The following is a 55125-nucleotide window of genomic DNA, read 5'->3' on the forward strand; positions in this document are numbered from 1 at the left end:
CGTCACGCTGCTCGGCCTGGCGTTCGTGCTGGCGGTCTCGGTGCCGGCCGCGTACGTCATCGCCCGGTACGACTTCCGCGGCAAGGCCGTCGTGGAGCTCGCGCTGCTCGCCGGCCTGTTCGTCAACGTCAACTACATCGTCGTGCCGATCTTCCTGATGCTCCTCGACTGGGACCGTACGCTGGTCGACGCCTTCCCGGACGGGCTCTTCCTGGACAACCCCGCGATGCTGGCGCTGGTGTACGCGGCCACCTCGATCCCGTTCACCGTCTACCTGCTCGCCGCGTACTTCCGGTCGATCCCGGCCGACTACGAGGAGGCCGCGGCGCTGGACGGGGCGTCCCGGTTTCGGATCATGACCCGGGTGATGCTGCCGATGGCCCGGCCGGCCGTCACGACGGTGATCCTGTTCAACTTCCTGGCCTACTGGAACGACTTCATCATCGCGCTCACCCTGCTGCCCGGCTCGGGCAAGACGCTGCAGGTCGGCCTCCTCAACCTGATGACCGCGCAGAAGGCGGCCGCCGACTACGGGCGGCTGTACGCCGGCATGGTCATCGTCATCGTTCCGGTGCTGCTCGTCTACGCGCTGATCCAGCGCCGCCTCATCGAGGGCATGGCGGCCGGCGGCGTCAAGGGCTGAACCCTACGGAAGGAGATCGATGAACGAATCGACGCGCGCCGTGTTGCTCGTCGCCGTACGGACGCTGATCGCGCTCGGCTGCGTGGCGGTGGTGATCGTCGCCCGGGCCACCGTCGGGTGGGGCAACCTCGCCGTGATGCTCGCGGCGCTCGGGGTCCTGCTGATCCTGCTGGCCTCCTACAACCGGAGATTCCGGTGACGGCGGCGGGACCGGCTGCGGTCCGGCCCAGCGACCGCCAGGTCGCCTGGCAGCGGCTGGAGTTCTACGGATTCCTGCACTTCGGCATGAACACGATGACGAACCGGGAATGGGGCGAGGGGCACGACGACCCGGCGCTGTTCGACCCGGCGGACCTCGACGCGGACCAATGGGTGGCCGCGCTGAAGAGCGCCGGGATGACCGGCGTCATCCTGACCTGCAAGCACCACGACGGCTTCTGCCTGTGGCCCAGCGAGGTCACGAAATACACGGTCGCCGCGTCGCCGTGGCGGGCCGGCCTGGGTGACGTGGTGGCCGAGGTCGCCGAGGCGGCCCGCCGGCACGGGCTCAAGTTCGGCGTGTACCTGTCGCCGTGGGACCGCACCGAGGCGTCCTACGGCACCGGGACCTCCTACGACGACTTCTACGTCGCCCAGCTCACCGAGTTGCTCACCCGGTACGGCCCGGTGTTCTCGGTCTGGCTGGACGGCGCGAACGGCGAGGGCCCCAACGGCAAGCGCCAGCACTACGACTGGGAGCGCTACTACGCGGTGGTCCGCCGGCTCCAGCCGGACGCCGTGATCAACGTGTGCGGGCCGGACGTGCGCTGGTGCGGCAACGAGGCCGGCGAGACCCGGCCGGACGAGTGGAGCGTGGTTCCCCGTACCCTCCGGGACGCCGAACGGACCGCCGACCGCTCGCAGCGGGTGGACGACGGCGAGTTCGCCCGGCTGGTCCGCAGCGACGACCGCGACCTCGGCAGCCGGGCCGCGCTGGCCGGGCAGACCGACCTGGTCTGGTATCCGGCCGAGGTGAACACCTCGATCCGGCCGGGCTGGTTCCACCACCCGGCGGAGGACGGCGCGGTGCGCGCGGCCGACGAGTTGTTCGACATCTACCTGCACGCCGTCGGCGGCAACTCGTGCTTCCTGCTCAACGTCCCGCCGGCCCGCGACGGGCGGCTCACCGCCGCCGACGTCGCGGCGCTGGAGCGGCTGGGACACCGGATCGCGGACTTCCGGTCCCGCCGGGTGGGTGCGGACGTGACGGTCACCTCCGGTACGGCGGGAGACCTGGTCACGGCGTGGCCGGCTCCGGGGCGTACGCCGTGGGAGCCGGACCCCGCCGACCAGCGCCCCGCCGTCACCCTGCACTTTCCCGGGCCGCGCCGGATCGAGGCCGTCGTGCTGGGCGAGGACATCACCCGGGGCCAGCGCATCGAGCACGTCGCCGTCCGCGGCCGCCGGTACGGCGCGTGGACCACCCTGGCCGAGGCGAATGCGGTCGGCTACCAGCGCATCCTGCGGTTCGCGCCGGCCGAGGCCGAGGCCGTGCTGATCGAGGTGACCGCCGCGCGGGACACCCCGGTGGTGTCCCACGCGGCGGCGATCGGAGCCACGTCATGAAGAAGGCGCTGCTCGCCGGGATAGCTGTCGTGCTCGCCGCGACGGTCGGCACCGGCATCGCGCTCGGCGGTGGCACCGACGAGGTCGCCACCGTCGACGGGCACCCGGTGACCCGCGACGAACTGATCTTTCACATGCGCCGGCTGGCTCCGGCCGTGCGCAACGAGATCGGTGACGCACCGGACAGGGCCGCCCTGATCGGCCGGCTCCGGGAACGCGCGCTGGCCGAGGCCGAGAAGGACAAGGTGCTGCTGCTGCTCGCCGAGGAGCAGGGCCTGGTCGACTCGGTGGACCACGAGGACTTCCTGGCCGAGGTGCGGGCCGAGAACGAACGCCGGGCCACTTCCGGTCGCCGGGGTGAGGTGGTCTACGGGGTCACCGAGTTCTCGCCGGAGGAGTACTACACCAAGCGGCTCACCGACCTGACGACCGCCCTCAGGAAGACCTGGTCGGTCACCGACGCCGAGGTGCGCGCGGAGTTCGACGCCGACCGGGCATCGTGGAGCGCCAACGCCACCACCTACGCGTACACGAAGCTCGTGGTCCCGATGCCCGCCGGGGCGCCCGCGGATTTCCCGGCCGGTCTGCGATCCCGGGTTACGGCCGGGGGCGGGCTGGCCAAGGTCGCCGCCGCCGAGCCGGGCGCCCGGCTCACCTCCGCGACCTACGCCGGCGGCCGGTCGTCCGGCGTGAACGCCCACGACCAGGACCTGCTGGCCGTGCTCACCGGGCTGTCGCCGGGCCAGGTCTCCGCGCCGATCCCCGGCCCCGGCCAGATCACCTACTACGCACTCGACGGCCGGAAGGTCGACGCGGACGCGGCGTTCGCCAAGTACGCGGCGCGGATCCGGCAGTCGCTCATGGGGGAGAAGTTCGACCGGTACGTCGGCGACCGGCTGGCCGGCAGCGACATCGAGGTCGACACCGAGGCCCTGGCAGACATCAACCCTGAGGATGTGGCATGAAACCTGTCGCAACGGCACTGATCGCCGCGTTGCTCGTGGCGCCCCTGAGTTACGCCACGCCGGCGGGCGCCGCCCCGCCCGCCGCCGCCAAGGCCGCGTGGCCGGGCGACAGCCCGAACACCACCGGCGGTCGTGACTACTACCTCGACGCCGCGGGCGGACGCGACACCGCGGCCGGCACCACACCGCAGACGGCCTGGCGCACCCTGGCCAAGGCCAACGCGACCACCTTCAGGCCGGGCGACCGCATCCTGCTCAAGGCCGGCCAGCAGTGGTCCGGCCAGCAGCTGTGGCCGAAGGGCTCGGGCAGCGCGGGCAGGCCGATCACGATCTCCGCCTACGGCAGTGCGACGGCCGCGCGGCCGTACATCGCCACCAACGGCAACGTGCCCAGCCCGTTCCGGGCGGACGGCACCAAGAATCCGGACACGGTCGGCCTGACCGGCGCGATCGTGCTGCGCAACCAGCAGTACTTCGAGATCAACAACGTCGCGCTCTCCAACGACAACGACTTCGCGACCGACATCACCACCGGGACGTACGTCCGCGACGGCATCATGGTGTCGATCAACGCCGACTTGTTCCCGGCCGGCGCGGACACCATCATGGACCACTTCCGCATCTCGAACGTGTACGTCCACCACCTGGACGGTCCGAGCAGCTGGCAGCGGATCCACTACGGCGGCGTCAACTTCCAGGTCTTCGGCGCCAAGAGCTACAAGGAGTACGGCACCGGCGGCTACTACTTCAAGGACGTCCGGATCGAGAACAACACCTTTTCCAACGTCGAACTGCACGCCATCCAGTTCGCCTTCAACTGGTTCAACGCCGACGGGTCGGCCGCCGGCCAGTACGACGAGGCGGGCAAGTTCCACGAGGGCTGGGAACAGCTCTGGGTGCGCACCCGCGACCTCTACAGCCGGGACGTCTACATCGGCCACAACTACGCCGAGAGCATCGGCCAGGGCGCGATCCAGCTGGCCAACACCAAGCACATGACCGTCGAGTACAACGAGGTGAACGGCTTCCTCGAACGCTACGACGCGGTCTCCTGCGGGCTCTACCTGTGGGCCGGCGCCGACTCGGTGATGCAGTTCAACGAGGTGTACGGCGGCCCGAGCAATGAGTTCGACGGCACCCCGTGGGACCTCGAATACACCAACTTCAACGTCACGTACCAGTTCAACTACTCGCACGACAACGCCGCCGGCTGGATGGCCTACATGGGCAACAGCTCCAATTCGGTGGCCCGCTACAACCTGAGCGTCAACGACAACGGCGTGCTCGTGAAGAACATGCTGTCGACGAACTACTCGCCGACCTACTTCGTCAACAACACCTTCGTGTACGACGGCGCCGACCTCGACTACGTCCACGACGAGACGTTCCTGAGTCGGGTCTACTTCATGAACAACATCTTCTACAACACCTCGACCGAGCCGACGCCGTGGTATCGCCGTACCGGGGCGCTGCGCCAGGCGGTGTTCGCGAACAACGACTACTACGAGTCCGGCGGCACCCACTCCGGCCAGGAACCGGCCGACCCGGACGGTTCGCGCGCGGACCCGAGGTTCGTCGGCGACCCGGCCCGGTACGTCACCGGGGCGGGCGTGGCCCAGATCCGCACGGCGGCGGCACACTTCGCGCCGCGGAACGACTCGCCGATGATCGACGCGGGCCGCTACAACCCGCATCTGGGCACCGAGGACTTCCTCGGCACGCACCTCTACTACGGCGCCGCCCCGGACATCGGCGCGGTCGAGGCCACGATCGGCACGAGGGTCGACAATCCGGTCGACACCGACCCGATCGAGCAGGACGGCAACGACCGGGTCAACCTGGCGCTGGGCAAGCCGGTCACGGCCAGCTCCACCCATCCGGGCGCCGGCGGCACGCTCGGCGCGGTCAAGCTCACCGACGGGGACCCGGCCACCCGGTGGGCCGCCGCCGACGACGCCGGCTATCCGATCACGCTCGACATCGACCTCGGCGCCGACACCACGTTCGGCGAGGTCTACCTGGACGAGTACACCGATTCCGGGACCAACCCGCGGGTCCAGTCGTTCGCGCTCCAGCGGTGGAACGCCGCGACCGGCGCGTGGGTGACCTTCGCGACCGGCGCGGCCGGCATCGGCCACGACCGGTCGGTGACCGGCTTCGGCAGCGTGACCACGAGCAAGGTGCGGGTGGCGCTGACCAGCCAGATCGCCACCGAGCAGTACACACCCACGCTCACCGAGATCGCCCTCTACGGGGCCGGCGGCTGAGCCCTTACCGGTGACGCGGCGCGGCGTGGCGTCGTGACCTGAGGAAGGCCTTCGGGAGCTCCTCGACGCCCGACCAACTGTAAAAGCTGACGGCCGTGAATGCGGTAACTTGGGCTGGCTTGATCGCATGGGCGTGAGGTGCCGGGGCGTCAGGACGGAGTGCACATGGGACCCAAGCTCGACGCCGGCCAGCGCGCGGTGGTGCTGGGCGGCACCGGCTGGGTCGGCCGGCACGTCTGCGCCCGGCTGCACCAGGACGGTTGGGACGTGCTCGTGGTGGGCCGGCACGAGACCGCGCCGCAGCCCGACCACAAGTTCCTGCGGATGGATGTCGTCGCCGCCGGCGTGCCGCAGCTGACCGCGCTGCTGCACGCCGAGCGGGTCGGCGCGGTGGTCAACGCGACCGACGGCGCCAACACGACGGACGGCTGGGATCTCTCCGCCGAGGTGTTGACGGAGGCGAACGCGCACGCGGTGCAACGGCTGGTGGACGCGGTCGCGGCGACACCGTGGCGGCCGCGGTTGGTGCAGCTCGGCACCATTCACGAGTACGGCCCGGTGCCGGCCGGGGTGTCGGCGCACGAGGGGCTCCCGACCCGGCCCACCGGCGACTACGCCCGCAGCAAGCTGGGCGGTTCGTCGGCGGTGCTGGACGCGGCCCGCGCCGGCCGGATCGACGGTGTCGTCCTGCGACTGGCCAACGTCAGCGGCCCGTACCCCTCACCGGCGAGCTTTCCCGGCAAGCTGCTGGAGCTCGCCCGCGGTCTCGGCGGTGGCGTGAGCTCCGGCATCGGCATCGGCATCGCCGATGCCCGGCGCGACTTCGTCGACGTGCGGGACGTGGCCGCGGCGGTGAGCCGGGCGGCCGCCTCGACGGCCACCGCCGAGGTGCTCAACATCGGCAGCGGTGTCGCGGTGCCGATCGGCGAGGTGATCCGGGTGCTGCTCGAGGAGGCCGGGCTGCCGGCGGACGCGCTGTACGACGACGGCAGCGCGGTCCGCAGCGTGGGCGGCGACTGGATCCAGGTCGACATCCGCCGCGCTGCCGAGGTGCTCGGGTGGGTTCCCGAGCACTCTCTGGCGGAGTCGTTGCGGGCGATGTGGCAGCATCGCTGACGCCGGTCAGGCGACCGGGGCCCGCAGCACTCACCGAGATCGCCCGCCACGGGGCCGGCGGCTGAGTCCTCACCGGTGACGCAGCGCGGTGGTCCCCGGCGTCTACTATCGGACGCCGGGACCATTGCCCGGACGCGCGTGGTCGTCAAGACCGCGGGCAGTCGAGTGCGGAGCTTCGGGGGTGGGTGTGCCGGCTGTCCGTTTCGTACGCCGGTTCGGGCGCGGGATCACGACGCCGGATCTGTACCGGCTGGTGGCAACCGGACTGGTCCTGCTGGGTCTCATCGCCGGGATCGTCGCCGTCGCCACCGCCCAGCACCGGTCGGCCCTGCTGCGCGACATCGTGGCCGTGAACGGGCCGCTCAGCGTGGGCGCGCAGGAGCTCTACCGGTCGCTGTCCGACGCCGACGCGACGGCGTCGAACGCCTTCCTGGCCAACGGGGCCGAGCCCGCGGCGCTGCGCCAGCGCTATCTCGACGACATCGCGCGCGCCACCAAAGCGCTGACGGTCGCGCTGGGTGAGGCCGACGAGGGGGACGCCGCCCGGCTCGGCGTCCTCGCGGATCAGCTGCCGGTATACACGGGGCTGGTGGAGACGGCACGGTCGTACAACCGGCTCGGTGTGCCGCTCGGCGCCGCATACCTGCGGGAGGCCTCCGGCCTGATGCGGGAGACGCTGCTGCCGGCCGCGGACGAGGTGCTCTCCAACGCCCAGCAGCGACTGATCGCCGGGCAGCGGGAGGCCGCCGGCTTCCCCTGGGCGGTGCTGCTGCTCGGCCTGGTGACCGTCGGCTCGCTGCTGGCGGCGCAGATGCTGGTGGCCCGGCGCAGCAACCGGGTGTTCAACCGCGGGCTGCTGGCGGCCAGCCTGGCGGCCCTGATCTCGCTGGCGTGGTCGACCACGGCCGTCGGCCTGTCGGCCCGCCAGGTCGAGATCGGCCACCGGAACGGCTCGGCGCTGGTCTCGCTGCTCGCCGACGCGCGCCGCGCCGCGCTGCAGGCTCACGCGGACGAGGGGCTGACCCTCGTCGCCCGGGGCAGCGGCGCCGCCTTCGAGAAGGAGTTCGGGGCGGTGCTCACCGAGCTGATCGGCGCGGACGGCAGGGGCGGCATGCTCGCCGAGGCGTCGGCTCGGGCGCCGTCCGCGGCGGACCGTGCGGTGATCGAGGAGGCGCGCGGCCAGGCGGGACGCTGGCGGGAGCTGCACGGCCAGGTGCGCGAGCTGGACGACAGCGGTGACTACCTCGGCGCGGTCAAGCTGGCGACGGCCACCGGGCCGGAGAGCCTGTCCGGACTGTTCGGCAAGCTCGACGCCGCGATCTCGACCGCGCTGGACCAGACGAACCAGCGGGTGCACCGGCAGGCCAACCACGCCGACAACGCGCTCGGCGGCCTCGCCCTCGCGCTCGTGCTGCTCACCGCCGGGCTGATGACCGCGGTCATCGTCGGCATCCGGCCGCGGATCGGAGAATACCGGTGACATCGAGGATGAGAGTCCGGGCGCTGGCGGCGGCGCTGCTGGTGCTGTCGCTGAGCGCCGGGTGCGGCTCGGACGACGGCCCGCCGCCCGCCGCGACAGCCGAGGCCCGCGGGGTCGTGCCGAGGCCGCTCAACGTGCAGGATCCGGCCGAGGTGCCGAGCGCGCAACCCGCACCGAAGTGCAAGCCCCGGGCCAGCCTGCGGCCGGCCGGCGCGCTGCCGAAACCCGGCAAGATGCCGGCGGGCACCGCGATGGCCCGGATCGCGAAGCGGGGCCGGCTGATCGTGGGCATCGACCAGAACGCCTACCTGTTCAGCTTCGCCGATCCCGCCACCGGTGACCTCGTCGGCTTCGAGATCGACCTGGCGCGGGAGATCGCGAAGGCGCTGTTCGGGGATCCGAAGGCGATCCAGTTCCGGGCGATCACCACCGCCGACCGGATCCCGGTCATCGAGCGCGGCGAGGTCGACATCGTGATCCGGACCATGACGATGACCTGTGAGCGCTGGCAGCAGGTCTCGTTCTCCACCGAATACCTGTCCTCGCACCAGCGCCTGCTGGTCCGCCGCGGCTCGGGCATCAACGACTTCGCCGACCTGGCCGGCCGCAAGGTCTGCGCCACCCGGGGCAGCACGAGCATCCGGACGATCGCCGCGCAGCCCTCGCGCCCGGTCCCGGTCAGCACGGACAGCACCCTGGACTGCCTGGTGATGCTCCAGCAGGGCCAGGTGGACGCGGTCTCGACCATCGACGTGCTGCTGGCCGGCCTCGCCGCGCAGGATCCGGCGACCGAGATCACCGGCGCCGCGGTGTCCGACGAGCCGGCCGGCGTCGGCATCTCCAAGAAGTCGCCCGAGCTGGTCCGCTTCGTCAACGGCGTGCTGGAACGCACCCGCGCGGACGGCACGTGGGCGCGCAGCCATGACCGCTGGTTGTCCCGGCTGGGTCCGGCGCCCAAGCCCCCGGCGGCTGTCTACCAGGACTGAGCGCGACAACCCGATCAATTTCGCGGCAGTTGTCTTGTTGCCGATAGCGCACTCATTCCCGACAGCGCCATTGTCCGGCCGACCCCAGGATAGGGGTGGAAATGAGCGGCGCTTGAGGGGGAGGCAGTGATGGTCAGTCCGACCACTGTGGTGAATGGATCGAGAGCGAGCTGGGGAGTCAGCGACTGCGGGCAGATAATGGGCCAGCCGACGGAGGCCGCGCTCGCTTCCGTGGAGCCCGAGGGCACCTACGAGCACCTGGCCATCGGCACCCTGCAAGAGGGCTACACCATCGCCTACCGGACGCCGGGCGGGGCCGACAACGTCAAGTACGACGTCTACGAATCCAGCAATGGGATCGTCTGCGGCAGAAGCCATATCTGCCGAAACGACAAGCTCGAACTGGTCAAGGTCACCGAGAGCAGAACAGACGACGATCTGATCGGCATCCGGCAGACCTTCATCGTCTCCAAGAATGAAACGCGGATCGTCATCAGGATGGAGCTCACCAACTGCAGCCGGCGGGAATCGGTCGATCTGACCGACCTCCTCGTCAAGCGGTATGCGGACATCGACGTGGACACCGGCGGAAGCGCCGGCTGGGCCGGGTTCGCGGGCCGCTGGGACAAGAACCGTGACTCGGTGTTCACCTACAACCTCGACGACGATGCCCGGGAATTCGACGGCAAGCGGGCCCACGTCGTGAACATGGTGGCGATGCCGAGCGATCTTCCCCTGGACGACACGTTCGTGGGCGAGCTCGGCGCCAACCAGTTCCAGACCCGCGACAACCCGGGCCAGCTCGCCCCGCTGCCGACCGAACGCGTGGACGGGGTGGGTGTCCTGCAGTGGCGCGCCAGCCGCTTCCTCCCCGGCGACACGCTGCGGATCAATATGTACTACGACACCTTCAGGTCGTTCGCCCGATAGCCCGGCACAGCCGCATTCCCGTCAGACCGTTGCGTCTGGGATCGATGAAGTTGGATGCTGAACCTCGTTGTGTGACCCAGCACCGACTCAGTCGACGGGAGATTCCATGGCACATCGCGTTCGCTCCAGCAGACTGCTCGGCGCGGCAGTGGTGGCCGGGCTCGCGCTGACCGTGCTGACGCCCACCGCGGCGTCGGCACAGTCGGCCGCCCCGCCCAACGCCGTCCTCGCCTGGAACATCCACGCCCAGACCGCCATCTACGAGGTTGCCCGGCAGTCGCCCACCGCGGGCACCCGCAGCTTCGCGATGGCACAGGGCGCCGTGTATGACGCGGTCAACGCGATCGCCGGCGCCCCGTACGAGCCGTACCTGGTCGCTCCCCGCGCGAACCGCGGCGACTCGGTCCCCGCGGCCGTCGCCACCGCGGCCTACCGCGTACTCCTCTCGCTCTTCCCGGCCCAGGCGGACGCGCTGCGTGCGCGGTACGACGAAGCCCTCGCCGCTGTCCCCGACGGCCGGGCGGAGCGCGGCGGGATCAGGGTCGGCGCGGCCGCGGCCGCGGCCATGATCTCGGCCCGTCGCGACGACGTCGCGTTCCCCGACGCGACCTGGCCGGTCGGCACGGAGCCCGGCGCATACCGCCTCACCCCGCCCGGATATGTCCAGGCCGGCGCCTGGTTCGCCTTCCTGAAGCCGTTCGCCGTCGACAACCCCGCCGCCTACCGCGTGCCCGGGCCGCCGGCCCTGACCAGCGCCGCGTACGCACGCCAGCTGAACGAGGTCAAGTCGCTCGGCGCGGCCACCAGCACCACCCGCACGCGGGATCAGACCGAGGCGGCGACCTGGTGGGACGACTACCGCCAGGTGGAGTGGTACATCAAGCGCGGCCTCGCCGCCGACCACCGGCTCAGTCCACTGCGGACGGCGCGCATGCTCGCCATGGTCGACGTGGCCACCGTGGACGCGGTGATCTCCTGCTACCAGCAGAAGCGACACTGGAAATTCTGGCGGCCGGTGACCGCGATCCCGCTGGCGGACACCGACGGCAACCCGGCCACCGCCGCCGATCCGGCCTGGACGCCGCTGCGCGTCACGGCGCCGTCGCCGGAGTGGCCCTCCGGGCACGCCTGCTACACCTCGGCGATCATGACCGCCCTGCGGACGTTCTTCGGCCGTGACAGCTTGTCGTTCAGCGCCTACAGCGCCGCATCGGGGACCACCCGGCACTACGACAGCTTGTCCTCGGCCCGGGCCGAGTTGATCGAGGCGCGGATCTGGGCCGGGGTCCACTACCGCGGCGCGACCGTGCACGGTGACCGGCTCGGCGAGACGGTCGCGCGCGAGGTCCTCGCCAACGAGTTCGGCCGCCGCCACTGACCGCCCTGAGCGCCAGCCGGTTGGTCACGGCTGGCGCTCGGCGCCGCCTCCCCGCGGACGTGAACCGGCAAGGCTTGTGGAGGCGGTGCCGCGCGCCTATCGTGAGGTCCACTTGACGACTCATGTGGTCCATCTAGCGGACCTAAGCAGGGGAGCCGATGATGCGGATCCGCAGTCTTCTCGTCCCGGTGTTGCTCGCCGCGAGTGGATTGCTGGCCGCGCCGCCACCGGCGCAGGCGGACGGCCGAGCGACGGTCCCGCTGCCCGCGGTGGAAGGACCCGTCCCCTCGGTGGTCGGCAGCCCCGGCAACGACTACACGTTCTTCGCGAGCGACCTCGGCCTGCCGGGACGCGGATACGTCGAGCAGGAGTACTTCTTCGGTGGCACGGCCAACGTCTACGACGCCACGGTCGCTCCCGGCATCGGCGCACGACCGACGCCGTCGCCGACCGCGTCGGTGGTGTCGTCCGGGCACCCGTACAAGACCAGGATGGTGGTGCGGCGGCCGGCCGGGGCCGCGGCGTTCAACGGCACCGTGGTCGTCGAGTGGCTCAACGCCACCAGCCAGTACGACGTCGAGGCGCTCTGGTTCCGCACGCACGAGTTCCTGATGCGGGACGGCTACGCCTGGGTCGGCATCACCGCGCAGAGCGCCCCGATCACCAACCCCGCGCTGGGCCTCAAGGCCTTCAGTCCCGGCCGGTACGGCAGCCTCGACCTCACCGCCGGCGGCACGCTGACCACCGGCGATCCGCTGTCCTACGACGTGTACGCCCAGGGCATCCGGGCGGTACGCGAATCCGGTGTACTCGGGAACCTGCGGGGCCGCGTGGCGACGGTGATCGCGGCGGGTGTCTCGCAGTCCGCCGGCCGGGTGTCGGTGTTCGCCAACGCGATCGAGACCCGGGGCAGGCCGGTCGCCGATGCCGTGCTGCTCTACATCGGCGGCGAGAAGATGCGCACCGACCTGCGCGTACCGGTGTTCAAGGTGTTGTCCGAGACGGAGTTCGCCACCGCGCCGTCGACGTCGGCCAACGAGATCAGCTCGTTGCAACCGGACACCCGGGGGATGCGGACCTGGTCGGTCGCCGGCACGTCGCACTCCGACTGGGCCTCGTTCGCGGTCCGGTACGCCCTGCTGCGCAGGGATCAGCCCACCGCCTCGCTGCGCGACAACTGCGCCCGCCCGAGCCGCAGCCGCATTCCCGACCGCTACACCCTCTCCGCCGCGATCGATCACCTGGTGAGGTGGGAGCGCCGCGGTGTCGCACCGCCGACGGCTCCGCGCATCACGCTGGCCGCCGACGGCCTGACCGTCCTGCGGGACGGCCTCGGCAATGCCCTCGGCGGCCTGCGGCTCGCGCCGTTCGCGGTGCCGGTCGCCTTGGACACCGGCGTCAACGAGAACCCGCCGGGCGGCGCGGGCTTGTGCTTCCTCAACGGGACGCACCTTCCGTTCGACCGGGCGACGCTGGACACGCGCTATCCGGACCGGCAGGCCTATCTGCGTCCGTTCGCGGGCGCGGTGCTCCAGAACCTCCGTGCCGGGTACGTGCTGCCGGCGGACGCCCGCGAGATGCTCCGCGACGCCCGGGCCTCGATCGCCGGCCGCGGCCTGGTGTGCGGCCCGCTGTGCGCGAACGTCGCCCAATTCCCGATCCAGCCGTCGACCCAGCTGCTGCGGGACCACACCGCCTTTCTCTACCTGCGCGGCGGCGATGCGCTGCTGCGGACGCTCGACGAGGCGACCCTGGCCGTGGCGCGCGGCCAGACCCACGTGGTGCGGCAGCAGCGGCATTACGCCGAAGCGGTCCGGCTGCTCGAGCGCTACCGGGCCGACATCGACCGGCTGCTGCGCCTGCGCCGCGTGACCGCGGCCCAGGCCGCGCTGCTCGACGAGTACGCGGCGATCCTCATCGGACGGCTCGGGGCCGCCTGAGCCGCCGGACCAGCCGACCGGTATCCGCCGGTAGGCGACGAGGGCGTGCCGCCCGCGTCGTATCGGCCGTGGAATGACTGCGGCGGGCGCGCTGGCCGGCCCGCCGCCGGCGGGCCGCGCACCCGCCGTGGTCAGCGGCCCGGACGGCCTCCGCCCGGGCCACCTCCGCCGGGCCCGCCCATTCCGCCGGCGCCGGCCTCGCCCGCGGTGGCGGTCGCGACCTGGGTCGCCGAGCCGAGGCTGCCCGAGGCCGCCAGCCCGCCCACGTTGGCACCGGTGGCGGTGCCGCCGGCATAGATCTTGTATTCCTCGCCGTTCTTGATCTTCGCGGCGGAGACGGTCAGGATCTGGGCATCCTTGGCCGTGACGAAGGTGGTGACCACCTCGCCGTCGCCGTCGACGACGTGCAGGGTGGTGCCGGCGGCGACCGCCGACTCGACGGCGGCCGACAGCCAGCCCTGGCGGGAGTCGTCGCTCGGCGTGACGGCGCTGCCCACGGCGGCGATGGTGCCGCCGTTGATGGTGAGGCTGCCGTTGAGGTCGAGCGCCCCGCTGCCCCGGCTCGTCGCGCCGTAGAGCACCACCGTGCCGCCGGAGAAGGTGGCGGTGCCGTTGGAGTCGAGGCCGTCGCTGGTCGCTTGGACGATCAACGTTCCGCCGGTGACGACCAGCTTGTAGTCGCCCACCCCCTCGCCGCCGCCACCGCCGGGTCCGCCGCCGCCCTGCTCCTGGCCCGTACCCCCGGCGGCATTGACGCCGTCGTCGCTGGCGGTGATGTCGGTCTTGCCGCCGTTGACGGTGATGTCGGCGCTTTCCAGGCCTTCCACCGCCGAGGTGATCTTGATGGTGCCGGCGTCGACGAGCAGGGAGGTCTCGGCGTGTACGCCGTCGTCGCCGCTGGCGAGGGTGACCGTGGCGCCGTTGAGGTGGACGGCGGCGTCGCTGTGCACCGCGTCGTCGGAGGAGTCGACGGTGACGGTGCCGCCCTCCAGCACGGTGATCACCGCGGACTTCAGCCCCTTGGTGGAGGTATCGTCGGCCGGCCTGACACCGCTGCCGCCGCCGGCGGCGACGGCGAGCTTGCCGCCGGTGACCACGATGTCGGTGGCCGCGTCCGCGCCGTCGCCCTTGGCGGTGACCGTGACCGTCCCGTCCGCGACGGAGATGTAGCCGGAGTCGGCCTTTTCGGCGTTGTCGGCCTTGAGCCCGTCGCCGCCGGACGTGACGGCGACCGTGCCGCCCTCGACGACGAGGTAGTCCTTGCCGCGGATGCCGTCGTCGGCGGCGTCGACGGTGACGGTGCCGGACTGGATCACCAGGCCGTCCTGGCTGGCGATGGCGTCGTTGCCGTTGCCGCGCACGGTGAGCGCGCCGGTGCCGGTGATGGTCAGGTTGGCCGCGCTGTACAAGGCGGCGTTGATCTCGGCGTCGTCGGCGTACGAGCCGGCGTCGGACAATGTGTTGACGCTGCCGTCGGCCAGGATGACGACCACCTCCTCGCCCTCGGCGATGCCGATCGCGGCGGTGGTCGTGCTGGCGATGGTGGCGCCGTCGAGGACCAGCTTGACGGTGGCGTCGGGGGCGTCGACCACGACCTGCCCGTTGAGCGTGCCCGAAAGCCGGTACGTGCCGGCGGCGGTGATGGTCACCGTGGCACCGGCGGCCTTCACCCCGGCGCCGCCGGTGGTGGCCGAGGACCCGGTGAGCTTGACGTCGACCGCCTTCGCCGCGTCATAGGTCGCGTCGCCGTCCTCGGCGTGGTCGGCCTCGTTGGCGGCGAGGACCTGCGCCGCCGCCTGGCTACCGCCGGCGCTGCCGGCAGCCGCCGCGTCGGTGCCCGTGGTGCCGCCGCTGCCGGAGTCGCTGTCGCTGGTGCAGCCGGCGAGAGCGGCGGCGAGCGTCAGCGCGGCGACCGTGGCGGCCGCCTTGGTACGGATCATCATGAGGATCTCCTGGTTGGACGACCCTCTCATTCGACCCGACGAATCTGTGTGCCTCCCATGAGCCGTCTGTACGGCCGCAGTGACTTCGGACGGTGCCGTGGGCCGGCCCGCCGTCGTTCGACAACTTTTAATGCACGCAATCTAAGCCGCAAATACCGCAAGTTAAAGATCGACAAATGCAAGTGTTGACATCGTTTGTAAGCGAATTGTAACGTCGATCCGATGCTTTAGGTGTCATCCATGTTTTTCGACCTGGCCTCGGGATGTCGGCTCTTTCTCCCCGGGGTCACTCTCATGTCCTTTTGCCGGCCATGCAAAGGCGTGGCTCCACGGAGAGAGGCGAGGCACCATGCAACAGATCACCATTGGCCGGACCGCGGTCCGGCTCGGCGCGGTGGCACTCATGGTCGGCGGTATCGGCCTGGTCGGCGCGTCCATGTCGTATGCCGGGGGCCCCGCCACGATCACCAAGGAGGCGTGGGGGACGACGGCCGGCGGGGCGGCCGTCGACCGCTATACCCTCACCAACAATGGGATGCGCGTGCGGATTCTGACCTACGGCGGCATCCTGCAGACCATCGAGACGCCGGATCGGCGCGGCCGGGTGGCCAATGTGGCGCTCGGTTTCGACAATCTCTCCGATTACGAGACGAAGAGCCCGTATTTCGGCTGTATCACCGGCCGGTACGCCAACCGCATCGCCGAGGGTCAGTTCACCCTGGACGGGGTCGCGTACCAATTGCCGATCAACAACCCGCCCAACAGCCTGCACGGCGGCACGGTCGGCTTCGACAAGCACGTGTGGGCGGCCACGCCGCTGCGGTCCCGGGACGGTGTGGGACTGCGGTTGCGGTTCACCAGCCCCGACGGCGACCAGGGCTACCCGGGCGAGATGCGGGCCACGGTGACCTACACGCTCACCCGGGACCACGCCATCCGGATGGACTACGAGGCGACGACCAGCAAGCCGACGATCGTCAACCTCACCAACCACGCGTACTGGAACCTGGGCGGCGAGGGCACCGGCACGATCGACGACCACCGGCTCTACCTGAACGCCAGCAGATACACGCCGGTTGACCCGACGCTGATCCCGACCGGCGCGATCGACCGGGTCGCCGGAACGCCGATGGACTTCCGCAAGGCCACCGCCATCGGCGCCCGCAACCGCGACGGCTTCGCCCAGTTGGTGATCGGCCGCGGCTACGACCACAACTGGGTGCTGGACCGCCGGGACGCCTCGTACAAGAAGCTGGAGATCGCGGCCCGGGCGACCGACCCGGCCAGCGGCCGGCAGCTCACCGTGCGGACCACCGAGCCCGGCATCCAGTTCTACGGCGGCAACTTCCTCGACGGCACGCTCGTCGGCACCAGCGGCCGGATGTACCGCCAGGGCGACGGTTTCGCCCTGGAGACCCAGCACTACCCGGACTCGCCGAACCACGCGAACTTCCCGTCGACGGTTCTGCGGCCCGGGCAGACCTACCGCACGACCACCATCTACGAGCTCGGCGTGGCGCGCTGAGGCCGGCATCCGAGCGGGCGGCAGGCTCCCCCTGTGAAGCCTGCCGCCCTGGCCTCAGGCGCGGTGCCACTTTCTGGTTCTCTCAGGCACGGTGCTCTCAGGCGCGGTGCCACTTCTGGTTCGCGAAGCCGTTGCAGGTCCACAGCTGCAGGGGCGCGCCGTTCGCGTCGTTCCAGGCGGCGATGTCGACGCACTTGTCGGCCCGCGGGTTCACCAGATCGCCCGCGCCGGTCAGCACCCATTGCTGGGCCGGGGTGCCGTTGCAGCCGAATATCTGCACGGCGGCCATGTCGGCGGTGGCACCATCCGCCACATCGAGGCACTTGCCGCCGATCCGGATCGTGCCGTCGCCGGCGAGCTCGAAGCGCTGCTGCGGCCCGTTCCAACAATCCCAGACCCGCAGCCGTACGCGGTCCGCGTAGTTCGCGCCGGGCACATCGAGGCACTTGCCGTGCCAGTCGCTGACGATCGGGCTCGCGGCGCCGGAGTCGGCGGTGACCCGCTGGGGCGTGCCGGCGGGCGGCGGGCCGGCGCCGTTGCCGTGGAAGGTCACCGTGAAGCCGGTGCACTCCTTGCAGTTGTACATGACCTGGTTGCCCGGGATGGCGTCGTGCTTGGACCAGCTGTACGCCCGCGGGCAGAGCTCGTTGACGGCCCGGCTGTATGCGGTCTCGGCGTCGCGGTTCGGGTTGACGCAGATCAGCGGCTGTCCCCGGCCGTCGCGCTGGAGGTCGGCCGCCGGGCACGCGTCCAGCAACGGCTTCGCGCAGCCGGCATCGGCACAGTACTGCGAGCCGGGCGGGGGCGGCGGGGCACCGGTGGGCGTGATCGTGATCGGCAGCGACACGGCGTTGACGTAGCTGACGTTGTACCAGGGCGAGCCCCACGGGTCGTCCGGGTCGAAGTTGAACTCCGCGAGGCTCGCGTCCTGCTCGGTGGTGCGGCAATGGTCGGCGGCGTTGCCGCAGTCGCCGACCTCGCAGTGGAAGGTGCTGCCGGACTCGCCGGAGCAGCGCTGGCGGGCGAAGAACTTGCCCCGCCAGTGGCCGGGCCCGGAGTCCTCCGGGATGGCGATCGTCGCGGACGCCCCGGGCTCGAGGATCGGCAGCTGCCCGAAGTTCACCGATCCGTCGGCGTTCACCGAGCTGCCCACCCACACCTTCTCGGCGCTGGCGTTGACGAACGTGACGGTGTGCCCGGCGGCGGCATAGGCGGCCGACTCCTCCGTGAAGCCGACCCCGAAGGCCGCGGTAAGCCCGCCGATCACGATGGCCAGCGCGGCGAGCACGGAGAGCACGACCCGGCGGAGGCGGCGCGGGGCGGTTGTGAACGGAGCATGCGGCATCACCCCATCATCACCATGATCTGCATGCCGGTCCACGTCCCCGAAACGGGACTGCGGACCGTCGAAAAGACGTTGCCGACCGCAGCGAGGGTCCCTAACGTATGGATCACCAACGACCCACCGGCAGGAGAAAAGATCATGTTGTGGCACACCTCGATCGCCCCGCAGCGGCTTACCCCGCGCGGCGAGACCGCCATGACCTGTGCCGCGCAGACCGGCCTCCCGGCCGGCGGCGAAAAGCACCACGATCTGGGCCGGTGGCGCAGCTAGCAGCAGCTAGCGATGCATGCGCCGCCCACCCGATCCGGGACGGGCGGCTTTTCGTTTGCCACCTTCGCGATTGCCGTTTCACCGTACGCACCGACGCCCCGACCGATTGCCGGCGGCGCTGATCTTTCTCAACTCCACAGCGGATGACAGCAACACCATCGCCGGGCGGCATACCGCGGCCCGGCGGCATTGGGCTTGTAGCGCAGTCGGTAGCGCGCCGTCTCGGCAGGGCGGAGGTCGGCGGTTCGATCCCGCCCAGGTCCACGCAAGCACGGGGCAGCACGCCGTCGTAGCTCAGACCTTGGCAGAGCTCGGTCCTGGTACGACCGAGGCCACCGGTTCGAACCCGGTCGACGGCTCTTTGTTCCATGCGGTTCGAGTCCGCCGCCCGCAGCTCACGCCCTCGTAGCCCAACGGCAGAGGCCCGACGTTGAGGACGTCGGTTGGTGCGCGTTCGAATCGCGCCGAGGGCACGCAGCACCAGCTGTTCCTTTGCGTCGCGGTCGAGATCTCGGCCGGTCGCGGGAAGGGTGGTGTGCTTCGACTGGTCAGCCGTAGAGCGCCCGCACATCTTCCCGGCTAGGCACGACGGGCAGACCCCAGGCGGCCGACGGCATGCTGCCGGGCTCGCCGGCCACGGTGCGGTCGGTCCGCTCGGCGATCGCGTTGGCGTCCACGATCGATTGACGTGCTTGGTCGGTCGCTCCCTGCTGAGCTTGGCATCGAGCGAGGATGGTCAGTGCTCGCGCCAGGTCGAACATGTTGGCCGACCCGAGCAGGCCGACATGGTGGTAGAACAGCCCGACGGCCTGTTCGAGCATCTGCCGCGCCGCGGAGATCTCGTCCGCGCCGAACCAGCCGATGCCGAGGATCAGCAGGTTGTAGGCGCAGTAGCCGTCGTCGGCGGGGTCGAGCGTTTCCGGGTCTATCGCCGAGTACAGCCGCACCGCCTCGACCGCGGCGTCATGGGCCAGGTCGCGTCGGTCGAAGAGCCACAGGACGGCGGCGTGCCGGGCGAGCTTTTCGGCGATCGCTCGCGGGCTGGTGAGCTGCAGCCGACGGGCGTGTTCGACTGCGTCTCGCACCGACGGGTCGGCGCGGCGCAGCTCTCGCGCCCGGATCGTGTCCAGCCGGTCAAGGTCGGCGGCCATGGTCCGGGCTGTGGCGAACTCCGGTGCCGCGGCGGCGACGAGGTCCACGATGTGCGGGCTGGGCGCCAACGCGGCCGGCGCGCCGACCGCGTTGGCCTCGGCCACCAGGCGCTCGACCCGCTCCCGAGCCTGCTCGACCGCAGGGGCGAAGCGGTCCGGCTCGGCCTCCGCGAGCATCTCGGACAGTCGCAGCACGGATCGGGCGGCCTCGACGGCGTGGTCCCACTGACCGTCCGCGGCAAGGCTCTCGGCGATTTCGGCGAGCGCCCTTATGCCGTCGGGATTCGGCTCATTCACGAACGACCACCTATTGCCGGGCCCCTCCGGCGGACGGGATGAATCAGACAGAAGGGCTTGCCGGCCGGGTCGGCGTAGACCCGCCAGTTCGGGCCGGCCCCGTCCAGCCGGGTGGCGCCGATCTCGACGGCGGCCCGTTCCGCCGCGTCCACGTCCTCGACGGTCACGTCGAGGTGGATCTGCTGCGGGTATGCCGGATCCGGCCAGCGGGGCGCGGTGTACTGCGCCACCTGCTGGAACATCACCGGCTGCGCGCCGTCCTCGCCGATCATGGCGATCCCGTCCGCCTCGTATGTCACCGGCTTGCCGAGGAGCTCCGCGTAGAAGTGGCTCAGCGCCTTCGCGTCGGGGCAGTCGAGCATGACGCCCATCAGGGTGGTCCGCGGATCGTCCGGGTTGAGGCACAGGTCGAACGGGTGGCCGGCCGGGTCGGCCAGCGTGTGCCACCGCTCGTTGCGGCGCAGCAGGGTGGCGCCGAGCTGCTGGGCGCGTTCCGCCGCCGCGTCGATGTCCGGTGTCCGGAAGTCGAGATGGCCCTGTTGCGGACGGTCCTGACCCGGCCAGCGCGGCGGCACGTGGTCGGTGGCCCGTTGCAGGCCGATCCGCCAGCCGTCACCGGTGTCGAGTGTGATCCACTCGTCGGCGTCCTCGCCGTCGGGGACGCGCCGCCAGCCGGCGAGCTGCTCGTAGAACGTGGCCAGGCGGGCGATGTCCGGGGCGTCCACTGCCACGGCCCGCAGTGAGCCGATCGCCCGCCGGTGCGGTTCGGAGGTCATGCCCCCGATCCTGCCGATCCCGGCGCCGGCCCGCCACCGGAACGGCCGCCGACTCGATCTCGGTCGGGGGCACGCACGGCCGAATGCCCGAGTGGCCAGGGGCCCGTCTGCAAAACGGGACACGCCGGTTCGAATCCGGCTTCGGCCTCCAGCCTGTCATCCGCTGTGGAGAGCATCGGACACCGCTCGTACACCCGTAGTCAATCTTTGGTTCGCGGTGCATTCACGCGGAGCTTTGAGGTTGCGCGGAGCTGATCCTCGGTTTCGTCTGGTTTGCTCGGGTTCGCCATCGACGGACTACGAGATAGGCCATCCACCATGCGCTTTTCGCTCCGCCGTCGTCCCTCTCCCCGGGAGGTCGCCGCCAGCGATGCCCCGGCGGATCCGGACGCACCACCAGGCCACCGCCTGGTTCCCGGTAGCACCGACGAGGCCGGGCATGCCCTGCGCGCGCCGAGCCGGCTGCACGCCTTCAACCGGTACGAGATCAAGTACCTGGTTCCCGCTGTTGACCTACCGGCCCTGCGGGAGGAGTTCGCCAGCCGGCTCGACCTGGACAGCCATGGTAGCGACGGCGGCTACGGCGTCTGGAGCGTCTATTACGACACCACCCAGCTGCGCTTCTACTGGGAGAAGATCGAAGGTCTCAAGTTCCGCCGCAAGCTGCGCATTCGACATTACGGCGACCGGTTCACCATCGACGACGACACCACGGTCTACGTCGAGATCAAGCAGCGCGTCAACAAGGTCACCCAGAAACGGCGCGTCGCGCTGCCGTACCGCCTGGCGCGTGAGCTTTGCGATCGCCGGCAGATGGTCGAGCACGTCCGCGCCGAGCGCGCCTTCCTCGAGGAGGTGCTTGAGCTGGTGTCCGGGCTCGACCTGCGCCCGGTGGCGATCACCGGATATCAGCGGGACGCGTTCGTCGGCCGCGACGCCGACGTCGGCCTGCGGGTCACGATCGATCAGCGGGTACGCGGCCGCGACCGCGACTTCCACCTGGGCGCCGACGCGGAGAACCGGCTGACCGTCCCGGCCAAGTTGGCTGTGCTGGAGATCAAGGCCAACGAGCGGGTGCCGTACTGGCTCACCGATCTCGCGGCCCGCTCGAACATGTCGGTCGTGCGCATGTCGAAGTACTGCCAGAGCGTCGAGGCGTTCGGCCAGGCCCCACGATCCATCTTCCACGTCACCGGCGACGACCCGACCACGGATCTGACCCCGACCCGCACCCGAAGCGAGGCTTGAGAACAACCATGGACTTCTCGTTCCAGGACCTGTCCGGCACCTTCAGCATGGCGGACATCGCGATCGCGTTGTCGTTGTCATTCTTCCTCAGCGCCTGCATCGGCTGGGTATACCGGTTCACCCACCGCAACGTCTCCTACAGCCAGTCCTACGTGCAGACCCTCGTGATCCTCGGCATGCTCATCGCCCTGATCATGCTGGTCGTCGGGTCGAACATCGCCCGGGCGTTCGCGCTCGTCGGTGCGCTGTCGGTGGTCCGGTTCCGCAACGCCATCAAGGAAACCCGCGACGTCGGCTTCATCTTCCTGGTCATGGGCGTGGGTATGGCCATCGGCACCCGCTTCTACACGCTCGGCATCGTCGCCGCCATCGCCATCAGCCTCATCATCGTGGTGATGTACCGGTTCAACTGGTTCGCCCTCAACGTGCAGCGCCAGGTCGTCAAGGTCCAGGTTCCGCCGGACGGCACCTACACCGAGGCGATCCAGGACGTGCTGATCCGTTTCACCACCGAGTTCGAGCTGGTCAGCATGGAGTCGATCCGGGGCGGCGCGCTGACCGAGATCATGTATTCGGTGCGGCTGAAGAAGGGCAGCGAGCCGGGTGAGCTGATCTCGGCGCTCAGCGAACGCACGTCCGGGCAGCGGGTGACGGTGCTGACCGGCTATGACCAGTCGGACCTGTGATGCCTCCGCCACCCACCCCGGCGGGCCGGCGGCTGCTGCATGTGATTCCGGTACGGGTCCGGCACTACTGGAAGGTCCTGGCCGGCTGCGTGGCCCTGGTCGCGGTGCTGACGCTGGTGGTCAGCACCGTACGGGTGCAGCCCTATGTGACCAGCAGCAGCGACGAGACCGGTGACGAGGTCACCCAGAACATCGCCGGCACCGTGGACCTGTTCGACAGCGGTCGCGCGCACAAGTTCGAGCTGACCTTCCACGACACGAACTACCAGCGCATGCTCGACACCTACTACGCCGAGGGGGAGAAGGAATACGTCGAGGCCGACCTGACGATCGACGGCACCCTGATGCGCAGCGTCGGCATCCGGCTCAAGGGCAACTCGACGCTGGGCGGCCTGACCCGTAACGGTGTGGCTCGGCAGGGCGGCATGGGACCCGGCGGCGGGCGGGGTAACCGTCCGGAAGGCGGTGGTCCCGCGGCGGGACAGGCCCCCGGCGCCCTGCCGAACGCCGGGGCCCAGGGCGGCGGCGCCCGGGGCGGCGGGTTCGCCCGCACGACGCTGAAGGCGGAGGAGCCGGAGACGCTGCCCTGGCTCATCCGTTTCGACGAATTCGTCGAAGGCCGGCGCTATCAGGGCCACCGCGAGGTCACCATGCGGGTGGCCGGCATGGGCGGCGGCGCTACGGTCCTGAACGAGGCGCTGTCGCTGAACCTGCTCGACGCGGTCGGTGCGATAGCCCAGCGCTACGCCTACACCAGTTTCACGGTCAACGACCGGCCCACGACTGCCCGGCTCGTCGTGGAACACCCGGACGAGAACTTCGCCGACGAGATCGACGGCTCCGGTGTCCTCTACAAGTCGCTGGCCTCCGGTCAGTTCACCGACCAGGGTGACGATCCGACCGACTACCAGGACGACTTCAAACAGATCACCAAGAAGGGCAGCCAGGACCTGCAGCCGGTGATCGACCTGGTGAAGTGGGTCAACAGCAGCAGCGACGCCGAGTTCGACAAGAGCCTCGGCGACCATGTCGACGTCGCCTCGTTCGCCCGCTACGCCGCCCTGCAGAACCTGCTGCTCAATTTCGACGACATGGCCGGCCCCGGCCGCAACTACTACCTGTGGTACGACCTGGGCACCAAGAAATTCACCGTCATCGGCTGGGACTACAACCTCACCTTCAGCGGCAACGCCGAGCAGGGCCCACACGATGCGACGAGCATGGGTGGCTTCCCCGGCGGTGGCGCCCCGGGCGGCGGCATGCAGTTGCCGGAGGGTATGCAGTTGCCGGAGGGCATGGAGTTGCCCGAGGGTATGCAGTTGCCGGAGGGCATGCAGCCGCCTGGCGGCGGGGAGGCGGATGCCGATCAGAACGGTGCCGACACACCGCGACGAGGCTTCGGCGGCCACAAGCTCAAGGAGCGATTCCTCGCCAGTGCCGCGTACAAGAAGGTCTACGAGGACGCATATCGCGAGCTCTATGAGCAGATCTTCGGCAGCGGCAAGGCCCTGACGACCCTGGACGGCATCACCAAGGTGCTGGCCACCGTCGACGGGTCCAACGCCGAGACCGTGTCGAAGGACGCGGCGACCCTCAAGACCGTCATCCAGCAGCGCACGACCAGCCTCGCCAAGAACGAAGTCATCACAGCGAAATAGGATCGCGGGCCGGCGGCCGGTAGCCGCCGGCCCGCCTGCTGCCTGCCGTCAGTGGACGAGGGCCGGTGCGGCGTCGGGGTCCTGCTCGGGAACGCCGGCGGGGATGAGCAGGCCGCAGACGACGGCGCCGACGGCGAAGAAGGCGGCGGACCACCAGAACGCGGTGTGGTAGCTCTGCAGCATGGATTGCGCGATCACGTCGGGGGTGGGCTGCCGGGTGGCCAGATAGTCCGCCGCCGCGCTGGCGGCGAGGGTGTTGAGCAGCGCCGTGCCGATGGAGCCGCCGATCTGCTGGCTGGTGTTGACGGTGGCCGAGGCGACGCCGGCGTCGGCCGGTTGGATGCCGAGGGTGCCGACGCTCATCGCGGTGGCCATGATCAGGCCGAAGCCGACGCCCAGGACGAGCAGCGGGGGCATGACGTGCGCGGCGTAGGTGCTGTCCAGGTCGAGCCAGGTCAGCCAGGCCATCCCCGCCGCGGAGACGGCCATGCCGGTGGCGACCAGCGGTTTGGGGCCGATCCGGGGGATCAGCATGCTGGAGGACAGCGTCGCGGAGATCATCAGGGCGCCGACCATCGGCAGGAACGCGAGCCCGGTCTTGACGGGGGAGTAGTGCAGGGTGGCCTGGGCGTAGTAGGTGAGGAACAGGAAGACACCGAACATGCCCGCGCCGGAGACGAACAGGGCCAGGTAGGAGCCGCCGCGGTTGCGGTCGAGCACCACCCGCAACGGCAGCAGCGGGTGCGCGACGCGGGTCTGCAGCCAGCCGAACAGGGTCAGCAGCACCACGCCGGCGGCCAGCAACGCCCAGCTCATCGGGTCGCTCCAGGCGTACGTTTCGGCGTTGGAGAAGCCGTAGACCAGGGCGAAGAGGCCCGCGGACGCGGTGAGGATGCCGGGCCAGTCGAGCTTGGGGCGGGTGGTGATGGTGTCGTGGTGCAGGAACAAGGCGGCGCCGGCGGCGGCGAGCACGACGAAGCCGACGTTGACGTAGAGGCACCAGCGCCAGGACAGATACTCGGTCAGCACGCCGCCGAGCAGCAGGCCGATGGCGCCACCCGCGCCGGCGATGGCGCCGAACACCCCGAAGGCTTTGCCGCGTTCGTCGGGGCGGGTGAAGGTGGTGGTCAGCAGCGACAGCGCGGCGGGGGAGAGCAGCGCACCGAACACGCCCTGCAGGGCGCGCGCGACGACCAGGACCTCGAAGCTGCCGGCGAGGCCGCCGAGCGCGCTGGCGGCGGCGAAGCCGATCAGGCCGATCAGGAAGACTCGTTTGCGGCCGAAGACGTCGGCGATCCGGCCGCCGAGCAGCAGCAGGCTGCCGAAGGCGAGGGCGTAGGCGGTGACGATCCACTGCCGGTCGCCGTCGGAGAACGCGAGGTCCTGCTGGGCCGTGGGTAGCGCGATGTTCACGATGGTGGCGTCCAGCACGACCATGAGCTGGGCCAGCCCGAGGACGCCGAGGATCAGCCAGCGCCGCGCGTGGTGTGGGTCGTCGGGTGGCTGCGCGGTGGGCGTCATGTCGGGCCGTCCCTTCTCGCGAAACGGAGGACTGTCCTCCGATTCTTGGGAGAGGCTAGCACTAACTGGAGGTGTCTCCTCAAGTTATTGCTAGGCTGGTCACATGGCCTCAACCAACGCCCGTCCGTTGCGGCGAGACGCGGAACGCAACCGGCAGCGGATCCTCCAGGCGGCGCAGGAGGTGTTCGCCGAGCGCGGGCTCGACGTGTCGCTCGACGACATCGCCGCACACGCCGGTCTCGGGGTGGGCACCGTGTACCGGCGGTTCGCCAGCAAGGAAGACCTGGTCGAGTCCCTGTTCACCGAGCGGCTCCGGGGCGTGGTCACCGCAGCCCAGCAGGCCCTGACCGACCCGGACGCCTGGCGCGGCCTGATCGGCTTCCTGGACAACGCCACCGCCCAGCAGGCGGTCGACCGGGGGCTGCGCGAGGTGATCCTCGGCAGCCGATTCGGTCAGGATCATGTCGCCTCGTTCCGCGATGCCCTTCAGCCGATCATCACCGAACTCGTCGCGCGCGCCCAGGCGCAGGGCCGGCTCCGCGCCGACGTCGCCGAGACCGACATCCCGCTGATCGCGATCATGCTGGGTGGGGTCGTCGACTACACCAGGCATGTCGAACCCGACATCTGGCGCCGCTGCCTGTCCCTCGTCATCGACGGGCTACGCGCGGGTGGCTCGACACCGCTGCGCCCCGACCCGCTCACCCCCGACCAGGTCGACCAGGCGATGCGGTCCTGGCACCCGTCACATCGTTGACGCCAGGGGCGCGCTGAGTGGGGCGCAGCGCGCTGCTCAGCGGAGCCCGCGTTCGCGTTCCGCCAGCATGTCCCGCAGGGCGCCGATCTCGGCGCGCTGCGAGGCCCGCATCGCCTCGGCCAGCCGGCGCACCTCCGGCGGCGTCCCGGTGACCCCGGCGCGCAGGAGGCCGTCGGTCATGTGCACGCCGCCGAGGTGGTGCGTGATCAGCAGCCGCAGGTACGCAACATCCACCTCGCCCGGTGCGGCCCGCGCCAGCCCGGCGATCTGTTCCCTGGTGGCCATGCCGGGCATCGGCGTGCCAGTGCCCGGCATGCCCATCCACGCCATCGATTCCCCGCCGGCGGACAGGCCGGATCCCCATGAGGCCAGCCAGCCGAGCAGCATTCCGCGCTGCGTCGCCTGGGTGCCGATCACGTCGTAGGCGAGCAGCCGCACCTTGTCGTCGGTGCTCCGGTCGCGGAGCACCAGCGAGAGCTCCACGGCCTGCTGGTGATGGACCGCCATGTCCCGGCAGAACCCGACCGCCGCCGAGTCTTCCTCGGGTGGGCCCGCCGGCCGGGCACCGAGCATCAGGCCCGTCGTCAGCAGCATCAGCGCGACCGCCAGCAGCCGGAGCCGGTTCACGGTTGTGCGCGACCGCCGGTGACCGGCGCGCCCGGCTCGGGGGCCTGCGGGCCCTGGGTGTACGCGGTGAGGAACTCGTCGATCCGCGGGTCGGCGGCCGAGTCGACGGTGAGCTGGTGGCCCCAGGCCGTCAGCGTGATCAGGCCCGGCTGGTCCGGCAGCGGACTCATCAGCCGGTACGGGATGCCCGCGACCTTCGCCCGCAGCGTGTCCACGCCGGACGGTGGCAGGTCGCCGCGGTAGGTGACCCAGACCGCACCGTGCTCCAGCGAGTGCACCGCATGTTCTGCCCGGAGCGGCTCCGGGTAGACGTCGCCGTTCGCGTTCTGCCAGGCACCGTCGTGTGGTCCACCCACCGGTGGCACCGGTGACGCCGGGTAGCTCACCGGACCGGAGACGTGTTCCCGTGCCAGATCCCGGTAGACGACTTCGCCGGCGACGTTGGCCCGGTCCGGGTCGACGCCGCCGGTGCCGTCGTCGTCACGCGACCACGCGCGCACCGCGAGAACGACGACGACGGCCACCAGAACCGCGGCGACCGCGGCCGACAGCGCGCCGGTGAGACGCCGCCGGCGCCGGGACTGCCGCGCCTCTTGCGCGCGGCGCGCGGCCAGCCGGTCGGCACGCTGCGTCTGTTGCACCATGCTGCCTCCTCACGGCACGTTGCCGTGACGTTAGGCGCGCCGGGCTCCCGGGCGCATGGGAGCGGCGTCCCGGTCCTGTCCCAGCCCGGCGTCCCGGGCCAGCACGATCGCCTCCGCCCGGTCCTTCACCTGCAGCTTGGCGAAGACGTGCGAGATGTGGTTGCGCACCGTCTTCTCGGAGAGCGTCAGTCCGCGGGCGATCCGCCGGTTGTTGTGCCCGGCCGCCACCAGGTGCAGGACCTCTCGTTCGCGGTCGGTGAGCACCTGGAAGACGACCCGGCCGGGCACCTCGTGCACGGCTGAGAAGTACGCCCGCAGGCGCCCGGCGACGGTCGGGCTGAACACCGCGCCACCGCGCGCCACCGTGTGCAGGGCCAGCAGCAATTCGTCGCGGGGAGCCCCCTTGACCATGTATCCGAGCGCACCGGCCCGGACCGCCGCGACGACCGACTCGTCGTCCTCGGACATCGACATCATCAGCACCCGCGGCGGGGTCAGGCCCGTGTCGGTGATGCTCCGGGTGGCCTCCAGGCCGGAGATGCCGGGCAGTTGCAGATCCATCAGCACGACATCCACCCCCGGCTCCGCTTCGGACAGCGCCCGGATCGCCTCCTCGCCGGTGGTGGCCTCGCCGACCACCGCCAGATTCTCGGCGCCGGAGAGCGCCGCGCGGACACCCTCCCGGAACAGCGGATGATCGTCGACGACGAAGACCCGGACGGTCATGCCAGGAACCGCGGCAGCAGGGTGCGGACCAGCGTGCCGTCGGCCGTGCCCGGGCGGGTCAGGAGGGTGCACCGGCCGCCGATCTCCTCGGTGCGCTGGGTGATCGAGGCGAGGCCGGTGCCGTCGCCCCGGCCGGTGAGCCGCAACCCGACGCCGTCGTCGCTCACTTCCAGCAGCAGGTGATCGCCCTCGACGGCCATCCGTACGGTGATCTGCCGGGCGCCGGAATGCCGAAGCGTGTTCGTGAGGCATTCGCTGACGATGCGGTACGCGGCGATCTCGGTCTCCGGTGACATCGCCGGAGAACCCGCCGGCAGGTCGACGGTGATCGACGCGCCGCCCGCGTCGACCCGCTTGACCAGCCGGCGGATGCCGTCGGTCAGCCCGACCGACTCCAGGTCCAGTGGCCTGAGATCGTCGATGATGCGGCGCACCTCGTCGGTCATCCGGGCGGCCTCGGTGGCCGCGTCGATGATCAGGACGCGGGCGTCCGGTTCGTCCGCGAGCCCGGCGGCGGCCGTGTCGAGCCGCAGCCGCAACCCGGCGAGCGCCGGGCCGATGCCGTCGTGCAGGTCGCGTTGCAGGCGGTGCCGTTCGCCCTCGCGAGCGGCGAGCGTCCAGCGCCAGGGCAGGCAGTCGCAGTCGCTGGTGGTCAGGACCCGGTGGAGGTGTGTCGCCGTCAGCCAGAGCAACCAGGCGAGCACCGGCAGCGACAGCGCCGCCAGTGGAACGACCGACGGAGCACCCACCACCCCGGCGGTGAGCAGTGCCGTCCCGAGTGTGAACGTGCCGAGCGTGAGCCCGGTGACGCCGGGCACCAGTGCGGCCAGCATCGATCGATCTCGAACTGTTGACGCTGGCGGATCCCCTGTGGCCTGCGGTTGTTTGTGGTTCCTGTCGTGGCTTGTCCCCCGTGACAACTCCATTGCAGAAAGATACCTCGTCGTACCTTCGTAAAGATTCTGTGATCGTCGTCGCACGTTGCCCGGAGCCCGCGAATCGGCGTCCAGCGCGCGGAAACACCACTCTGTCCAATTTCGGCGTTTCTCACGGTCCGAGAGAAGCTGTCCCGATTCGGGCGGGACAAGACGGGGACCGTGCTCTCACGCCACCGGGACATCGGGCTTCCTAACGTCGGGAGGACAGCGAGGGCGGGCTGACCGAGGCCGCCCTCCATCGCACCCACCTGAAAGGGATGGTGAACGCATGCCCGACAAGCCGGTCTACGTGCCGCCGACGCTGATCGAGGTCGGCGACTTCGCCGAGCTCACCCTCGGCCTCGACACCGACAAGCCCTGCGAGGACTGGTTCTGGGGCGAGCCGCTCTGGTGCTAGTCACGGCGATGGGTGCAGCCGGCAGCTGACTGCCGGCGCGCTCCCCGGGGCCGGCGGTGAAGGACATGTTCGCCGCCGGCCCTGCCCTCGCGGCCGGGTACCGAGTCGACCTCCCCGAGAAGGAGACATGAACTTTCTGATCCTCCCGGACTCGCCGGACGCGGCCGACGTGGCGGAACGGGCCGTCGCATCCGGCACCCGCGTGATCCCGCACGCCTCCGGGCGACCGTGGCTCGTCGGCGACTGGCAGGACGACGCGTGCGCGCTCGTCGTCGCCGGTGCCCACCGGCTGGCCGTCTTCGGCCGGACCCGGTTCGACCGGGGGGCCGCGGAGCGACGGTTGGCCCGGGCCCGGACCGGCACGGATCTGGACGCGCTGGCCCGCGGTCTGCCGGGCGCCGTGCACCTGACCGCCTCGCTCGACGGGCTGACCCGGACGCAGGGCACGCTCTCCACGGCCCGTCAGGTGTTCCACGCGCAACTCGGCGGCGTCACCGTGGCCGCGAGCGGCGCGCGGCAGCTGATCCGGCTGATCGGCGCGACACCCGACGACGACGCGCTGGCCCTGCGCCTGGTGAGCCCGATCGCGCCGTGGCCGCTGTTGCTCCGTCCGATCTGGAGCGGGGTGCGGTCGCTCGCCGTCGGCCACTGGCTTCAGGTGGATCGTGCCGGACGGCACCGCGAGGTCGCCTGGTGGCGCCCGCCGCCACCGGAACAACCGCTGGCCCTGGCCGCGACCGCCATCCGCGACGCCCTCACCGAGAGCCTCGCCGCGCGGACCGCCACCCGCCGCGCGGTCAGCGCCGACCTCTCCGGCGGGCTGGACTCGACCAGCCTGTGCTTCCTGGCCGCCCGGGCCGGTGCCGACCTGGTCACCCAGCACTGGGTGCCGATCGACCGGGCCAACGACGACACCTCCTGGGCCCGCCGCGCCGCCGAGGCGCTGCCGGGCGCGCGGCACCGGTTCGTCGAACCCGCCGACGCGCCGACCTGGTTCACCACCGGCGCGGACGGTGCCGCGGAGCAGGACACCGAGGGTCCGCTCAACTGGACCCGCAACCGCGCGCACCACGAACACCAGACCCGCTTGCTGGCCACCGAGGGCGTCGACCTGCACCTGATCGGCGTCGGCGGCGACGAGCTGTTCGGGCTCCAGTCCACCTACTTCTGGTCGCTGTTCCGCCGCCACCCGCTCCGCGGCCTGCCCACGATCCGCCGGGCCCAGCTCGTCAACCGCTGGAGCCTCGGTTCCACGGCCCGTGCTCTGCTGGACCGCAGCACCTATGCGCACTCGCTGGCGGTCATGGCGGACGGGCTGACCCACGACGGGCCACCCCCGCGCCGGGCGGCGCCGCAGCGCTGGGGCAACGACATCCGGCTGCCACCGTGGGCCAGCGCGGCGGCGGTCGACGCGGTCTGCCGGCAACTGCGGGTCGCGGCCGGCGAAGGCACGCCGTCGCTCGACCCCGACCCGCTCCAGCATCAGACCCTGCAGAGCGTCATCCGCAGCGGAGTGGCATTGCGGCAGCTCAACTCGGCTCTCGACGGCCACGGCGTCGGTTGGGAGGCACCGCTGCTCGACGACCGGGTGCTGGAGGCCGCGCTCGCCGTCCGGGTCGAGGACCGGATGAGCCGCGGCCGGTACAAGCCGGTGCTCACCGCCGCGCTGCGCGGCATCGTGCCCGATCCGATCCTCGCGCGCCGGAGCAAGGGCGAGTTCAGCGCCGAGATGTACGCGGGGGTGCAGCGCAACCTGAGCGCGCTGCTCGACGTCGTCGACGACCTGCGGCTGGCCAGGATCGGGCTGGTCGACCCGCGGGCGTTGCGGGCTGAGCTGCTCCGGCCGCAGCCGGACCCCCGCCGGCTGCGCTTCCTGGAGGCCACGCTCGCCTACGAGACCTGGCTCCGGTCGGCCGAGACCACCGGACCGCACCCGCTGACGGCAGGAGACCGCTCATGACGATCGCTCTCGCACCGGACCTCACCGCGACCGACACCGAGGACGGCATGGTGCTGCTCGACGAACGGACGGGTCGATACTGGATGCTCAACCCCACCGGTGCCCGCACGCTGCGGCTGGCGCTCGCCGGACGGTCTGCCGAGGAGACGGCCGCCGAACTGACCGCCGAGACGCCGCAGGACGCGCCCCGGGCGCTCGACGACGTGCGCGCGCTCATCGGCTCGCTGGTCCGCGCCCGCCTGGTGGTGGCGTCATGACGATGCCGGTGATGGCCGAGCAGGGCGTCCGGCTGCGGTGGCGCCGGTCGCTGGCCGCACGTTGCGCGACGGGCGTCGCGCGCCCGCTGGTCCTGCTCAAACCGAAACGGCTGCGGGCGTTGCTGCTCCTATGGTCGAGGGGTGCCGCGCCCGCGACCGCCGCGCAGGCACTCGCGGCCCGGGAGGCCGTTGTCACGGTCAGTGCCCGCTGCGCCGGGCAGGGCTGCCTCCAGCGGTCGGTGGCGACGGCGCTGCTCTGCCGGCTCGGCGGGCGCTGGCCCGACTGGTGCACCGGCGTACGGTTGCAGCCCTTCCGGGCACACGCGTGGGTGGAGGCGGAAGGCGCCGCCGTCGGCGAGTCCGGTGACATGTCGCTCTACCACACCATGCTGTCGGTGCGGGTGCCCCGAGCGAGCACCGAAGGCCGGTCATGAACGCGGTCGTCGCCGAGGGCCTCCGCAAGGTCTACGGCACCGTCGAGGCGGTGGTGGATCTCGACCTGACGGTGCCGGCCGGGGAGACCTTCGGCTTCCTCGGGCCGAACGGCGCGGGCAAGAGCACCACCATCGGCATGCTCTGCACGCTGCTGCGCCCGACGGCCGGGCGGGCCGTGGTCGCCGGGTACGACGTCGGCCGGCACCCGGACGAGGTCCGGCGCCGGATCGGCCTGATCTTCCAGGAGTCCACACTGGAGAAGGAGCTGACCGCGGAGGAGAACCTGCGCTTCTACGCGGACCTCTTCGGGGTGCCCCGCCGCCGCTCCCGCGCCGCGATCCCGGAACTGCTCGACCTCGTCGGGCTCGCCGACCGGCGCAACGCGCCGGTCCGGATGTTCTCCGGCGGCATGCGGCGGCGGCTGGAACTGGCCCGGGGGCTCCTGCACGCGCCCCGGGTGCTCTTCCTCGACGAACCCACCACGGGCCTCGACCCGCAGACCCGCGTCGCCATCTGGGAACACCTGCGGCGGTTGCGGCAGGAACAGGACGTCACCATCTTCCTGACCACTCATCACCTGGAGGAGGCGGAGCACTGCGACCGGATCGCGATCATCGATCACGGCGAGCTGGTCGTGGAGGGTGCGCCGCCGGACCTCAAGGCCGTCGTCGCCGACGACCTGGTCGCGCTGCGGACCAGCGACGACGAGGAGGCGGCCCGCGCCGTCCGGTCCCGCTTCGGGCTGGTGGCGACTGCCGGGCCGGACGGCGTACGGGTCCGGGTGCCGGACGGCGCCGCTTTCGTGCCGAGGCTCTGCGCCGAGATCAGCGTGCCGGTGCACTCGGTGACCGTCACGCCGCCGACGCTCGACGACGTCTTCCTGCACTACACCGGCCGCACCATCCGGGACGCGGGCGGGCGCCCGACGATGGCCACCATCGCGAGGAGTGGGCGCGCGTGACGAGGACCGACCTGGCCACGCCGGCCACGGAGACGCCGGATGGCACCGGCCGCACCGACCGGGAACCCGGCGGGCTGGCCCGGGACCTCCGGACGCTGCGCCTGCTCTGGCAGCGCGAGATGATCAGGTTCGGCCGCAATCGGCTGCGCCTCGCCATGGGCCTGGTGACACCGCTGATGTTCCTGTTGATCCTCGGCACCGGGCTCTCCTCGGCGCTCGGCGCCGGACAGGACTCACTGCGCGACTACACCACGTACCTGTTTCCCGGTGTGCTCATGATGGCCGTGCAGGCGCCGTCGCTGGCGGTCGGCGTCGCGATCGTGTGGGACCGGCAGGCCGGGGTGCTCCGGCAGATGCTGGTCGCCCCGGTGCGCCGCAGCGTGCTGCTGGCCGGCATCTGTCTGGGCGGCGCCAGCACCGGCATGGCCTACGGTGGCCTGGTGCTCCTGGTGGCCGGTGCCGCCGACGTGCCGTACCACCCCCGCCTGCTGCTCGTGCTGCTGGAGCTGGGGCTGATCGCGTTCGCGTTCACCTCGGTGGGCGTCCTGGCGGCGGTCTGCATCCGCCGCATCGAGTCCTTTCAGGTCGTGGTCAGTCTCCTCATGATGCCGTTGCTGTTTCTGTCCGGCGCGATGTTCCCGGCCCGCGGCCTGCCCGGCTGGCTCGGCGGCGCGGTGCTGGCCAACCCGCTGACGTACGGGGTGGACGCGCTGCGCCGGACCATGCCGGGCGACGGCGCTGACCTCGGCGGGCGGGTGCTCAGCCCGGAGCTGTGGGGCTGGACGCCGCCGGTGCTGCTCGAGATCTCGATGATCGGGCTGGTGGCTCTCCTGCTGTTGGGCGTCGCCACCCACCGCTTCTCCCGGGTGGAGTGAGATGGCCGCCGGGAGGAGCGAGCCGACGGAGTTCGAGTTCCAGCTGCTCGGCCCCGTCACCGTTGTCGCGGCCGGGCGCGAGCGTGCGCTTTCCGGCACCAAGCAGCGCACGCTGCTGGCGGCGCTGCTGCTGGCCCGGGGCGCTCTGGTGCTGGACTCTCAGCTGATCGGCGTGCTGTGGGGCGACCAGGCCCCGGCGACGGTCGGAGCCCAGCTCTACACGCATGCCTCGCGGATCCGCGGCCGCCTCGGCGCGGGCCTCGGCCTGGTCCGGCAGTCGACCGGCTACCGGCTGCGTCCCGTCGAGCACCGGTGCGACGCCGTGGAGTTCGCGCGGCTGGCCGCGGAGGGTCACGACGCGCTGCGGGCCGGCCGGTACGCCGCCGCGGCGACCCGGCTCCGGGACGCGCTCGGCTGGTGGCGGGGCCCGGCGCTGGCCGACGTCACCGACCTGCTGCGGGATGCCGAGGTGGCGGCGCTCGATGAGGCGCGGATGGCGGCGCTGGAGGGCCGGATCGAGGCCGAGCTGGCGCTCGGCGAGCACCTCCGGCTGGTGCCGGAGCTGTCCGGGCTGGTGCGCCGCGAGCCGCTGCGGGAACGCCTCCGGGTGCTGTTGATGACGGCGTTCTACCGGTCCGGCCGCCGCGCGGCCGCCCTGGAGTGTTTCGCCGAGGGCCGGCGCACCCTCGGCGAGGAACTCGGCGTGGACCCGGGCGAGGCCCTGCTCGCCGCCCAACGGGCCGTCCTCCGCGGCGACCAGCTGCGCCCCGGCGCCCGGCTGGCAGGCGCCGGGGTCGGCCCGTGAACCGCCGCGGTCAGCTCATCCCCGCCGGGTAGGGGAAGGAGAGGAAGTCCGTGTCGAGCTGCGAGCTGCTCTTCGGCAGCCACAACCGGGTCAGCCGCCGTACCGTCGGCCGGGGCAGCGGCGGGCTCACCACCCGGGTGTCCGGCTTGGCCACCGTCTGCACCGCCCAGGCCAGCGCGTTCAGCGAGGCGATCTCCCGCCAGCGCTGAGCGTCGATGCCGAGCAGCATCATGGCGCGGATGAACGCATGCCAGGTGTGGTATCCCACCGGCGGCTTACCGTTCATCGTGTGCACCTCCTGTTGCATCGGTGCCAGCCGCGGGTCGAAGAGCACGCCCTCGCCGAACGTGGTGAACGCGGTGACCAGGCGCGGATCGCGCCGGCGGTAGAGCTCGTCGAAGGCGATCAGCTGGGCCCGGGAGATCACCTCCAGCTGCGGCTTGATCGGCGTCACGAACTCGGCGAACGCCGCCGGGTACGTGCCGGCCGAGCTCGTGTCCCGCCAGGCGAAGTAGATGTCCCGCTCGAACCGGTCGAACAGGGACCGCAGCACGGCGTACGCCTCGGCCAGCTCCGCGCTGATCGCGTACGCCGTGCACTGGTCGAACCGGTACCAGAACTCGTTGGCCAGCCGGTCGCCGAGCATGCCCGGGACCTCCGGCAACGGGTCGGCGGGCGGCGCGGCGGCGACCGCCGAAGCCGTCCCGGTGCCGAGCACCGCCGTCGTGCCCGCGACCGCGGCCAGCCCCAGCGATGCGCGCAGCAGCCCGCGCCGGTCAACTCCTGATGGACGCATCGGTTCCCCGTTCCGGTGAGCGGCGCCGCCCGGCGAACCGGCGGCACCTCGTCGTTGTCGGACCGGCCGACCGGCCGGCCCCGCGCACCGCAGGCTATGGCGACCGTCTATACGGCGCATATATCCGCCGCGCCGGTGCCCCGGCCGGCGGTCAGGCGTCCCGGCGTCCGATCAGGAAGGTGGCGATGCCGATCGCGACCAGCGCGTACGCGGCCAGCACGGCCGCCGCGGCGCCGGGGGCCAGGACCGGGTCGGGCACGTCACCACCGAGCTGGAACGCGAGGTTCTTCAGGGACATCGCGTCGACCTTCGGCCCGGCCGGCTCGGGGATGTTGCCGGCGGCGATCGGGAACACGTACACGAGCACGACGATGCCGGCGATCGCGGCGACCGCGGATCGGAAGATCGCCGCGAGCCCGAGCCCCACCAGCGCCACCACGACGGCGGTGAGCCCCATCGCGAACAGCGTCGGCACCCGGTCGCCGACGGCGGTCGTGTATTCCGGGATGGGCCGGTCACCGACGACCACCCGGCTGAGGAAGAACGTGCCGAAGATGACCACCTGGGCGACGACGAAGACGACGGCGGCCACGATCGCGGTCTTGGCCAGGAACACCGCCCGGCGGGACGGCATCGCGATGAAGCTCGTCCGGATCATGCCGGAGGTGTACTCCGCGCTGATCGCCAGCACGCCGAACACGCCCAGGCAGAGGTGCGCCACCAGCATGGTGACCTCCTCCATCGGCGTGCCGGTGAAGGTGGCCTGCTCGGCGGCGGCCTGGCCGTCATAGGCCGAGACCATCCCGAGGGTGAGCAGCGTGCTCAGCGCCACGCTGGCCAGCGCCAGACCGAGGCAGAACGCGGTGGTGGAGATCGTCCGGATCTTGATCCATTCGGCGGCGAGCGCGTCGGTCATCGGTTCACCGTTCCGGTCTCGGAGGCACCGAACTGGACGGTGCCGGCGGTCAGCGACAGGTACGCGTCCTCGAGCGAGGCGCTGCGCGACGCGGATTCGTAGATGCCGATGCCGTTGGCGGCGGACAGGTCGCCGATCTGCCGCTGGCCGAGCCCTCGTACGGTCAGGGCGCCGTCGGCCGCGGCGGTGACCTCCCCGCCGGCCTTCCGCAACACGTCGGCGAGCTCTTCCGGCCGCGCCGAGCGGACCAGCACGCCCTCCGCGAACCGGTCGGCGAGCTCCCGCACCGACGTGTCGGCGATCAGCCGGCCGCGTCCGATGATCAGCAGCCGGTCGGCGGTCAGCTCCATCTCGCTCATCAGGTGGCTGGAGAGCAGCACCGTGCCGCCCTCGGCGGCGAACGACCGCAGCAGCTCGCGGATCCAGCGCACGCCGTCCGGGTCGAGCCCGTTGACCGGCTCGTCCAGCACCAGCACTTCGGGCTCACCGAGCAGCGCCGCGGCGATGCCAAGCCGCTGCCGCATGCCCAGCGAGAAGGTGCCGACCGCCTTGCGCGCGACGCCCGCCAGGCCCACCCGCTCCAGCACCCGGGTCACCCGGGCGGGCTCGATCCGGTTGCTCCTGGCCAGCCAGCGAAGGTGGTTCAGCGCGCTGCGGCTGCCCTGGACCGCGTTCGCGTCCAGCAGCGCGCCCAGGCGCCGCATCGGGTGACGCAGGTCGGCGTACCGGCGGCCGTCGACCGTGGCCTCGCCGCCGGTGGCCGAGTCCAGGCCCAGCAGCAGCCGCATGGTGGTCGACTTGCCGGCTCCGTTCGGGCCGAGAAAGCCGGTGACGGCGCCCGGTCTCACCGTGAACGAGAGCCGGTCGACGGCCAGCGTGTCGCCGTACCGTTTGGTCAGTTCGCGCACCTCAATCATGGCGTCAACGCTTCCGGAGCGGGCCCCGGCGGCGCATCTCTCCGGCGTCGCGACTTTCGGCTCTGTCCCTGGGCGGACGGGCCGGTCCCCTGATCGTGCGGGGTATGCCCGTGGACATACCGACCCCGGGCAGTCGCCGGGTGGCTCGCACAGCGATACCGTCTGCTGGTGGACGATGACCCGACGTCGGCGCGCACGAGGCTGCTCGCCGGCCGGTTGCGCGGGCGCGACCTGATCGCGGTGGACGCGCTGGCCGCGGTCGCGTACACGGCCGTGCTGGTGATCATCACGCTCGACGCCCCGGCCGGCACGGGTGTGCCGCTGCCGGGCCGGATCCTCCTGCTCGCTGTCGTCGGCCTGCCGCTCGCGGTGCGGCGGGTCTGGCCGGTGCCGGTCTTCGCGGTCGTGCTCGCCGCCTCGATCGCGGCCGCGGTGACCGGCGTCGCGGGCGACCTGTTCGTCGCCGCGGCCTTCGCGCTCTATCCGGTGGCGGTCACCCAGCCGGCGCGCCGCTGGGTGCCCACCCGGGCGATCGGCCTGCTGACCTGCCTCGCGGTGCTGGCCGGTTCGGTGGCCGGGCTGCCCGCCTGGGCCCGGGACGCGGCCGGTGGCGTGCTGCTGAGCGGCGTGCTGCTCGGTGGCGCGTGGACGCTGGGCCGGGCCGCCCGCGAGCGGCGCGCGTACGCGGAACGCTCCGCCGCCCAGCTGGCCGAGCGCGCGGTCGCCGGCGAACGGCTGCGGATCGCCCGGGAGCTGCACGACATCGTCGCGCACAGCATGGGTGTGATCGCGGTCAAGGCCGGCGTCGCCCACCACGTGATGGACAAGCATCCGGAGGTCGCCCGGGAGGCGCTCGGCGCGATCGAGACGACGAGCCGGTCGGCGCTCACCGAGCTGCGCCAGATGCTCGGCGTGCTGCGCGCGGAGTCCGCCGACGACGCGGCCGACGCGTACGCCCCGCAGCCCGGCCTGGCCGGCCTGCCGGTGCTCGCCGAGCGGGCCGCGGCGACGGGTGTCCGGGTCGACCTGCGAGTGGCGGACCTCGGTTCGGTGCCCGAGGGCGTCGAGCTCTCCGTCTTCCGGATCGTGCAGGAGGCTTTGACCAACGTGGTCAAACACGCGGCACCGGCCGCCTGCGAGGTCCGCGTCGGCCGGGACGGCGCCACGATCACGGTCGAGGTCACCGACGACGGTCCCGGCCGGCGCCAGCTGCCCGACGACGGCGGGCCCGGGCACGGGCTGGTCGGCATGCGCGAGCGGGTGACGCTCTACGGCGGCACCTTCGCGGCCGGCCCGCGCCCCGGCGGAGGCTTCCGGGTCTCGGCCAGCCTGCCCTTCCGGGCCGCGGCGGTCCCCGCATGACCGAGGCCGTCCGGGTGCTGGTCGTGGACGATCAGGCGCTGCTGCGCGGCAGCTTCCGGGTGCTGGTCGACACGGCGCCCGGGCTGACCGTCGTCGGCGAGGCGGCGACCGGGCGCGAGGCGGTCGAGCTGACCCGCCGGGAGCGCCCGGACGTGGTGTTGATGGACATCCGCATGCCGGAGCTGGACGGCGTCGAGGCGACCCGGCAGATCTGCGCCGAGCCGGAGACCGCGCACGTGCGGGTGCTCATCCTGACGATGTTCGACCTCGACGCGTACGTCTACGCCGCGCTGCGCGCCGGTGCCAGTGGTTTCCTGCTCAAGGACACACCGCCCGCCGATCTGCTGGCGGCGATCCGGGTGATCGCGGCCGGCGACGGGCTGCTCGCGCCCGGGGTGACCCGCCGCCTGATCGCGGAGTTCGCCCGGCGTCCGGCGCCGAACCGGCCGATCACCGCGGACCTGGCCGGCGTCACCGAGCGGGAGCGCGAGGTGCTGGTGCTGATCGCCCGGGGCCTGTCCAACAGCGAGATCGCCGTGCACCTGCATCTGGGTGTCGGCACCGTGAAGACCCATGTGTCGCGGCTGCTGGCCAAGCTGGCGGCCCGCGACCGTGCGCAGCTCGTCGTCGCCGCGTACGAGAGCGGCCTGGTCACGGCGTCGCAGCCACGCTGAACGGTGCTTGTCGTCAGGCGACGGCGGACAACGCGCGCCCGGCCAGACCGAGCCCGACGATGACGATGAGGGCCGCCGTGGCCGACGGTGCCGCCGCCTGCCACCGGGCGATGAAACGCGAGCGGCCCTCGAGCCGGTCGCGGAGCCGGATGAGGAGCAGGCCCGCGGCGGTCAGCGTCGCCGCCATGCCCAGGCCGTAGGCGATCACCAGCAGCACACCGAACATCGTACGGCCGAGCGCCATCGCGCCCAGCAGGACGATCAGGGCCGACGGGCTCGGCACGAGCCCTCCGGCGATCCCCATCCCGGCGATTCCCCACTTCCCCGGACCATGGCTGTGTGCGTGCCCATGCCCATGCCCGTGCCCGTGGTGGTGGTGCCCATGGTCGTGGTCGTGGGTGTGGGTGTGGGTGTGCTGGGAAGCTTGCTCGGGATCCGGGCTCGGCTGGGGCGCCGCCGAGGCGGCGGCCGACCGGCGGCGAATGGCCGAGACGAGTGTTCCGACGCCGATCGACGCGACCAGGACGCCGCTCGCCACGCCCAGCCAGCCGAGCACCGCCTCCCCGGCGACGCCGGCGACCGTCGTCAGCAGCAGTCCCAGGATCAGGACGCCACCGGTGTGCGTGAGGGTCACGGTCGCGCCCACCGCCAGCGCGTCCCGGGGACGTCCCTGCCGGCCGGCCAGGTAGGCGGCCATCACCGTCTTGCCGTGACCGGGCAGGGCCGCGTGCGCCGTGCCGAGCACCAGCGCCAGCAGCACGGCCAGCAGCCCCACGAGCGGGGTGAGCCGCTGCCCGCCGACCAGGTCACCGAGCCACCGTTCGGCCCCGGCCAGCGGCCCGGTCAAGCCCAGCGGCCGGATCCCTGACTCCGCCGGGCCGCCGGCAGACGACGAAGCGGCCGGCGAGGCAGCGGAAGCGGGGGAGGCGGCCGAACCGGGTACGACGGTGAAGGTCGCCGAGCGGACGTCCGGCGGCGACGTGAGCAGGTCGTCCGGGTAGCGGCGCAGCTCGTCGCTCGGGCTCGCGGCCGGCAGCGAGGACCCGTCCAGCCGGACGCCGGAGCCGACCGCCACGAGCTCGCGCCAGCCGATCCGGTCGTCGCGGAAGCGGTTGGTCACCGAGACCGCGGCGGACCGGTCCAGTGTGGCCGGCGCGGACAGGTGACACTCCAGGCGGCTCGTCCTCAGCCCGCCCGCGCCGGCGGCTAACACCAGGGAGGCGTCCGAGACCGACCAGCTCACCCCGGCGCCGTCGACCGTGACGGTCAGCGTGGAGACCGCCTCGGCGCACGATGCCGGCGGGTCCTGCAGCGTCGGCAGCTCGGCGATGTCCGCCACCACGGTGGCGTCGATCCGGTCGGGGTGGACGGTCAGGCCGGCGTACCGGTTGACCGAGAAGTTGCCCATCGGGTGCGCGGCTGCCGGCCCGGCCGGCAGCGCGGCGAATCCGACCACCGCGAGCGCGGCCACCAGCAAGAGACGTCTCATCGTCGGGCCTCCAAAGCGGACAGCGCCCGCGCGGCCGTCGGGCCGTCGGTGGGCGAGAAGTAGGGGTTGAGCTCGCGGACCAGCCGCAGCGCGGCGCGGGCGCCGGCATGGTCGCCGACGGCGAGCGACACCGCGGCGAGGTGGTAGGCATAGGAAGCGTTGCGGGGGCCCAGGCCGGCGGCGCGGCGCGCGTACGGCAGTGCCTCGGCGTCGCGGCCCGCGGCGTGCAGCGCGCGCCCGAGCACGTCGGCGACGTCGGCGAACGGCCGGCGGCGCCACTCGGACCGCGCGAGCCGTACGGCGGAGGCGGCATCGCCGCGCGCGAGCGCCAGCTGCGCGCCGGTCAGGTCGTCGCTGCCGCCGTTCGCCACGAAGATCTTGTGCGCCGCGTCGGCGAGCGTCAGTTATCGCTCCGCCTCGGGGGCCCGGCCGTCCAGGCGCAGCAGCTCGGCGTACTCCATCAGGGTGTCGGGTGTCGGGGTGCGGGCCGCGACGGTCGCGGCGTCCGCGATCGCGGCGTCGATCCGGCCGGAGGCGGCGGCGACGCGGGCGCGCCCGCGCAGCAGTGGCTGGTAGGACGGGTCGGCGGCGATGCCGGCGGCGTACTCGGTGGCCGCGCCCCTGAGGTCGCCCGCGAACCAGGCCAGTTCGCCCAGCTGGTTGCGGCAGAAGGCGACGTCGGCGGGGTCGACGGCGGCGTCGAGCGCGCGCCGCATCAGCTCGGTCGCCTCGGTGAGCCGCCCGTGCTGTTCGAGGTCGTAGGAGGCCCGGGCATATGCGGCGAGGCCGGGGCGCAGGTCGAGCATCCGCTGGATCGCGGCGGTGGCGGCGGGCGCGTCGCCGAGCTGGGTGTGCGCGTCGGCGAGGACGCCGTACGCGTCGGCGTTGTAGGGGTTGCCGCGCAGCGCGTCCGTGGCGAACGTGCGGGCGGCGGCGAACTCGTGGCGGGCGTTGGCGAGGGCGCCGAGGCCGACGAGCGCGACCGGGTTGCCGGCGGCGCGGACCTTGAGCGAGCGGCGCAGCGCGCCCTCCGCCTTCGGGTAGAGGCTGGGATCCGCGGTCACCCGGGCCCGCTCGACGTAGGCGAGCCCGAGCGCGGCCCACGTCTCGTGGTCGCGCGGCAGCTCGCGGAGGCGGTCCTGGGCGCGGGAGATGCTCTCGGCGAGCCGGTCGGCGGGCGCCCGCACGGCGGCGGGAGCCGGGGCGGGCGCCGGTGTCTCGCGGAGGCCGAAGACCGCGCCGACGGCGAGGAGCGCCACGGCGGCGAGGGATCCGACCGCGACCGCACGGAGCGGACTGCGCATGGGGTACGTCCCTTCCGAGGCGGGCGGTCCCGCAGGACGCGCCCGCCTCTGTCCGGTCAGAGCGGGATGGTGTCGTCGGCGCGGGTGAACGCCGGTGCGGTCCGCCGCCGGCGCAACCACCAGGTGGCCAGGATGGTGACCAGGGAACCGACGCCGAGGACGGCGACGAGGATCCCGGTGGAGAGCGACGTGCCGCTGGACGCCTGTGCGGACACCGGAGACAGCGACGGTGCGGAGTCGTCGCCGGCCGCCGCAGCCGCCGGGCTGGCGTTGGTACCGGACGTTCCGGCACCCGTACTCTTGCCGGCGTTGACCGCGCCCTGGTTCGGGAGCGCGACGTACGGGAAGACGTCTCCGAAGGTGTTGTCGTTGGCGTCGACCTTGTCGCCGGCGGCGAGCGCGTCGACCAGCTTGCCGGTCTGCGCGGCGCCCTCGACGGCCTGGATGGCGATGTCGACGGCGTCGTCGGTCAGCCGCCGCCCGTTCGGGAAGCCCTGCAGGTCCTTGGCGAGCACGCCGAGCCGGTTGGGCTGGGCGGTGACCGGCACGTTCAGGTTGAGCCGGAGCATCTCCGAGGGCCGGAACTTCTTCGCGTTGACGTCCATGTTGTTCAGCTGCGAGTTGAGATCGGCCTTGATCGGCCCGCCGGCCTTGGTGGTGATGCCGGTCAGGAAGATCTCGACCAGGTCGTTGCGCGGGGTCGCCGGCGCGGGTACGCCGTAGATGCTCTCGATCAGCTTGGGCAGCTCCGGATCGGTGACCCGCTTGACGACCGCGGGGATGCCGGCGTCCTTGTCGGGCGAGATCGAGTTGAACGCGTCCTTCAGGTTCGCCGGCACCACGACCTCGTTGACCAGCGGGTTGCCGAGCCGGGAGACCTGCACCCGGTCGGCGCGCGGGCCGAGCTCGGTCTGGCCGGTGACCCGTACCCGGGGCCGGTCGGTGGTGGTCCAGACGCCGATCACCGGGTTGCGCTTCGCGTCGCCGCGCAGGGCGACGTCCTTGAACGGCACCTGGATCGCGAGGCTGTTGACGTTGTATCCGGCGAGGGTGTCCGTTCCGGTCTCGCTCAGGTCGCCGCCGTAGAGCAGGTCGAAGACCCGCAGGTCGAGGAAGAACGGGTCGTCGGCCTGGCCGGCGAACAGCTTCCACCCGCCCTTGAGCTGGACGGTGGCCTGGTCGCGCAGCTTCTGGTAGTCGGGCATGGACGCCGCGCCGATGCGGGACGGCGCGACGGGCGCGTCGCTGATCCGGGTCTGGAACGGGCCGCCGTTGAACGACGACGAGAGCGTGTAGGTCTGCTTGAACAGCAGGTTCTTGTCGTCGAGCGAGGTCACCGGCCCGTTGTTGTAGAGGAACGTCGAGTCGCCGCGGCGGTCGACGTTCTTGAACGTCCAGCGGAACACGGCGTCGGCCTTGGCGTCGCCGTCACTGTCGACGTTGATGTTGTAGGCGGCGTCGGTGGCGAACGGGTAGAAGTTCGGGCCGCCGTCGGGCTCCTCGAACGGGATCCAGTTCGCGATGAGGTTGACATAGCCGGGCCGCTCGGGGCTGACGAACGCGTACAGGTCGGTGTTGTCGGCCGCCGGGTCGCTCGCGATCAGGGGCGCCTCCCGGTGGCTCGACGCCGACGAGACCTGAGGCCCCAGCCCGGCGAGGGCCCCGGCGAGAACGATGCCGGCGGCGGCGAGAGCCGGTACGGCCCTGCGCCTTCTCCGGTGCGGTTGAGTGGTCATCTCTGTCCTCCCGTAGGGATGCCTGCGCGAGTACTTCGGTCGCGCGGGCAGGGAGGATGGGGATGAGTCGGCTTCCTGTCAGTAACCCATCCGCGGCGCCGGCGGCTCCGAATGCTCTGCCGGCCGGGTGCGTACCGCCGCCAGCACGGTGTCGAGCAGCTCGCGGGTGTGCGGTTCGTCGAGGATCTCGCCGATCCACGCGGCGGAGTCGGCCCGCCGCGGGGATCGGGGGTTGGGCTCGAGCCAGTCGGCGGCGGCGAGCTGCGCGATGTGCCCGAGCTGTGCGATGAGCATCGAGAAGTGCCCGCGCCGGTCCACCCGCGCCGGCCCGCCGGCCTGCCGGTACGCGTCGCTCAGCGCGCGGGCCCGGCCGGCGTCGGCGCGGGCGAACTCGAAGAGCACGCAGCCGAGCTCCTGACCCGGGTCGGCCGGACCGCTGTTCTCCCAGTCGATGACGCACACGCCGCCGTCCGCGGTGGGCAGGAAGTTGTCGGCCCACAGATCGCGGTGGCAGATCCGCAGGGTCTCGGGCGGCTCGATCCAGGACTCCAGCGCGACCAGCTCGTCGCGAAGCCCGGCCAGCCGGCCGGCGAACGGCGCACCCGCCCGGCGGAGCCGCTCGATCAGCAGGTCCCAGTGATCGGCGCCGACCGGTTCTCGGTACCACGGGTCCAGCGGGCCGGCATCAGGGACGCCTACCCGGTGGATGGCGGCCGTGACCGCGCCCACCCGCGCCGGGTCGAGGCCGACGTCGGGGGCTCGCAGGTCGACCCACTCGTACACCCGGACCTGTTTGCCGTCCACGGTGTCGAAGACGCTCCCGTGCGGCGTGCGCCGCACCCGCGGCGTCGGAACACCGGCGGCGTGGGCCGCTTCCTGGAACGCGGTCGACACGCGTACGGCATCCTCATCAGACTCATGGAACGGCACCTTCACCGCCCAGCTGCCGTCCGCGGTCTCCAGCCGCCACACGACGCCCTGCCTGCCCCGGGCGACCGGGGCGGCCGACAGTCTCGTGGCCTTGCCAAGGCCGAAGCGTCGGGCGAGGTCCACAGCATCCACCAGGCAACTCCATCACATTCGAAAGGTAGGTCGGGGCCTCGACACCCGTGCCTGGCAGTCGCTGTGCTAAAAGCAACGGAATGGGCGCCGCCGATCCTCACATCCATGTCGACGCGAAGTTCCACGCCGACGCGACCGCACGCACCATCCTCGCGTCCACCTTCGGCCTCGCGGCCGACCTACCGCCGACCGTCACCACCGGATGCGGCCTGCGGGTGCCGCACGCGATGACCTCCACCCACCCGGCGAACGTCACCTGCCTGGCCTGCCGCGACTTCGCCCACCGCCACCACCTGCGCCTCGCCGACCAGCTCGAACACCTCAGCCGGATGCCCGGCAGCGCCATCACCCCCGAGCAGGCCTCGGCGGCCGCGACTCGATACCGCGACCTCGCCAGAAGCTTCGCCCGCCCCTGATCAGGCCGCCATTTGGTCGGATTCGGGGGAGGCACTCACCAGCCTCGCGGAGAGCGCGGGCGACGCCGGCAGTGGTTCGGTGGATCGGAACAGGCGGGGCATCTACGCCAAGCGGGACGGCGCCGAGCACTTCTACGCCGCCGCATGAGAAGCCAACCCCATCGCGGGTTTGTTCGGCCTTTGTAGCGTGTCGGCGTGAGCAGAGCCCGCACCTGGTGGCCGATCGTCCTCTCCCTGGTGGCGGCGGTCGTGTTGCTGTACGGGGTCGTGCTGCCGGGCGGCTACCTGACCTGGTTGCGGGTGGCCATGGTCCTGTGGGTGGTGGCCGCCGTAGGTTGGCTGGTGTCGCTGGACGGCCGGTCCTGGCCGGTCCGGTTGGTCCTGCCGGTGGTGTCCGTCGTGACGATGGTGGTGGCCTGCTCGGGCACGGTCGGCCGGGTGCTGTTTCCCCTGCACCGTTCGGGACTGGCGCAGCTGGCGACGTCGCCGCTCGGCGGAAGCCATGGGCTGTACCGCTTCGCGTCCGTGTGGAGCCACGGCGGTTGCATCGCGTATGTGACCAAAGATAGCGGTATATCGCATTTCTCCGGTCTGGTGCAGTGCTCGCCCGGCGTGCAGCCGTCGCCCCGCTTGGGAGACACCGCCCGCGAAGCAGTATTCGAGCCACTCGGCGACGACTGGTACGCCTTCATCGTCCCGCGTTCCGGCCCGCAGATCTGGGGCTTCAACCCCTTCGCCGTCGGAGCCACCGCCGAGGCCTGACGCTCGACGCGAGCATGGCAGGGGCCACTACCTTGACCAACGGTCAGCGCCGCCAGCATCGCGGTCCGCATCCGCCAGTACAGCGGCACAACCAGGTGCCACCTCAACCAGCGCCCCACCCGGGTCCGAGCCGGACCGGCCTCGACGGCCTTCGCCGGCACACGGCGGATCCAGCCACCCTCGTGGACCGCTGCAGCAGCCGATCCGTACGGTTCAGCACGATCATCGGCGTCGCCGCGAAACCGCCCACCGCGCAGTCCGCGACGGCTTGAACCCGCTCCGCGCCACCGCCGGCGTCATGATCGCCGATCGGATGAAAGTCGGCACTCGCCGCCTCCCTCGCCCGGCCCCGGTGTCCACCAGCGCGGCCCGGACGAGTTGCTCCAAGGGTGCAACGACGTCACGCCCGCTTCCGCGCGGCTGCCGTCGAGATCCTGGTAGGCGCAATGGCCCGGCAGAATGCGAGACTTCGCAGGTCAGCGGGCTTGGGCCGGGCTCGCCGGAATACCGGGACCACGGCTGGGCCCCGCAGAGCCGCGCCCGAACTTTCTCGATCGCGGCGAACCTGGGGTTCGACCACACCCTATTCACCGGCCTCGGCGGCGGCCGGTAAGGGCATTGTAAGTCCTTTGCTCTGCTTCCCTATGGGAAACACCCAGGCCGGTGCCGCCCCCGGCATCGACCGAAAGGCAGACTGCATCCCGCATCTGGTGTTTCGCATAGGAGCATCTGGTGTTTCCCATGGGGAAGCAGAGCAAAGGACTTACGACCACCACTACTCCCCCTCCCCGCCGACCGGACGCGGCGGTACCGGAGAACGATCGCCGCATTACCTTCGGGCACCGCGTCCAACGGGATGCTCAAGCGGGCCGGTGCGGCCGACCTGGGCGGCGGGATGCCAGGCGTGAGGCCGGCCATGACGAGCGCGGCGGCGAGGACCGACTGCACGATCCACAGGAACGCGTTCGTGGTGGGGGTCTCCGGGAGGCAGGCGACGGTGATGGCGTTCTTGCCGAGGGTGCCGGTGGCGAAGTCGTCGAACGCCGTGGGCACCTCGGCCAGCGCGCCGCCTTCACCGGCCAGGTGCAGGACCGCCGCCGCGCCGTCCGGGCTGATCGCGCGGAGCTGGGCCGCCACGTCGCCGGTGTGATCCACCACGTGGGCGGCGCCGAGGCCACGGACGAACTCGGCTTCCGTGCCGGGTCGGGTGGTGGCGATGATCCGGGCGCCGGCCGCCCGGAAGCCTGGCGCCGCCTGGTCGGTTACCTCCTTCAGGCCTGCGCGGCCTCGGCCACTCGGCCGCTACCCGACTCGTCTGGCCCCTCGGTAGATGTACCGAGCCATGATGCGCGCGACCCAACCCCGACGCGACCGGCGTCCGGCGACGGACTGACCGTGCCGCCTGGGCTTCCGAGAGGTTACGGAAATAGCGCTTGCGGGCCGGCGTGGTCGCGGTGAAGAGTGGCGTTCCGTGTCGATTGTGGGTATGGATGCCGACATCCCGGCTGGCAATGTCGTCGTTGTCGTCGATGTGATCCGCGCCTTCACGACGGCGGCCGTCGCGTTTGAGCGGGGCGTGCGGGAGATAGCCTGCGCGCCGTCGCTTGATGTCGGCCGGGATCTTCGGCGACTGTATCCGGATCGCCTTCTGGTGGGGGAGAGCAAGGGTCTCAAGCCCGTGGACTACGACTTTGGTAACTCGCCGTTCGAGATGTCGAGGGCGCGGCTCGACGGCCGGCGTTTGATCCAGTCGACGTCGAACGGCACGGTGGGGCTCGCCCGATGTCTGGATCCGGCCGCGCTGCTCGCGGTGTCAGCCGTCAACGTCGGCGCCACGGCACGGCACGGTGGATCGCGGCGCACCACGCTCGGACTCCGCGGACGGTCGTCTGCACCGGGCGAACCGCGGAGGACTGGGCCTGCGCCAGGCACCTGAACGGCCTTCTCCAGGGAACGAAGCCGACCCGGGCGGACCTCGTCGTGGGCATCACGGACGGCGCCGCCGACCACGCCCGCACCTACGCCCGGCGCCCGACGTCCGAACGCGTCGATCTTTCCAGGGATCTGCCCTTCTGTTGCGACGTCGACCGATCCGGTTTCGCCATGGTCGGCGAAGTTCGTGACGACCATGTTGTTCTCGCCAAGGTGCCGTCCTGAAGGACGTTTCCCGTCGGCTCGACGCGGATTCGACCCGGGTGGGGAACGTCAGGCGACGTACGCATCTCGCAGTGTCAGGGCGAGGCCGTCCGGCACGGGCACGACGTCGAAGAAGGCGACGAGTTCGCTCCACTCGCCATTGATGGGGAGGGCGAAGTCGACCGACGACACTGTGCCGTCCTCGCGGCGGAACACTTCCGCCAGCGGATCGAAGGGTCCGCCGGCGGTTTCGGCCGGGGTCACCCGAGCCGGTTCCTGGCGCAGTGGCTCCCCGGGCTCGTACCGCGCGATGCCCGCGCGCAGGCTCGATGCCGACGCGGCGAGCGAGCCCGCGCCCTCGCCCTGGTAGAGGAACCGCACGGCCGCCTCGACGTCGTCCGCGGCCAGCAGGGCGATCCAGCGGCGTACGGCGGCCAGGATCATCTCGTCGCCGGCATCGCGCGGCAATGTCTCCACGAGGGTCACTCTAGATTCCCGCCGCCGGGCGGTCGGGCGGTCGGGCGGATCGCGGTTACAGGTCCTTGGTCATGTTGCGGCTGGTCTCGGTGAAGCCCAGCTGCTCGTAGAGGGCCCGGGCGCCGGTGTTGTGGGCGAAGACGCGCAGACCGATGCTCCTCAGCGCGTTGTCGTGGCACCAGCGCTCGGCGGCGAGCATGATCGCGCGGCCGTAGCCCCGGCGGCGTACGTCGCTCCGTGCGTAGTGCGCCTCGGCCTCGGCCCGCCACGGCTTGTACTGATCCTCGGTCATCGGCTCCAGCCGTACGTCCGTCATGACCGACAACCTATCGAGTCGACAACGTCCGCCTCGGTAGTGCCAGCTCGATCAATTCGTCCACGGACCACTGGTCGTTGGCGTGTCGGCCGTACCGCAGGGCGACCACTCGGCCGGCCGGGTCGATCAGGAAGTCCGCGGGCAGGCCGAGCACCGTTTCGCCGTGCCGTGGGCCGGGTGAGCCGCCGTTGCGCAGGCCGCGCAGCACCACCGGGTACACGCTCGGCTTGAGCGGCGTGGTCCAGGCGCGTGGGTGGGTCACCGCGCGGTGCGACGCCGCTACGCCGAACTCGGCGTAGAGCAGGCGCTGCGGGTCGGCGACCACCGCGAACGGCAGGTCGCCCTGGTGCGGCAGCATGTCTTCGGCCGCCGAGTGGAAGACGGCCACCTCACGTATCCCCGCGGTTCGGATGTCGTCGTGGCGGCGGGCCATGGACCGCAGGTGGACGTTGCAGATCGGGCATCCCGCGTAGCGACGGAACTGGAGGTGGACCAGCCGCTGCGAATCGGGGATCGGCACGGCCTCGGAGCGGATCGTGGTGAGCACTCGCGGCGCGATCGTGCCGCCGGTTGACAGCTTGGGCATGGTGTCGTACTCCAGTCGAGCTCAGCTGATATGGGCCAGCTTGTCGGGGTTGGTGACGGCGTACACGCCGGTGACGGCGCCGTCCTCCGGCGCGATGTCGAGCACGAGCACCGCGAACGGCACGCCTTCGGACAGCAACACGACGGACGGCTCGCCGTTGACGCTGCGGTGCCCGACGTCGACACCGGAGCGCGGGTGGAAGCTGCCGGCGGCGAGCATCCGGGCCACCTTGTCGCGTGCGTGCACGCCGCGTAGCCCGGCCATCCGGGCCTTGCCTCCGCCGTCGGTCCAGACCGTGACCTCGGGCGCGAGCAGTTCCAGAAAGGCGTTCAGGTCACCGCCGAGCAGTGCCGCCAGGAACCGCTCGGTGACCTGCTCGCGCGTCTGGGGGTCGGCCGGAAACCGCGGCCGCCGGGCCTGGACGTGTTCGCGGGCCCGGTGCGCCAGCTGGCGCACCGCCCCCGGGGTCCGGTCCGTGATCGCGGCGATCTCGGTGTGCGGATAGCCGAACACGTCGCCGAGGACGAACACCGCGCGCTCGAGCGGAGTCAGTGTCTCCAGCACCACCATCATCGCGAACGACACCGACTCGACCGTCTCGTGCGCCTCGGCCGGGGACTCGACAAGTGGCTCCGGCAGCCACGGCCCAAGGTACGTCTCCTGCCGCCGCTCGATCGCCGAGCGGCGGCTGAGTGCCTGGTTGACCGCGATACGGACCAGGTACGCGCGCGGGTTGTCCACCTCCGGGCCGTGGCCGCTGCGTTTCGCCCACGCGAGCCACGTCTCCTGCAACACGTCCTCGGTGTCCGCGACGCTGCCGAGCATGTTGTACGTGATCGAGAACAGCAGTTCCCGGTGGCGGGTGAAATCGTGCGTCGCCGGGTCGTGATCGTGGTCCATCACCGGTTCCTCGCGTCGCTGGTGTTTACGTATGAGAGCGTCGCGAGGCCGTCAGTGTGACATCGGCCCGCGCGGAGTCCCGCGCGGGCCGAACGAGCATCACCCGGGTTCGGACTCGTGTCCGGCCGGGTGGGTGCGCTGCAGGCCGCCGTAGGCCCGGGCGGCGGTGATGTCGCCGGTGATGACGCGGTGGATCGTGCGGGTGATGGGCATGGCCAGCCCGTGCTGGTCGGCCAGTTGGACGGCGGCGTGTACCGTCTTGACTCCCTCGGCGACCTGGCCCATCTCGGCCAGGATGTCCTCCAGGCTCCGCCCGCGGCCGAGTTGCTCGCCGACGTGCCGGTTGCGGCTGTGCGGGCTGATGCACGTCGCTACCAGGTCGCCCATCCCGGCCAGCCCGGCCAGCGTGCTCGGCTCGCCGCCCATCGCGACGGCCAGCGTGGTGAGCTCGGCGAGCCCGCGGGAGATCACCCCGGCCCGGGTGTTGTCGCCGACGCCCAGGCCCTGGGCGATGCCCGTGGCGATCGCTACCACGTTCTTCAGCGCGCCACCGATCTCGCAGCCGATCACGTCGTGGTTGGTGTAAACGCGGAGCAGGCCCCGGCGGAACACGCGTTGGATCTCCGTGGCGACGCTGAGGTCCTCCGTTGCGATCACCGTGGCTGCCGCCATGCCCGCCATGATTTCCTTGGCCAGGTTGGGACCGGTGAGCGCGGCGGCCGGATGTCCCGGTAGCACCTGCTTGATCACTTCAGTCATCCGTAGCAACGAGTCTCGTTCCAGACCCTTGCTGAGGCTCACCACGGGGATCCATGGGTGCAGGTCCGTTCGGACGCTTTCCAGGGTGGTGCGGAATGCTCCGGTCGGCACGCCGACGACGAGCAGCTCCGCGTGGGCTGCCGCCTCGGCGAGGTCCGCGGTGGCGCGGAGCCGATCCGGGAGCTGGAAGCCCTCGAGGTAGCGCTCGTTGCTGTGCTTGGCGTTGATCTCCTCGGCCGTGGCCGGATTGCGGGCCCAGATCAGCGATTCGTGATCCCGGCGGGTGAGAACGGACGCGACCGTGGTGCCCCACGAACCCGCGCCCAGCACGGTGATCCGCATGGTTTCCCTCTCCTTCGGCGCGCACCTCGCCCGACCCGCCCGGCACGGGCACTTCCAGGTGCGAGTTGAGACTACGACTTTTGTGGGTGCCGTCCAGGCGCTACGCCGGTGGTGCGAGCTGCCGGAGGAGCACGCCCACCACGTCCGTGGCGGGGATGAAGCCCCGGCCCCGGGAGTCGGCGCTGCGGTCGGCGTTGTCGCCGAGCACGACGAGCCGGCCGGCCGGCACCCTCCGGTCGGGCACCGGTATGCCGCCCGGAACGGGATCACCGGGCAGTGCGACCGCCCGCTTGACCAGCAACGGCGGGTCGGTGGCCGGCGCACCGGCCGGCGCCGCGAGCACGACCACGGCGCCGCGCCGCACGCCGGCCAGCGTGGTGCGCCGAACGATCAGGCGGTCGCCCGCGGCGTACGTCGGTTCCATGCTCTCGCCCTCGACGGTGACCAGCAGCAGCCGGCGCCGCAGCACGAGCAATGCCCCACCGGCGAGGGCGAGGGCCGCGCCGGCGACCATGAGCACGACGGTCAACACCGGTCCCCGCCGACCCGGGCCATCGGCTCGGCATAGCCGGAGGCCTGCAGCCTGAACAGCTTCGCGTAGCCGGTGCCGGCGGCGAGCAGTTCCTCGTGGGTGCCCTGCTCGACGACCACGCCGTCGGCGAGCACGACGATGACGTCCGCGTCGCGGACGGTGCCGAGCCGATGCGAGATCAGCACGCTGGTGCGGCCCTGGCGGTGCCGGCGCAGCCGGTCGTGCAGATCGTGCTCGGCCTGTGGGTCCAGCCCGGCGGTCGGCTCGTCGAGGATGAGCAGGCTGCGGTCGTCGCGCATGAACGCGCGGGCGAGCGCCAGCCGCTGCCATTGTCCCCCGGAGAGCAGCACGCCGGTCGCCGGATCGTCGCGGTCCTGCTCGTCGTAGTACACATTGGTCAGCATCGTGTCGTAGCCGTCCGGCAGCGCGAGGACGGTGTCGTGGACCTCGGCGCGCCGGGCCGCCGACTCGATCCGGGCCCGGTCGTCCAGCGCGGCGGCATCGCCGAGGCCGACGTTCTCGGCCGCCGACAGCTCGTAGGCCATGAAGTCCTGGAAGACGGCGCCGATCCGGTCGCGCAGCGCCGCCACGTCCAGGTCGCGCAGATCCGTGCCGTCCCAGGTGATCGTCCCGGCCGTCGGGTCGTAGAACCTGCACAGCAGCTTCACCAGGGTGCTCTTGCCGGCGCCGTTGAGCCCGACGAGCGCGACCGTCCGGCCGTACGGGATGGTCAGGTTCACCCCGCGCAGCACCCAGGGTGTGTCCGGCGCGTACCGGAACCACACGTCACGCAGCTCGATCCCGGTCCGCAGCGCGGGAGCGGGCAGCGGCTCGGCCGGTGCCGGAAGATCCGGCCCGGCGTCGACGATGTTCTGGTAGTGATCGAACAGCAGCGCGTTCTGGTGGGCCGACGCGAACCGGTCGACCAGCCCACCGACCGCCACCTGCACCCCGCCGACGGCCGCGACCAGCAGCGCGATGTCGCCGATGGACAGCCTGCCGCGGCCCGCCTGGACCAGGGCCCACACCAGGCCGCCGCCGGCGACGACGGCGGTGAGGACCGCCAGGGCCGTGCGGGTGCGCAGCTCGCGGCCGTCCTGGCGGGCCTCCTCGGCGTTCACGGCGGTCATCTCGCGCAGCATGCGCGTGCGGAACAGCCCGCCGAGCCCGAGCAGCCGGATCTCCTTGGCGGCCGCCAGGGTGGTCAGCAGCTCGGCGTAGTGGGCCTCGCGGCGGGCACGGCCGCTGACCTGCCACATCATCGTGGCGTGCTGACGGTTGAGCCGCAGTTGCGCGATGAACGCGGGAACGGCGGCGGCCACGACGAACAGCGCCAGCCACGGGCTCAACGCGATGAGCACGCCGATGAAGCCGGTCAACGTGATGAGCGCTGACAGCACGCCCAGCGCGTCGTCGACCAGCTGTCCCGGTCCGGAACGGCCGGACTGCTGGGCCAGGCGCAGCCGGTCACGGAAGCCGGGATTCTCCATGGCGCCGATCCCGGTGATGCGGTTCATCGCCTGATACAGCCGGTCCATCGCGCGGACGCCGACCGCCCGCAGCAGGCGGCTGTGCAGATAGGCGGTGCTGGCCGGGACAGCTCCGACGAGCAGCCCGACGACCGCGAGGGCCACCCCCAGCGGCAGCAACTCCGCACCGCCGCGGCCGTCGGCGAGCCGGTCGAGCAACGTCCGCAACAGCGCGGCGGCCGCGACCGGGCCCGCTCCGGCGGTGACGGTCGCCAGCGCGTACGCGAGGAGGATCCCCGGCGCCGCGGCGGCAGCCAGCCGGACGGCCGCCCGCAGGTGGCCGGGGATCCGGCGGGCCGGCACGGCGGTGGCTTCGGTCATGCCGGTACGAGGTCGGGCAGTTCGCTGAACGTGTTGCCGCCCGACAGCACCACTCCAGCGGAATCGACCAGGCACAGGGCGGGGTAGCTGGTCACCCGGAAGGCGGTGCCGAACGCGCCGTTCGCCGGCTCCACCACGACGTCGACCTGGCCGGACAGCCGCGATACGTGCGGCCCGGTGTCGCCGTCGTCGACCACGACCGCGAGGGCCGCGACCCCGGTCCGCTCGCGGTACCGGAGGAAGTCTCCGATGCGCTCCTCGCAGGGCTGACAACCGGGGGAGAAGAAGCCGACCAGCAGGGCGCCGTCGGCGTGCGTGCTGGACACGGCCCGGCCGTCCAGGGTGGTCGCGCTGACCGCGGCCACGGTGGCGCCGGCCGGCAGGGTCGCATCGGAGTGGCCGGGTCCGGGCGCCGCGGCGGCGGCGATCAGGGAGTCGTGTTCCCGGAGCTTGCGGATCACGCCGAAGGTGAGCAGCAGGTTGAGGACCGTGCAGACGATGGCTACGGTCACGGCGGCGGCGAGGTAGTACACAAGAGATCCTTTCCCGGTAGGGATGGCGCGGGGCCGGTGTCCATCGGGGCGCCGGCCCCGCGCCGCATCGGATGATCAGCAGTTGCCGATGGTGACCCAGGCGTCGCAGGTCTTGTTGCAGGTACAGCTGTACCGGCACCACCTCCGC

57 protein-coding genes and 4 tRNA genes (1 of these 61 only partly in view) are annotated in these 55125 nt (G+C 71.6%); 34 read left to right on the forward strand and 27 right to left on the reverse strand.

Going from position 1 to position 55125, the window contains the following annotated elements; genetic code table 11:
• From DMB66_RS26120 to DMB66_RS26170, 11 genes are all read left to right on the forward strand, one after another.
• Positions 1-643: carbohydrate ABC transporter permease (locus tag DMB66_RS26120; protein WP_148112769.1), on the forward strand; the 643-nt coding region annotated here is incomplete at its 5' end.
• Positions 644-662: 19 nt separating this feature from the next.
• Positions 663-842 (forward strand): hypothetical protein, encoded by a 180-nt coding sequence (locus DMB66_RS26125; RefSeq protein ID WP_125806762.1) that lies wholly within the window; start codon positions 663-665, stop codon positions 840-842.
• Positions 839-2248, forward strand: a complete 1410-nt coding sequence (locus tag DMB66_RS26130) for an alpha-L-fucosidase (RefSeq protein ID WP_125806763.1) — start codon at positions 839-841, stop codon at positions 2246-2248. The genes DMB66_RS26125 and DMB66_RS26130 overlap by 4 nt, the downstream gene beginning before the upstream one ends.
• On the forward strand, positions 2245-3213 hold the full coding sequence (locus DMB66_RS26135; RefSeq protein WP_125806764.1) for a SurA N-terminal domain-containing protein: 969 nt from the start codon (positions 2245-2247) through the stop codon (positions 3211-3213). The genes DMB66_RS26130 and DMB66_RS26135 overlap by 4 nt, the downstream gene beginning before the upstream one ends.
• Complete coding sequence (locus DMB66_RS26140; RefSeq protein ID WP_125806765.1) at positions 3210-5480, forward strand: discoidin domain-containing protein; 2271 nt, start codon at positions 3210-3212, stop codon at positions 5478-5480. The genes DMB66_RS26135 and DMB66_RS26140 overlap by 4 nt, the downstream gene beginning before the upstream one ends.
• Positions 5481-5645: 165 nt before the next feature.
• The gene (locus DMB66_RS26145; RefSeq protein WP_125806766.1) at positions 5646-6596 is read left to right on the forward strand and encodes an NAD(P)-dependent oxidoreductase; all 951 of its coding nucleotides are present in this window, start codon (positions 5646-5648) and stop codon (positions 6594-6596) included.
• 181 nt (positions 6597-6777) lie between these two features.
• On the forward strand, positions 6778-8076 hold the full coding sequence (locus DMB66_RS26150) for a hypothetical protein (RefSeq protein ID WP_125806767.1): 1299 nt from the start codon (positions 6778-6780) through the stop codon (positions 8074-8076).
• Positions 8073-9062: a glutamate ABC transporter substrate-binding protein gene (locus DMB66_RS26155; protein ID WP_199752633.1), complete on the forward strand. Its 990-nt coding sequence runs from the start codon at positions 8073-8075 to the stop codon at positions 9060-9062. The genes DMB66_RS26150 and DMB66_RS26155 overlap by 4 nt, the downstream gene beginning before the upstream one ends.
• A 198-nt stretch (positions 9063-9260) precedes the next feature.
• The gene (locus DMB66_RS26160) at positions 9261-9992 is read left to right on the forward strand and encodes a hypothetical protein (protein WP_125806768.1); all 732 of its coding nucleotides are present in this window, start codon (positions 9261-9263) and stop codon (positions 9990-9992) included.
• A 106-nt stretch (positions 9993-10098) separates the two neighbouring features.
• Positions 10099-11370, forward strand: coding sequence for a vanadium-dependent haloperoxidase (locus tag DMB66_RS26165; RefSeq protein ID WP_125806769.1), 1272 nt, complete (start codon positions 10099-10101; stop codon positions 11368-11370).
• Between the two features lie 158 nt (positions 11371-11528).
• Complete coding sequence (locus tag DMB66_RS26170; RefSeq protein WP_125806770.1) at positions 11529-13310, forward strand: alpha/beta hydrolase domain-containing protein; 1782 nt, start codon at positions 11529-11531, stop codon at positions 13308-13310.
• Between the two features lie 131 nt (positions 13311-13441).
• Here DMB66_RS26170 and DMB66_RS26175 read toward each other — a convergent pair whose 3' ends face one another.
• Positions 13442-15253 carry a carbohydrate-binding domain-containing protein gene (locus tag DMB66_RS26175; RefSeq protein WP_125806771.1) on the reverse strand — a complete coding sequence of 604 codons (1812 nt, stop codon included), beginning with the start codon at positions 15251-15253 and terminating at the stop codon, positions 13442-13444.
• 349 nt (positions 15254-15602) lie between these two features.
• On the opposite strand from DMB66_RS26175, the gene DMB66_RS26180 reads away from it, so the two are divergent.
• Positions 15603-16778: an aldose epimerase family protein gene (locus DMB66_RS26180; RefSeq protein ID WP_125806772.1), complete on the forward strand. Its 1176-nt coding sequence runs from the start codon at positions 15603-15605 to the stop codon at positions 16776-16778.
• Between the two features lie 97 nt (positions 16779-16875).
• Here the strand turns inward: DMB66_RS26180 and DMB66_RS26185 are convergent, their stop codons facing one another.
• Positions 16876-18123 (reverse strand): thaumatin family protein, encoded by a 1248-nt coding sequence (locus DMB66_RS26185; RefSeq protein WP_125806773.1) that lies wholly within the window; start codon positions 18121-18123, stop codon positions 16876-16878.
• Positions 18124-18261: 138 nt separating this feature from the next.
• Between DMB66_RS26185 and DMB66_RS65310 the strand changes: the two genes are divergently transcribed.
• The 4 genes from DMB66_RS65310 to DMB66_RS26200 all read left to right on the forward strand — a co-directional run bounded on the left by DMB66_RS65310 (position 18262) and on the right by DMB66_RS26200 (position 18866).
• Positions 18262-18393 (forward strand): hypothetical protein, encoded by a 132-nt coding sequence (locus DMB66_RS65310; RefSeq protein ID WP_255440922.1) that lies wholly within the window; start codon positions 18262-18264, stop codon positions 18391-18393.
• Between the two features lie 191 nt (positions 18394-18584).
• Positions 18585-18657: transfer RNA gene (locus DMB66_RS26190), tRNA-Ala, on the forward strand.
• A gap of 19 nt (positions 18658-18676) precedes the next feature.
• Positions 18677-18752 (forward strand) — tRNA-Thr (locus tag DMB66_RS26195).
• Between the two features lie 40 nt (positions 18753-18792).
• Positions 18793-18866 (forward strand) — tRNA-Leu (locus tag DMB66_RS26200).
• A gap of 75 nt (positions 18867-18941) precedes the next feature.
• Here the strand turns inward: DMB66_RS26200 and DMB66_RS26205 are convergent.
• Both DMB66_RS26205 and DMB66_RS26210 read right to left on the reverse strand, forming a co-directional pair.
• Positions 18942-19841, reverse strand: coding sequence for a hypothetical protein (locus DMB66_RS26205; RefSeq protein WP_125806774.1), 900 nt, complete (start codon positions 19839-19841; stop codon positions 18942-18944).
• Positions 19838-20617, reverse strand: coding sequence for a VOC family protein (locus DMB66_RS26210; RefSeq protein WP_125806775.1), 780 nt, complete (start codon positions 20615-20617; stop codon positions 19838-19840). Before DMB66_RS26210 ends, DMB66_RS26205 begins: the two co-directional genes overlap by 4 nt.
• Positions 20618-20694: 77 nt before the next feature.
• Between DMB66_RS26210 and DMB66_RS26215 the strand changes: the two genes are divergently transcribed.
• From DMB66_RS26215 to DMB66_RS26230, 4 genes are all read left to right on the forward strand, one after another.
• Positions 20695-20768: transfer RNA gene (locus DMB66_RS26215), tRNA-Cys, on the forward strand.
• Positions 20769-20935: 167 nt separating this feature from the next.
• Positions 20936-21865 carry a polyphosphate polymerase domain-containing protein gene (locus tag DMB66_RS26220; RefSeq protein ID WP_125806776.1) on the forward strand — a complete coding sequence of 310 codons (930 nt, stop codon included), beginning with the start codon at positions 20936-20938 and terminating at the stop codon, positions 21863-21865.
• A complete protein-coding gene (locus DMB66_RS26225) occupies positions 21862-22551 on the forward strand; it encodes a DUF4956 domain-containing protein (RefSeq protein WP_233624847.1) in 690 nt (229 codons plus the stop codon). The genes DMB66_RS26220 and DMB66_RS26225 overlap by 4 nt, the downstream gene beginning before the upstream one ends.
• Entirely contained in the window at positions 22551-24209 is a 1659-nt protein-coding gene (locus tag DMB66_RS26230) for a CotH kinase family protein (protein ID WP_125806777.1), read from the forward strand. The genes DMB66_RS26225 and DMB66_RS26230 overlap by 1 nt, the downstream gene beginning before the upstream one ends.
• Positions 24210-24257: 48 nt before the next feature.
• Here the strand turns inward: DMB66_RS26230 and DMB66_RS26235 are convergent, their stop codons facing one another.
• Positions 24258-25730, reverse strand: a complete 1473-nt coding sequence (locus DMB66_RS26235) for an MFS transporter (protein ID WP_125806778.1) — start codon at positions 25728-25730, stop codon at positions 24258-24260.
• Positions 25731-25833: 103 nt separating this feature from the next.
• On the opposite strand from DMB66_RS26235, the gene DMB66_RS26240 reads away from it, so the two are divergent.
• On the forward strand, positions 25834-26487 hold the full coding sequence (locus DMB66_RS26240) for a TetR/AcrR family transcriptional regulator (RefSeq protein ID WP_125806779.1): 654 nt from the start codon (positions 25834-25836) through the stop codon (positions 26485-26487).
• A gap of 36 nt (positions 26488-26523) precedes the next feature.
• On the opposite strand, the gene DMB66_RS26245 is transcribed toward DMB66_RS26240, so the two are convergent.
• From DMB66_RS26245 to DMB66_RS26260, 4 genes are read right to left on the reverse strand one after another with little or no spacing between them, the layout of a single operon-like run.
• Positions 26524-27114, reverse strand: coding sequence for a DUF305 domain-containing protein (locus DMB66_RS26245; protein WP_199752634.1), 591 nt, complete (start codon positions 27112-27114; stop codon positions 26524-26526).
• The gene (locus DMB66_RS26250; protein ID WP_125806780.1) at positions 27111-27758 is read right to left on the reverse strand and encodes a DUF3105 domain-containing protein; all 648 of its coding nucleotides are present in this window, start codon (positions 27756-27758) and stop codon (positions 27111-27113) included. The genes DMB66_RS26245 and DMB66_RS26250 overlap by 4 nt, the downstream gene beginning before the upstream one ends.
• Before the next feature lie 30 nt (positions 27759-27788).
• On the reverse strand, positions 27789-28484 hold the full coding sequence (locus DMB66_RS26255) for a response regulator transcription factor (RefSeq protein ID WP_125806781.1): 696 nt from the start codon (positions 28482-28484) through the stop codon (positions 27789-27791).
• The gene (locus DMB66_RS26260) at positions 28481-29317 is read right to left on the reverse strand and encodes a sensor histidine kinase (RefSeq protein ID WP_158647363.1); all 837 of its coding nucleotides are present in this window, start codon (positions 29315-29317) and stop codon (positions 28481-28483) included. The genes DMB66_RS26255 and DMB66_RS26260 overlap by 4 nt, the downstream gene beginning before the upstream one ends.
• A 373-nt stretch (positions 29318-29690) precedes the next feature.
• Here DMB66_RS26260 and DMB66_RS26265 point away from each other — a divergent pair, with 373 nt between their 5' ends.
• From DMB66_RS26265 to DMB66_RS26295, 7 genes are all read left to right on the forward strand, one after another.
• Positions 29691-29819 (forward strand): lasso RiPP family leader peptide-containing protein, encoded by a 129-nt coding sequence (locus DMB66_RS26265; RefSeq protein ID WP_125806783.1) that lies wholly within the window; start codon positions 29691-29693, stop codon positions 29817-29819.
• A gap of 127 nt (positions 29820-29946) precedes the next feature.
• Positions 29947-31779, forward strand: coding sequence for an asparagine synthase-related protein (locus DMB66_RS26270; protein ID WP_125806784.1), 1833 nt, complete (start codon positions 29947-29949; stop codon positions 31777-31779).
• Positions 31776-32036, forward strand: a complete 261-nt coding sequence (locus tag DMB66_RS26275) for a lasso peptide biosynthesis PqqD family chaperone (RefSeq protein ID WP_125806785.1) — start codon at positions 31776-31778, stop codon at positions 32034-32036. The genes DMB66_RS26270 and DMB66_RS26275 overlap by 4 nt, the downstream gene beginning before the upstream one ends.
• A complete protein-coding gene (locus tag DMB66_RS26280; protein WP_125806786.1) occupies positions 32033-32470 on the forward strand; it encodes a lasso peptide biosynthesis B2 protein in 438 nt (145 codons plus the stop codon). Before DMB66_RS26275 ends, DMB66_RS26280 begins: the two co-directional genes overlap by 4 nt.
• Positions 32467-33432 (forward strand): ATP-binding cassette domain-containing protein, encoded by a 966-nt coding sequence (locus DMB66_RS26285; protein WP_125806787.1) that lies wholly within the window; start codon positions 32467-32469, stop codon positions 33430-33432. Before DMB66_RS26280 ends, DMB66_RS26285 begins: the two co-directional genes overlap by 4 nt.
• Positions 33429-34307 (forward strand): ABC transporter permease, encoded by an 879-nt coding sequence (locus tag DMB66_RS26290; protein WP_125806788.1) that lies wholly within the window; start codon positions 33429-33431, stop codon positions 34305-34307. The genes DMB66_RS26285 and DMB66_RS26290 overlap by 4 nt, the downstream gene beginning before the upstream one ends.
• A gap of 1 nt (position 34308) precedes the next feature.
• The gene (locus DMB66_RS26295; protein ID WP_125806789.1) at positions 34309-35112 is read left to right on the forward strand and encodes an AfsR/SARP family transcriptional regulator; all 804 of its coding nucleotides are present in this window, start codon (positions 34309-34311) and stop codon (positions 35110-35112) included.
• Positions 35113-35122: 10 nt separating this feature from the next.
• On the opposite strand, the gene DMB66_RS26300 is transcribed toward DMB66_RS26295, so the two are convergent.
• The 3 genes from DMB66_RS26300 to DMB66_RS26310 all read right to left on the reverse strand — a co-directional run bounded on the left by DMB66_RS26300 (position 35123) and on the right by DMB66_RS26310 (position 37741).
• Positions 35123-35908, reverse strand: coding sequence for a hypothetical protein (locus DMB66_RS26300; protein ID WP_125806790.1), 786 nt, complete (start codon positions 35906-35908; stop codon positions 35123-35125).
• A 151-nt stretch (positions 35909-36059) separates the two neighbouring features.
• Positions 36060-36824, reverse strand: a complete 765-nt coding sequence (locus tag DMB66_RS26305) for an ABC transporter permease (protein ID WP_125806791.1) — start codon at positions 36822-36824, stop codon at positions 36060-36062.
• The gene (locus DMB66_RS26310) at positions 36821-37741 is read right to left on the reverse strand and encodes an ABC transporter ATP-binding protein (protein ID WP_125806792.1); all 921 of its coding nucleotides are present in this window, start codon (positions 37739-37741) and stop codon (positions 36821-36823) included. The genes DMB66_RS26305 and DMB66_RS26310 overlap by 4 nt, the downstream gene beginning before the upstream one ends.
• A gap of 168 nt (positions 37742-37909) precedes the next feature.
• Between DMB66_RS26310 and DMB66_RS26315 the strand changes: the two genes are divergently transcribed.
• Both DMB66_RS26315 and DMB66_RS26320 read left to right on the forward strand, forming a co-directional pair.
• Positions 37910-39103 carry a sensor histidine kinase gene (locus DMB66_RS26315; protein WP_233624848.1) on the forward strand — a complete coding sequence of 398 codons (1194 nt, stop codon included), beginning with the start codon at positions 37910-37912 and terminating at the stop codon, positions 39101-39103.
• Complete coding sequence (locus DMB66_RS26320) at positions 39100-39777, forward strand: response regulator transcription factor (RefSeq protein WP_125806793.1); 678 nt, start codon at positions 39100-39102, stop codon at positions 39775-39777. The genes DMB66_RS26315 and DMB66_RS26320 overlap by 4 nt, the downstream gene beginning before the upstream one ends.
• 13 nt (positions 39778-39790) lie before the next feature.
• On the opposite strand, the gene DMB66_RS26325 is transcribed toward DMB66_RS26320, so the two are convergent.
• From DMB66_RS26325 to DMB66_RS26345, 5 genes are all read right to left on the reverse strand, one after another.
• Positions 39791-41266: a sulfite exporter TauE/SafE family protein gene (locus tag DMB66_RS26325; protein WP_125806794.1), complete on the reverse strand. Its 1476-nt coding sequence runs from the start codon at positions 41264-41266 to the stop codon at positions 39791-39793.
• Entirely contained in the window at positions 41263-41637 is a 375-nt protein-coding gene (locus tag DMB66_RS26330) for a hypothetical protein (RefSeq protein WP_125806795.1), read from the reverse strand. The genes DMB66_RS26325 and DMB66_RS26330 overlap by 4 nt, the downstream gene beginning before the upstream one ends.
• Positions 41638-41670: 33 nt before the next feature.
• On the reverse strand, positions 41671-42570 hold the full coding sequence (locus DMB66_RS26335; protein ID WP_125806796.1) for a lipopolysaccharide assembly protein LapB: 900 nt from the start codon (positions 42568-42570) through the stop codon (positions 41671-41673).
• A gap of 56 nt (positions 42571-42626) precedes the next feature.
• On the reverse strand, positions 42627-44306 hold the full coding sequence (locus tag DMB66_RS26340; RefSeq protein ID WP_125806797.1) for a DUF4331 domain-containing protein: 1680 nt from the start codon (positions 44304-44306) through the stop codon (positions 42627-42629).
• Positions 44307-44384: 78 nt separating this feature from the next.
• Positions 44385-45368 carry a phosphotransferase enzyme family protein gene (locus DMB66_RS26345; protein WP_158647364.1) on the reverse strand — a complete coding sequence of 328 codons (984 nt, stop codon included), beginning with the start codon at positions 45366-45368 and terminating at the stop codon, positions 44385-44387.
• An 80-nt stretch (positions 45369-45448) separates the two neighbouring features.
• Here DMB66_RS26345 and DMB66_RS26350 point away from each other — a divergent pair, with 80 nt between their 5' ends.
• On the forward strand, positions 45449-45784 hold the full coding sequence (locus DMB66_RS26350) for a hypothetical protein (RefSeq protein ID WP_125806799.1): 336 nt from the start codon (positions 45449-45451) through the stop codon (positions 45782-45784).
• A 195-nt stretch (positions 45785-45979) separates the two neighbouring features.
• On the forward strand, positions 45980-46546 hold the full coding sequence (locus DMB66_RS26355; protein WP_125806800.1) for a hypothetical protein: 567 nt from the start codon (positions 45980-45982) through the stop codon (positions 46544-46546).
• A 642-nt stretch (positions 46547-47188) separates the two neighbouring features.
• On the opposite strand, the gene DMB66_RS26360 is transcribed toward DMB66_RS26355, so the two are convergent.
• Entirely contained in the window at positions 47189-47683 is a 495-nt protein-coding gene (locus tag DMB66_RS26360; protein WP_125806801.1) for a hypothetical protein, read from the reverse strand.
• A 349-nt stretch (positions 47684-48032) separates the two neighbouring features.
• On the opposite strand from DMB66_RS26360, the gene DMB66_RS26370 reads away from it, so the two are divergent.
• The gene (locus DMB66_RS26370) at positions 48033-48482 is read left to right on the forward strand and encodes a 2-phosphosulfolactate phosphatase (protein ID WP_125806802.1); all 450 of its coding nucleotides are present in this window, start codon (positions 48033-48035) and stop codon (positions 48480-48482) included.
• A gap of 44 nt (positions 48483-48526) precedes the next feature.
• Complete coding sequence (locus DMB66_RS61385) at positions 48527-48703, forward strand: hypothetical protein (protein ID WP_158647365.1); 177 nt, start codon at positions 48527-48529, stop codon at positions 48701-48703.
• A 48-nt stretch (positions 48704-48751) separates the two neighbouring features.
• On the opposite strand, the gene DMB66_RS26375 is transcribed toward DMB66_RS61385, so the two are convergent.
• The 9 genes from DMB66_RS26375 to DMB66_RS26415 form a co-directional block, all read right to left on the reverse strand.
• Positions 48752-49159 carry a hypothetical protein gene (locus DMB66_RS26375; RefSeq protein ID WP_125806803.1) on the reverse strand — a complete coding sequence of 136 codons (408 nt, stop codon included), beginning with the start codon at positions 49157-49159 and terminating at the stop codon, positions 48752-48754.
• A gap of 55 nt (positions 49160-49214) precedes the next feature.
• Complete coding sequence (locus DMB66_RS26380) at positions 49215-49475, reverse strand: N-acetyltransferase (protein WP_125806804.1); 261 nt, start codon at positions 49473-49475, stop codon at positions 49215-49217.
• 10 nt (positions 49476-49485) lie between these two features.
• Positions 49486-50061, reverse strand: a complete 576-nt coding sequence (locus tag DMB66_RS26385) for a peroxiredoxin-like family protein (RefSeq protein WP_125806805.1) — start codon at positions 50059-50061, stop codon at positions 49486-49488.
• A 21-nt stretch (positions 50062-50082) separates the two neighbouring features.
• Positions 50083-50961, reverse strand: a complete 879-nt coding sequence (gene sigJ / locus DMB66_RS26390; protein WP_125806806.1) for an RNA polymerase sigma factor SigJ — start codon at positions 50959-50961, stop codon at positions 50083-50085.
• A 99-nt stretch (positions 50962-51060) separates the two neighbouring features.
• A complete protein-coding gene (locus tag DMB66_RS26395) occupies positions 51061-52062 on the reverse strand; it encodes an NAD(P)H-dependent glycerol-3-phosphate dehydrogenase (protein WP_125806807.1) in 1002 nt (333 codons plus the stop codon).
• A gap of 100 nt (positions 52063-52162) precedes the next feature.
• Complete coding sequence (locus tag DMB66_RS26400) at positions 52163-52582, reverse strand: S26 family signal peptidase (RefSeq protein WP_233624857.1); 420 nt, start codon at positions 52580-52582, stop codon at positions 52163-52165.
• A 5-nt stretch (positions 52583-52587) separates the two neighbouring features.
• A complete protein-coding gene (locus DMB66_RS26405) occupies positions 52588-54444 on the reverse strand; it encodes an ABC transporter ATP-binding protein (protein WP_125806808.1) in 1857 nt (618 codons plus the stop codon).
• Positions 54441-54977 carry a hypothetical protein gene (locus DMB66_RS26410; RefSeq protein ID WP_125806809.1) on the reverse strand — a complete coding sequence of 179 codons (537 nt, stop codon included), beginning with the start codon at positions 54975-54977 and terminating at the stop codon, positions 54441-54443. Before DMB66_RS26410 ends, DMB66_RS26405 begins: the two co-directional genes overlap by 4 nt.
• Before the next feature lie 75 nt (positions 54978-55052).
• Positions 55053-55125, reverse strand: partial view of a hypothetical protein gene (locus DMB66_RS26415; protein WP_125806810.1) — the 3' portion only. Its footprint extends 131 nt past the window's final position; 73 of the gene's 204 nt are visible here — the last part of the coding sequence; its start codon lies off the right edge, out of view; it ends in the stop codon at positions 55053-55055.

The sequence above is a fragment of the Actinoplanes sp. ATCC 53533 genome, from assembly GCF_003947245.1.

Excerpts from the sequence above, each read along its gene's own strand:
- DMB66_RS26125 (WP_125806762.1), top strand. The coding sequence starts at position 663 with ATGAACGAATCGACGCGCGCCGTGTTGCTCGTCGCCGTACGGACGCTG.
- DMB66_RS26135 (WP_125806764.1), top strand. The coding sequence starts at position 2,245 with ATGAAGAAGGCGCTGCTCGCCGGGATAGCTGTCGTGCTCGCCGCGACG.
- DMB66_RS26140 (WP_125806765.1), top strand. The coding sequence starts at position 3,210 with ATGAAACCTGTCGCAACGGCACTGATCGCCGCGTTGCTCGTGGCGCCC.
- DMB66_RS26145 (WP_125806766.1), top strand. The coding sequence starts at position 5,646 with ATGGGACCCAAGCTCGACGCCGGCCAGCGCGCGGTGGTGCTGGGCGGC.
- DMB66_RS26160 (WP_125806768.1), top strand. The coding sequence starts at position 9,261 with ATGGGCCAGCCGACGGAGGCCGCGCTCGCTTCCGTGGAGCCCGAGGGC.
- DMB66_RS26165 (WP_125806769.1), top strand. The coding sequence starts at position 10,099 with ATGGCACATCGCGTTCGCTCCAGCAGACTGCTCGGCGCGGCAGTGGTG.
- DMB66_RS26170 (WP_125806770.1), top strand. The coding sequence starts at position 11,529 with ATGATGCGGATCCGCAGTCTTCTCGTCCCGGTGTTGCTCGCCGCGAGT.
- DMB66_RS26175 (WP_125806771.1), bottom strand. The coding sequence starts at position 15,253 with ATGATGATCCGTACCAAGGCGGCCGCCACGGTCGCCGCGCTGACGCTC.
- DMB66_RS26180 (WP_125806772.1), top strand. The coding sequence starts at position 15,603 with ATGCAACAGATCACCATTGGCCGGACCGCGGTCCGGCTCGGCGCGGTG.
- DMB66_RS26185 (WP_125806773.1), bottom strand. The coding sequence starts at position 18,123 with ATGCCGCATGCTCCGTTCACAACCGCCCCGCGCCGCCTCCGCCGGGTC.
- DMB66_RS65310 (WP_255440922.1), top strand. The coding sequence starts at position 18,262 with ATGTTGTGGCACACCTCGATCGCCCCGCAGCGGCTTACCCCGCGCGGC.
- DMB66_RS26210 (WP_125806775.1), bottom strand. The coding sequence starts at position 20,617 with ATGACCTCCGAACCGCACCGGCGGGCGATCGGCTCACTGCGGGCCGTG.
- DMB66_RS26220 (WP_125806776.1), top strand. The coding sequence starts at position 20,936 with ATGCGCTTTTCGCTCCGCCGTCGTCCCTCTCCCCGGGAGGTCGCCGCC.
- DMB66_RS26230 (WP_125806777.1), top strand. The coding sequence starts at position 22,551 with ATGCCTCCGCCACCCACCCCGGCGGGCCGGCGGCTGCTGCATGTGATT.
- DMB66_RS26235 (WP_125806778.1), bottom strand. The coding sequence starts at position 25,730 with ATGACGCCCACCGCGCAGCCACCCGACGACCCACACCACGCGCGGCGC.
- DMB66_RS26240 (WP_125806779.1), top strand. The coding sequence starts at position 25,834 with ATGGCCTCAACCAACGCCCGTCCGTTGCGGCGAGACGCGGAACGCAAC.
- DMB66_RS26250 (WP_125806780.1), bottom strand. The coding sequence starts at position 27,758 with ATGGTGCAACAGACGCAGCGTGCCGACCGGCTGGCCGCGCGCCGCGCG.
- DMB66_RS26255 (WP_125806781.1), bottom strand. The coding sequence starts at position 28,484 with ATGACCGTCCGGGTCTTCGTCGTCGACGATCATCCGCTGTTCCGGGAG.
- DMB66_RS26260 (WP_158647363.1), bottom strand. The coding sequence starts at position 29,317 with ATGCTGGCCGCACTGGTGCCCGGCGTCACCGGGCTCACGCTCGGCACG.
- DMB66_RS26265 (WP_125806783.1), top strand. The coding sequence starts at position 29,691 with ATGCCCGACAAGCCGGTCTACGTGCCGCCGACGCTGATCGAGGTCGGC.
- DMB66_RS26270 (WP_125806784.1), top strand. The coding sequence starts at position 29,947 with ATGAACTTTCTGATCCTCCCGGACTCGCCGGACGCGGCCGACGTGGCG.
- DMB66_RS26275 (WP_125806785.1), top strand. The coding sequence starts at position 31,776 with ATGACGATCGCTCTCGCACCGGACCTCACCGCGACCGACACCGAGGAC.
- DMB66_RS26280 (WP_125806786.1), top strand. The coding sequence starts at position 32,033 with ATGACGATGCCGGTGATGGCCGAGCAGGGCGTCCGGCTGCGGTGGCGC.
- DMB66_RS26285 (WP_125806787.1), top strand. The coding sequence starts at position 32,467 with ATGAACGCGGTCGTCGCCGAGGGCCTCCGCAAGGTCTACGGCACCGTC.
- DMB66_RS26295 (WP_125806789.1), top strand. The coding sequence starts at position 34,309 with ATGGCCGCCGGGAGGAGCGAGCCGACGGAGTTCGAGTTCCAGCTGCTC.
- DMB66_RS26300 (WP_125806790.1), bottom strand. The coding sequence starts at position 35,908 with ATGCGTCCATCAGGAGTTGACCGGCGCGGGCTGCTGCGCGCATCGCTG.
- DMB66_RS26305 (WP_125806791.1), bottom strand. The coding sequence starts at position 36,824 with ATGACCGACGCGCTCGCCGCCGAATGGATCAAGATCCGGACGATCTCC.
- DMB66_RS26310 (WP_125806792.1), bottom strand. The coding sequence starts at position 37,741 with ATGATTGAGGTGCGCGAACTGACCAAACGGTACGGCGACACGCTGGCC.
- DMB66_RS26320 (WP_125806793.1), top strand. The coding sequence starts at position 39,100 with ATGACCGAGGCCGTCCGGGTGCTGGTCGTGGACGATCAGGCGCTGCTG.
- DMB66_RS26325 (WP_125806794.1), bottom strand. The coding sequence starts at position 41,266 with ATGAGACGTCTCTTGCTGGTGGCCGCGCTCGCGGTGGTCGGATTCGCC.
- DMB66_RS26335 (WP_125806796.1), bottom strand. The coding sequence starts at position 42,570 with ATGCGCAGTCCGCTCCGTGCGGTCGCGGTCGGATCCCTCGCCGCCGTG.
- DMB66_RS26340 (WP_125806797.1), bottom strand. The coding sequence starts at position 44,306 with ATGACCACTCAACCGCACCGGAGAAGGCGCAGGGCCGTACCGGCTCTC.
- DMB66_RS26350 (WP_125806799.1), top strand. The coding sequence starts at position 45,449 with ATGGGCGCCGCCGATCCTCACATCCATGTCGACGCGAAGTTCCACGCC.
- DMB66_RS26370 (WP_125806802.1), top strand. The coding sequence starts at position 48,033 with ATGGATGCCGACATCCCGGCTGGCAATGTCGTCGTTGTCGTCGATGTG.
- DMB66_RS26380 (WP_125806804.1), bottom strand. The coding sequence starts at position 49,475 with ATGACGGACGTACGGCTGGAGCCGATGACCGAGGATCAGTACAAGCCG.
- DMB66_RS26385 (WP_125806805.1), bottom strand. The coding sequence starts at position 50,061 with ATGCCCAAGCTGTCAACCGGCGGCACGATCGCGCCGCGAGTGCTCACC.
- sigJ (WP_125806806.1), bottom strand. The coding sequence starts at position 50,961 with ATGGACCACGATCACGACCCGGCGACGCACGATTTCACCCGCCACCGG.
- DMB66_RS26395 (WP_125806807.1), bottom strand. The coding sequence starts at position 52,062 with ATGCGGATCACCGTGCTGGGCGCGGGTTCGTGGGGCACCACGGTCGCG.
- DMB66_RS26405 (WP_125806808.1), bottom strand. The coding sequence starts at position 54,444 with ATGACCGAAGCCACCGCCGTGCCGGCCCGCCGGATCCCCGGCCACCTG.